The sequence below is a fragment of the Flavobacterium sp. GW821-FHT12A05 genome (genome assembly GCF_058807735.1).
In genome coordinates, this window is record NZ_JBXAQY010000005.1 from 171,737 (window position 1) to 229,407 (window position 57,671).

Consider the following 57,671-nt stretch of genomic DNA (forward strand, 5'->3'; position numbering starts at 1 on the left):
ATGGGAAGCAGCGCAAGTATGGCAATGGTTTTATGGCTTTCACGAAATCTAATCAAATAGGTATGCTGGTTTTTCAATTAGAAATAGATTTATAAATGCAAAGCTGTTTCTGTTGATATTACTATACGATTTTTCTTGTTTTTTAGCTGTTTTCTCAAATTTTTTAATAAAAATAAAAAAAAATGATATCTCGACTAGGGGGTACCTATCATTTTGCATACTTACTACTTAGACTCTCGAATTAATACAAAATAAAATGAAAAAAGAAGAATTTTTGGTGTTACTAAACAGATATCTTTCTGGTGAAACCAATCTGGAGGAGAATGAAAAATTATTGAATTATTACGAAAGTTTTCAAACCCAGACAGAATGGGATAATACACTGGGCGCAAAAGAAGAATTACAGCATAAAATGCTCAGCAGAATTCAAAACACTTTAAAAGCAGAAGAAATAAAAGTGATACCGCTTAGACCATTTTATTCGAGAACAAGTTTTAGAGTTGCCATAGCCGCAGCTGTTGCGATGCTCATTTCGATTACGTTATTATTCAATACAAAAGATAACAGTAAAAATATTCCTGTTGCCGTAACTAAAAATATTTTAATAGGAAGCGATAAAGCCACGCTTACGCTGGAAGACGGATCTGTAATTGCACTGGAAAAAGGTAAAGATTATCAAACCGGAAATGTTTCGAGCAACGGAGAAAAACTGGTTTATAATGCCGGAAATAAATTGAAAGCAATTGCGAATAACTTTTTGACAATTCCGCGCGGCGGACAGTTTTTTGTTCAACTAGCAGACAGCACAAAAGTCTGGCTGAACTCAGAATCGCAATTAAAATACCCGGTTGCTTTTGTAGATGGTGAAACCCGACAAGTAGAATTGGTTTATGGTGAAGCTTATTTTGAAGTATCGCCAAGCACCAAACATAAAGGGTCGAAATTTAAGGTAAAAACCCAAATGCAGAATGTTGAGGTTATAGGTACCGAATTTAATATTAAAGCATACAAAGACGAAACGGCAATTTATACCACATTGGTAAAAGGAAAAGTAGCGATCGAAAATGCAAAAGAAAAAGAGTTCTTAGAACCAAACGAACAGTCCAGAATTAGCAGTAACAGCAGCGAAATTGCGATTTCTAAGGTAGATGTTTACAACGAAATTTCATGGAGAAAAGGACTTTTTGTTTTCAAAGGAATGCCTTTAAAAGATATTGCAAAAGTATTGTCAAGATGGTATGATGCAGATATTGTTTTTGCCGATCCGGCTTTAGGAAATGTAAAATTTAATGGGGTTTTAAATAAAAACCAAAAACTAGAAGACATATTAACAACCATCAAGAACATCAATTTCATTAATGCCTATGAGATAAAAGACCACAAAGTAATTATTAAATAAAAAGAAAAGGGATTAAAGTTTAGACTTCCGACGGTACCAGACTTTATCCCTTTCTATAGTATTAATCAATTAATCCATTTAACAACCGACCAACCAATTAACATGTAAATTTATGAAATTTAAATTAACCGACGTTCTTTTCTATTTTAGAAAAAGACTAATTATTAACATTATGAGAACTTTTATTTTCTTGTTTTGCACTGCTATTTTTGGTTTTACGCCCGCAAATCTTTTTTCTCAGAATGTAAAAGTTGTAATTCCTGCTGATAAAACAGTAACTGTTGATGAAGTTTTTGATATCATCAAACAACAAACCAATTACACGTTTATTTATCAGGAAGATTTATTTAAAAAATTACCCAAAGTACATCTAAAAAAAGGAAAAATCAGAGTAAACGATTTATTAGAAGCCAGTTTTCCCAGCAAAGATTTTAACTTTAGTTTGAACGGAAATACCATTTTGGTAAAAGAAATTCCAGCAGAGAAAGTGGTCGTATTTCAATCAAAAATGATCGAAATTAAAGGAACTGTTACCAATAATAAAAAAGAACCTATTCCGGGAGTTAATGTAAAAGTTAAAGGAACAAATGCCGCAGCACAAACTGATTTTGATGGAAAATATACTATTACAGCACCTTACGACGGTATTTTACTGTTTATATATATTGGCCACAGAGCCGAAATCGTAGCGGTAAATAATAAAAAAGTAATTAACGTTACGCTTGCCGAAGAAACAAAACAACTGGAAGGCGTTGTAATAAATACCGGAGTAACAGTACGTAAAAAAGAATTAATTACTGGTGCCGTAACCACTTTTAAAGGAGAGGAATTAAGACAAATCTCTACTCAAAATGCGGTTCAGGCATTAAAATCTTTAGATCCGTCATTTATAGTTTTAAATAATAATTTGATGGGTTCTAACCCAAATGTACTGCCTACAATTGAGGTAAGGGGGCAGACGAGTTTAACTGCCAATCAGGTAGACAGCCAGTTTAGAGACGATCCTAATCAGCCGTTGTTTATTTTGGATGGATTTCCAACTACTTTACAACAGGTTGTCGATTTAGATATTAACAGAATCGCCAGTATCACTTTATTAAAAGATGCCGCTTCAACCGCTTTGTATGGTTCACGTTCTGCCAATGGCGTTGTGGTTATCGAAACCAATAAACCAATTCCGGGAAAATTGCAGTTTTCTTATGTTTACAATTCTTCGTTTGAAGTTGCAGATTTAAGCGTTTACAACTTAATGAATTCAGAACAAAAACTCGAATTCGAAAGACTTTCAGGAGTTTATAACTATAACGGATATGTTCCGTACGAGTATTCTATAAAACAGGTTTATGACAACCGTTTAGCAGCAGTGCGACGCGGCGTAAATACGTATTGGTTAAACGAACCCATTCAAATGGGAATTACCTCTGGACATAGTTTGTCTTTTGGAGGAGGATCAGATGAGTTTAGATTTAATATCGCCGGAAACTACAAAAGCTTAACTGGAACAATGAAAGGTTCTGAACACAATACATGGGGATATAATGCTTCGCTGACTTACAGAAAAAACAAATTCAGCATTAATAATAGCTTTTTTGTTTCAGGAGGTGATAATCAGGAATCGCAATACGGTTCTTTTGCAACTTGGGCCAAAACAAGTCCGTATTATCCAAAATACAATGAATATGGCGAAATAACACGTTATTTAGACGGCTCATCATTGCCATTAACAAAAGATAAGATTCTTGTTAATCAGGCAGCTAATCCGCTTTACAATGTCTTTTTGCCAAGTTATGATAAATCAAACGATTTTAATTTTACCAATAACTTTGGTATAAATTACGATGTAAATGCTCATATTAAAACAACCGCAGGTTTATCTGTTTCCAGAAACAGCACAATAGGAACCGTATTTGTATCGCCGGATGATACTCGTTATATCACGAATATTGCAACAGAAAAAGGAAGTTATAACAAGAACGAAGCCATAACAAATAAATGGAATGCCAACCTGGGAGCGACTTATTCTAATGTTTTTGCCAGTGTACACTCTGTTAATTATACCATTAGGGCATCGGCTTTAGAAACAAGAAATAATTTTTACAATACCACTTTAAGAGGATTTCCTCTTGGAGTTCCCGGAAATCCAACATTTGCTTTTGGATATGAAGCAAATGGAAAACCTGTAGTTCGAACCCAATTAATTCGAAGCGTTGATTTAACCAACCAAATCAACTATGCTTACGACCGTAGATTTTTGTTCGATTTTACCCAGACCATATCGGGCGCAACCAATTTTGGAACCAACAAAAAATATTCTCCTTATTGGGGTGCTGGTATCGGCTGGAATTTAAATAACGAATTCAAAATGAACGAAGATATTGTGAACATTTTTAAACTGCGTGCCAATATCGGTCAAACCGGAAACCAGAATCTGGTTGGTTATGCCTCTTATGATGTGTATTCTTATGACATTAATACGAATGTTTTTGGTCCTGGTTTAGCTATTTCTCAGGTAGCAAATCCAAATCTTGAAGCTCAAAAAACAAGAGACGTTTCTTTAGGATTAGATTTAGCTATGTTTCGCAATAGGTTAACCGTAACATTGGGTGCTTACCAGCGCAAGACCTCTCCTCAAATTGTCGCTATAGACCTGGCCGCTTCGACAGGAGTAAATGCTTATCCTTTAAATGTGGGATATCTTACTACTAAAGGAATCGAGTTCAAATTAAACTACAATTTTATCTATGATCTTAAAGATAATTTTGTCTGGGGTGTTGGCATAATGGGAGCCTCTGGCGACAATAAACTGGGTGGTTTCAACAATGCTTTATCATCATTAAATACAGCAGCTCAAAAAACAACCAGTTTAACGAGATATTATGACGGAGCCAGCAGCAACGATCTTTGGGCAGTGCCTTCTTTAGGGATTGATCCTGCAACCGGAAGAGAAATTTTCTTAAAGAAAAACGGCCAGTCTACTTTTACTTTAGATAAAAAAGATGAGGTTGTAATGGGAAATTCGAGAGAAACCGCAACAGGCGTTATTTCTACAAACCTGACTTACAAAGGCTTTAGTTTTGGATTATTTGTACGTTATAGTTTTGGTGCCGAAAGATTTAACAGCGCTTTATACAATAAGGTAGAAAACATTTCGAAGGATAATATCTTCGATAATCAGGATGCCAGAGCCTTTACAGACCGCTGGACAACTCCAGGACAGATGGCTCAATTTAAAGCAATTGGTTTAACCAATAATACACCAATCTCGTCTCGTTTTATTCAAAAAGACGACTATATCTCCGGAGAATCTATTCGTTTAGGATATAGAGTAACAGACAGAGCCTGGCTAAAGAAAACAGGATTAGTTGGTTTAGGATTTAATGTTCTGGCAAACGAATTTTTTCGTGTGGCTACGATTAAAGCAGAACGTGGTATCGAATATCCTTTTTCGAGAATCTATTCACTTAGTTTAAACGCTTCATTTTAATAATTATGAAAAAGTATTTATATAAAATTACATTTCTTTTTCTTGTGTCTCTTACAACCATAAGCTGCAGCGATTTTTTGGATGTAGTACCGCAAGACCAAATTTTAGAAGAACAGACTTATAGTTCTGAAAAAGGAGTGCAAAATGTGCATAACGGACTTTATCTTCAATTGGCTAATAATAATCTTTATGGCAAACAATTAACGATGGATGCGGTTGAGATCTTAGCCCAGCAATACAACATGATTTCTACTCATAAAAAAGGCACCATAGCAGCTTATGCGTATGCCGAGGCAACACCAAAAAAAGTATTTTTAGATATTTGGGAAACGGCCTTTACCACTATTTTATCCGTTAATAAATTTATAGAAAGTATAGAAGAACATTCCGGAGTTGTCTCTCAGGAAAAAGAAGATTTATTAAAAGGTGAAGCCATTGCCATTCGTGCCATGCTGCATTTTGATATGCTTCGTCTTTACGGGCCTATTTATAAAGCAGCGCCTAAAAATCCCGGAATACCGTATTACGATCAATTTGTAACAACAAATAATCCAATTTTGCCTGCTGATGAAGTAATTACAAAAATACTTGCTGATCTTGATTGGTCTTTAAAATTGTTAGCCTACGATCCAATTCTTACAATAGGAAAATACGGAACTACAAATGCCTTTGGTGGTAATCCGTATTATTATTATTATTCAAATAGAGTAAACAGAATGAATTATATAGCTGTAAAAGCTTTAAAGGCGCGTGTTCTTTTATATTCAGGAAACAAAATTGGTGCTTCTGCGGTTGCAAACGAAATAATTGCTTTTACAAAATCAAATTCATTTTTTCCGTGGACACCATTTTTAGAGGCAACAAATTCGGCAAATCCGGATCGTATTTTTTCATCAGAAAATTTCTTTGCCTTAAGCGACTATACTTTATATACCAAACAAAAAGATTTATTTGATTCGAGTCTGGGCGACGATGTTATTTATGCTCCTTTACTAACCCGTATCAATGCTGTTTTTGAATCTAACGATAATGATTACAGAAGCCTGCCAAGCTGGAAAATTCCAATCGTGGGAGGAAAAACACAAAAAACATTTTTTAAATATGAAGACGTACCGGAAAAGTCGATGTTATTCCGTTTTCAGATTCCGATGTTTAAATTATCAGAAATTTATCTTATCGCAGCCGAAAGTGCAGCCGTTCCGGCAGATGGAATTCCTTTTTTAAATACCCTGCGTTTTAATCGTGGTTTGACCAATTTGGCTCCTACGGCAAATTTAACAGCAGAAGTAACCAAAGAATACAAAAAAGAATTTATAGGCGAAGGGCAATTGTTTTACTATTACAAAAGAATTAATTCAGCCACCATTCCTAATGGCGCCGCCGCATCTGGAAACCTAACCATGACAGCGCTGCAATATGTAGTGCCAATGCCGGATTCTGAAATTAATTTTCAATAACCTAAAAAAACAGAGATGAAAAAGATATTGATTTTAAGTATAATCTTCTTATCCATTTTAGGACTTACATCATGCGATAAAGAAGAAATCGAAGCTTACCAGGATACAGACAACATTTATTTTTCTAATGCCATGTTTCCGCCTAATAATATAAGTGCGCCTTTAATAGACAGCACCGGATTTAGTTTTGGCTTAGACAATCCGGCCATAACAGGAAGAATTTTTAAAATTCCAATTAGAGTACAGGGAAGACTAAGCGATGTCGACAGAAAAGTAAAACTAACTATTGATCCTTCAAGTACAGCTGTTGAAGGAACTCATTTTTCTTTGCCGGAAAATATTGTAATGCATGCCGGAAAAGAAGTAGATACGATAGAGGTTACTGTTTTTAGAGCTCCGGACATGAAAAAGAATGCTTTTACCTTGGTTTTAAATCTCGAAGAAAATGAGTTTTTTACAACCAAAATGAAAACAAAAGTCATCAATATTTTAACACAAAAAACGATGAGTTTCATTCGTTATAAACTAACATTTGATGACAAATTAACACAGCCTGCAGGTTGGTATGTGCCGTATTTAGGTGTTTTTACAGCCAAAAAATTCTTTCTAATGTGCGACTTAATGAATTTAGATCCTGCAATGTTTGCTCAAAAACTGGGCGCACCGGGCTTATCTATTCCTGATGTTACCTATTATCAAAACTTTATGCAGCGCTACTTAGCCGATCAAAAAAAATCAGGAAATACAGTCTATGAAGATGACGGTACAGAAATGTCATTTCCTTAATCATTCATTTTAATATAAAAATTTAAAAAAATGTTTAAAAAGATACCAACAAAGTTTGCCCTGATACTATTACTAACATTAGTTTACAGTTGTGTCAGCGACGAAGGCAATTATAATTATACAGATATAAACGAGCTTCATGTAACAGGAATTGAAGAAAACTATACGATTTATACAGGAGAGTATTTTAAATTAAGCCCCGCTTTAAATCCTACTAAAGATGATGGAAGTGATCCAAACCGATATACGTTTGAATGGGTTGCGGTAAACAATACCAAAAACACCATTTCGACCACCAAAGATATCGATGGTTTAATAAAACTGCCTCCTGCAAAATATTTAGTATATTATTTTATCAAAGATTCCGTTACCGGAGTTACATGGCAGCAAAAACCTTTTACGCTTAATGTAGTTTCGGCAATTTACGAAGGATGGCTTGTTATTGGCGAAGCAAATGGAAAACCAAGATTAGATATGGTTTCTATTATTCCAGGTATTGCCGCGCCGCGTATTATAAATGACGTTTTAGATGCCGCCGGTTCGACTTTAAAATTAGGCGGAAAAGCGGTAGATGTTGAGTGTTTTGGATCAGCACTTGCTACTTCAACTGCTTACGGAATTTATGTAACTTCTACAGAAACAGGAACAGCCAGAATCGATCCGGATTCATTTGCTTGGACACAGTCGCAAAATATTGCGTACGAAACAGTTGGCGGAAGTTTTGATACAAACTTTGGGGTCGATTTTATGAAGTCGAATTCAGCCGGCGAAAATATAATTTACAGTAAAGGAAATATTTACTCTTATTATAAAGCTGGTCAGGTAAAATACGGCCTGCCTCAAAACATACTCGATACAGAAACAAAACCTTTTTATGCCGCACCTTTTATAGCAGAAAATCAAGGAGCATTTGGACCGCCGGTTTTTTACGACAGAGATTCACGACGTTTTGTGAGATATAATCTCTATAAAGGAAATTGTTCAATTATGCCTCCGCTTACAGGTTCTCCAACTGTTTTAGACTGGAACAACACCAACTGCGATTTAGTATATATGACAACTTCGTCGTTTAATAATTACGAGAATTTTGCGGTTTTAAAAAATGTAACCACCGGCAAGTTTTACCTGCTGCGATTTAATAAAGCGTTAACGCAGACGTATTACAAGGAAATCTTAAACGCACCAGATTTTGACAAAGCCGTAAAATTTGCTGTAAGCCCGGACTCCGGGTATTTATTCTATTCTGTTGGAGGAAAATTATACGAATACGATAACGGAACGCAGTCAGCAAAATTAATGCTCGATAAAGGAACAGAAGAAATTACATATCTGGATTTTAATTCAAGATCAAAAACCTTCGCTAAAAAGCTAATAGTAGGAAGTTACAACGGAACTGCCGGAACACTGGAACTGTTTACGGTACCTCCTGTAAATGGCGATTTAGTTTTAAATAATACCTATACAGGTTTATGTAAAATTGTTGATGTTGCTTATAGACCGAGATAACTAAAAAACTTTAAAATTTAAAAAAGCCGAATGAATATTAAACATTCATTCGGCTTATAAAAAAAATCACATTTTATGAAACTCATTTTTAAAACTGCAAGTGCATTTTTGCTGCTTGCCTGGACTTCTATTGCTTTAAATGCACAGACAGCATCTACGGATGAAAGCTGGGAACGGGTTAAAAAACAAGCTGCAAAAGAGCATAAGCTAATTTTTGTAGACCTTTATTTTACAGGCTGTATGCCTTGTGCACAAATGGATAAAGAAGTTTTCCCGGATCCTAAAGTGGCTTCGGTTTTAGCTTCAGACTTTGTCACTTTTAAATCAGATATTCTAAAAGAAGAAATGGGTAAAAAACTGTGCATGAAATATGGCGTAACCGGTTTCCCCACTTTTTTATTGCTGAATTCTGATGGAAAAATAATTGACATTTCGGGAGGTTTTCAAAATGCAGGTCAATTTACGGTCTTGCTTCAAAACGCAAAAGAAGCAGCCAAAAAAGGAAACTTCAAAAAATACAGCACACAAATTAACGAAAAAGACTATCCTGACTTTTATGTGCAAGCTTACATGAACGGTAAAAGAAATGTATCTTTTGAGGTGCTAGATGCTTATTTAAAATCTAAACCAGTAACAGACGAAATTCCTTTCGTAATCATTACAGGACTAAGAGTAGGCAAACAATACGACGATCTTTTTCTTGCCAGCAGTAAACAATTGGCCAAAGATTACGGAAAAGCAAGCGTTTCAAATCACATATTTTCCATTTTACAGCATAAGAGAAAAGAGTTTGAAAAAGCGAACGATTTAGCTTCTTTCAAAAAACTATTAGACAATTCAAAAGAGTTCTATACACCAGAAGAATGGACGAAATACGAAGATATTTTGTTAAAAGATTTTGGAGTAGAAAAAGTGGTAGTTAAACCCAATACAGCACAAAAATAAGCAATATGAAAAAAGTATTGATGCTGTCGATGCTGTTTATCGGCTTGGGAATAAAGGCTCAAAAAAGCACTATTCCCGAAGTATTAAAAACATTTGAAAAATCATTTCAAAACAAAGATTACAACAGCATAAAAAATCTCCTGGCGCCGCAATTTAATGTCGGCGTTGGAGACTCGTCTTCCAATGAATTTTATTTGAATAGTATTTTTAATGCTTTTCCGGTTTTGGATTCAATTCAGACTATAAAATCTGTAGAAATGAAAAATGAGATATATGTTTTAGTTGATTTTTGTTTTAGAGGAAAGGAAAAGAAACATTCTCAAATCGTTTTTAATACTGAAAACAAAATTTTATACGTCACATTTTTTGATTCTTTATACAAAGTCGACCGCAATGCAGTTGTAAAAGAAGTGGCAAGTATTCCATTTCAAATTATAGAAAACGGAATTGCCGTCAAAATTAAATTAAACAACGCCAGCCGCGAGTTTTTAATGCTTTTTGATACTGGCGCAGACGGAATGGCTTTAAACCCGGACAGCGCCTACAAAGCGGGCGTTGTGGTAACAAAAACCAAATCGGCATCTGTAGTGGGCGGAAGCCAGCAAGTTCAGTATTCGGCAGATAATACTATTTATTTGGGAGATCAGGTTTTAAAAAATCAAGGTTTGGTCATTTTTCCAAAACACGGTGTTTACGATGGTCTTTTTGGTGCCAATTTGTTACGCAATTATATTACTTCTGTCAATTTCGATACGATGACTATTGATTTGTACAATTTTGGAAATTTTAATTATTGGGGAAAAGCAAAACCTTTAGTTTTTGATTATAAATCAGGTCTTCCGGTAGTAAAAGTAAATCTGACATTTGAAGATAAAAAAACAGTCGAAGGCAGTTTTACTTTCGATACCGGCGCAGGTTACGATTTAATTGCTTACGGACCTTTTAATCATAAAAATAATCTCGAAGCCAGTTTAAAAACAGAGTACACATCTGTTAATTACAGTTTAGGAAAACAAACCAAAATTGTTGGCGGTGCCATTCCAAATGTTGGTATTAACGGAAATAATTTTCCAAATATAACCGTAGCACTTCAGGAATATCAGGAAGAAAATAAAAATTGGGCTTCCGCCGATGGTTCACTCGGAATCGATTTAATAAAACGTTTCAATTTTACGATCGATTTATTGCACAAAACCATGTATTTAGAGCCGAATACGAATTTCAAAAAAATGGCTTCTTTTTATCTCTCGGGATTGGAATTGGATTTTGATGAAAAGCAAAATTTGGTCATAAAGAAAATCATGGATACTGAAAACGAAGAACTTAAAAAGATTAAACCAGGCGCAAGAATAACTCAGATTAACGATTTTGAAACAGCGGATCTGCGCAATCCCGAAAACATTAAAAAACTAAAAGCTTTAAAAGAAACCAAAGATTTTATTATTGAACAGAATAATCAGTCGATGCAGTTATCACTTTAAAAATTAACTAAAAACAAAAAATATACTTTATGAAAAAACTAACCTTTTATCTTGTAATGGCCATTTTTATGGTTCAGTCTGGTTTTGCTTCGGGCATTTCTGAATATGCCGTAATTCGAGGTAAACTTTCAATTCCTGAAAATAAAATTAAAGAAATCACGATCTATAATGTCGAGGACGGAAAACCTGTATCAGCCGCAACCACAAAAGTAAATAGTTTGGGAGAATTTGGTTTTATGCTGCCAATCGCTGCTCCCGGATTTTATTATATAGATTATGGACAATTTAAAGGCAGAAATCAATTGATTCGTTTGTATCTGGAACCTAAGTTAGATATCGAACTAAACATTGCTAAAGACAATTATGTTTTGAGTGGAAAAAATGTCGGACAGAACGCTTTGGTTCAAAAAGCAAATGAGATTTACAATGCTTTTTCGGTTTTTACAAGACTTGGAGGCAATGAAACCTATTTAGATTTTTATCCTTGGCTGGATGGAGGTCTGGCAAAAGCCGATGCATTTGTAAAAAGTATTAAAACGAAAGACGCAGCATTTAATAAATTATTAAAACTAGCAGTTGCAACAGATGTTGAAGAACTAACGTATACTTTTTTTAGAATGCCAAGAACCATACAGCCGGAAAAAGACGATCGCCCGGCGGTTATAAAAACATGGCAGACAGATAAAAAGTTTACAGATCCAGATTTGTTAAAACTGGCAAATGGGGTTTCTTTAATGTCAAATTATTTCTTTTATGTAAGTTTTAGCAGCGATGCTCCGGTAAAACGTTTAGATATGACAGAATCTATAACTCATATTACAGACCCGGCTTTAAAAGATGCTTTTTTACGTGATGCCATTGCGGCCTCACGCATGAAAATCGAAGAATACGAAAAAATTGCACCAATTGTAAAACCGTATTTAATCTCTGATGCGAGTAAAGTGTTTATATTAGATTATGAAAAAGTACTGCATAAAAACGTAGGACAGAAAGGATTAGATTTTACATATAAAGATATTGACGACAAACCAGTTTCATTCTCTGATTTTAAAGGTAAATTTGTCTACATCGATTTATGGGCAACTTGGTGCGGACCTTGCAAAGCTGAAATTCCTCACATGAAAAAAATCGAAGAAGATTATCACGGAAAAAACATTGTATTTGTAAGCCTTTCTTTGGATAAACCAAAAGACGCACAAAAATGGAAAGACTTCGTTAAAAAAGAGCAGTTAAAAGGAATTCAGTTAATGGCTGATAAAGATTTTGGTTCTGATGTTGCGAAGAATTACGATGTAAATGCAATCCCGAGATTCTTGTTATTTGATACAAAAGGAAATATAATCAATGCCGATGCCTTACGTCCATCAAATCCAGAATTGAGAGCTCAATTGGATAAATTATTAAAAGTTTAAATTGTAATAATAATGTTTAAGAAACAAAAAACGGCACTGGCTTTTCTGCTTGTAATTGGGATTAACGTTTTTTCGTATGCCCAAAATTTCAAGGCAAATGACCCAATAGCAGTCAATCAAAAAATAAAAAAAGGCGTACTGCCAAACGGAATGACGTATTATATTTATCCAACAACGGTAAATAAAAATACGGCCAGTTATTATATTATTCAAAACGTAGGTTCAATTTTAGAAAATGATCAGCAAAAAGGTCTGGCGCATTTTCTGGAACACATGGCTTTTAACGGAACCAAACATTTTGAAGGAAAAGGAATTTTAAATACCCTTCAAAAACAAGGAGCTGTTTTCGGGAAAAACATAAATGCATATACCAGCACAGACGAAACCGTTTATAATCTGGATAATATTCCGTCAAAAGACAGCGGTGTGGTAGATACCTGTTTATTGGTTTTGCACGACTGGTCTAACTTTTTGTCGTTAACCAATGAAGAAATTGATGCAGAACGCGGTGTAATTACAGAGGAATGGCGTACCAGACAAAATGCAAGAGCCAGAATTTATAATCAGTTATCGCCTTATTATTACAATAACTCTTTGTATGCAGAACGCACTCCGATAGGCGATATGGAAATCGTTAAAAACTTTAAATATCAGGTTTTAAAAGATTTTTATAAAGATTGGTACCGTCCGGATCTGCAGGCAATCGCAATTGTTGGCGATATAAACTCAGACGAAATTGAAGCAAAAATCAAAAAACTTTTTGCTGATATTCCGGCGCCTCAAAATCCTAAAAAACGTTTTGAAATTGCAATTCCCGAAAGAGAAGAAGCGACTTTTAAACTGGCTTTGGATAAAGAAATTTCAACTTCGAGCATTACGTATATGATTCGTCATATTTCAGAAAAACCAACCGGAACTTATGCTGAATTAGAAAAATCAACACAGCGCAGCATTGCTTTCGGAATTCTAAACAATCGCTTATCCGAAATGGCTCAAAAACAAGAATGTCCGTTTAAAGGAGCACAGGTTGGGTATCAAAAATATTCCCGACTTAACGACATATTTGTTGTAAGTGCGGCGCCAAAACCAGGAAAACAAGCCGAATCTTTTACGCTGGTAATGAACGAACTGGTTAGGGCCTATAAGTTTGGTTTCTCGGCAGGAGAAATAGAAAGAGCCGTTACCGAAACCATATCTGGTTATGAAAACTATTTAGAGAAAATAAATGAGATTTCGCATAAACAGGTAATTGGAATGGTAAAAGACGATTACCTAAACCATGAAATAATTGCAGATCCTGTTGCAGAATTTGAAATGACAAAAGACATCTTGAAAAAGATCGATTCTAAAATGCTTCAGGAACAAATAAACAGCTTATATACAAAACAAAACAGAGTTGTAGCCGTAACAGGAGTTGAAGGCGAAGAAAACCTGACTCAGGAAATGGCATTTGATATCATTAATAAAGCAGAAAACGATACATCATTACAGCCTTACGTAGATACATTTGTGGCTAAATCCCTTATGGACGGCACTGACGTAAAACCGGGTAAAATTGTATCTGAAAAAGTAACAAAAGAAATCAACGCAACAACTTACAAATTAAGCAATGGCGTTGTAGTGCATTATAAATTTGCTGATAAAAATAAAAAATCAGTGAGTTTACAGGCAGAGAGTTATGGCGGTATTTCATTATACGAACCAAAAGATGTTCCTTCTGCCGTTCGCTGTACAGATTTAGCTTTAATGTCGGGTGTAAGTTCATTTTCAGATACTGATTTAGAAAAAATGCTGAAAGGAAAAATCGCCAATTGCGGCGTATCGGTTACCGGTATGTCTGAGATTGTTTCGGCATCAGCAAATGTAAAAGATATAGAAACGATGATGCAGCTGGTTCACCTTCGTTTTCAAAAACCAAGATTCGATCAGGATCAGTTTTCTTTATTGAAACAAAAACTGCAGAATTATCTAAAAAACAAAGAAAAAGACATCAACTCTAAAATGGAAGATAGTTTAACGGCAGCGGTTTACGGAAAAGATAACCCGAGACTGCGTCCTATTAACCAACAGTTTATAGACGATTTGTCTTTTGATAAAATGAAAGAGATATACGAAGATCGATTTGCCGATGTTTCTAATTTTGAATTTAATATCGTAGGCGATGTAACTCCGGAAGTGCTAAAACCATTATTAGAAAAATATATTGCAAGCATCGACGGAATTAAGCGTAAAGAAAAATACAAAGACAACCAGCCTAAATGGATTTCCAACAAAATTGATAAAGATATTTTTATTAAAATGGAAACACCAAAAAGCAGCGTAAAAGTTAATTTCATTAAAGACTTTCCTTACTCTCAAAAAAATAAAATTCTGGCTTCTTTTTTAGGTGATATTTTAACTTTAAGATATACAGAGAGTCTGCGTGAAAAAGAAGGAGGAACTTATGGTGCGCAGGTACAATGCGGTGCGATTCAGTATCCAACTCCAAAAGTGCAGTTGAAAATTTCATTTGACTGCGATGCCAATAGAGTAGAGCAGTTACTGCCTATTGTTTACGAAGAAATCGAAAACATTAGAAAAGGAAAAGTAGCTCTGGAGGATTTAGACAAAACGAGAACAAACTACATAAAATCCAGAGCCGACAGCAAGAATTTTAATAGTTACAGCATGAATTTAATCTACAACTATTTTAGAGAAAACTACAATATGGACGATCCTAAGAATTATGAAAATATCATAAATGCGGTAACACCAAAAGATATTCAGGATTTTGCCAGCAGCTTTTTAAATCAGGCAGATACTTACGAAGTAGTTTTTAAACCTTTATTATAGAGTTCATCCATTTTTTTAAATTATAGAGTTTAATTGTTTTCGCTGTAGATTATTTTGAATTAGTAAGCATTGTAATTTTTTATAGCGGAATTACAGAGGGTTGTTTTTTGTCATATTCAACCCTCTTTTTTTTAAAATTTCACCCATGAACAAGAATGTATTTTTTGTCAGCGTTTTGCTATTGTGTTCCATAATGGCAAAGGCTCAGATCTATAATCCAATAAAATGGAAAACCAGCGTAGAAAAAATTTCAGAAACAGAATATGAATTACAGATAAAAGCCAATATCGAAAACGGCTGGCATTTATACAGCCAGAATGTAGCCGACGGAGGTCCGAGTCCAACTCATTTTTCATTTCTTAAAAATTCTGATTTTCAATTGCTTGGAGATGTAAAAGAAGAAAAAGGAAAAACGATAGACGATCCTGTTTTTAAAATGTCGATTAAGTTTTTTGAAAAAGAAACCACATTTAAACAGCGTATAAAAGCCATTGCCCAAAAACCTTTTTCTATAAAAGCAGAAGTTGAGTTTATGGTTTGCAACGACGAAAATTGTTTGCCGCCAACTTATGACGAACTCAATTTTACCGTAAATCCAACGCAAAAAAAAATCGCTGAAGAAAAGCAAACCGAAGTTCCTGCAGCCCTTATCAAGGTTGATTCATCAAACGGAAAAGAGATTGAAGAAGCTGGAATTTTACCAATAGAAAAATTGCCGAATCTTAAAAAAGCACCAAAAAATAAACTTCCCAAACAAAACTTAGATAGTTTGTGGACGATTTTTATTCTTTCTTTTTTCTCTGGTTTTGCAGCGCTGTTAACGCCTTGTGTTTTCCCGATGATTCCCATGACGGTAAGTTTCTTTACCAAACAAAGCAAAACAAAATCGCAGGGAATTAGAAAAGCCATTTTTTACGGAATCTTTATCATTACCATTTATATTTTTCTAGGTGCCGTTGTCACCTGGGCTTTTGGTGCCGATTCTCTAAATGCGCTTTCAACCAATGTTTGGTTTAATTTAGTCTTCTTTATTTTATTGATGGTTTTTGCCTTTTCGTTTTTGGGCGCATTCGAAATCATGCTTCCCAATTCTTTGGCCAATAAAGTAGACAATCAGGTAGATAAAGGCGGTATTATCGGCATTTTATTTATGGCGCTTGCACTGGCCATTGTTTCTTTTTCTTGTACGGGGCCAATTGTGGGAACTTTATTAGTCGAAGCCGCTTCACGAGGCGGATTAGCACCTTTCATCGGGATGTTTGGATTTTCTTTGGCTTTAGCCTTACCCTTTACTTTGTTTGCCGCATTTCCGGGCTGGTTAAATTCACTGCCAAAATCAGGAGGCTGGTTAAACTCGGTAAAAGTATTTTTAGGTTTTTTAGAAATGGCTTTGGCATTCAAATTTTTATCTAATGCCGATTTGGTTTTACAATTACACTGGCTCGAAAGAGAAACTTTTTTAGCCATTTGGATTGCCATTTTTGCCACGCAGACACTTTATTTATTCGGAAAAATTCAATTACCGCATGACAGTCCGTCGTCGCATATAAGCGTAGGGAGATTAGGTTTGGGAGTTTTGGTTTTGTCTTTTACGATTTATTTGATTCCCGGAATTTGGGGCGCACCTCTAAAAATGATAAGCGGTTTTCCGCCGCCATTAAATTACAGTGAAATCCCAAACGGATTTGGAGATAATCCTCAATCAAATAAAACTGCAGAAAACCTTCCCGAAGGAGCAGAATACGGTCCGCATAAAATAATCGCTTTTACAGATTATGACAAAGGAATGGCTTTTGCCAAAAAGGAAGGAAAACCGGTAATGCTTGATTTTACCGGACATGCCTGCGTAAACTGCCGTAAAATGGAAGACAATGTCTGGTCTGATAAAAAAGTACAAGAAATGCTTAAAAATGATGTGGTGCTAATATCCTTATTTGTTGATGATAAAAGGGAATTACCTCAAAATGAGCAGACAACATCACAGTTAACCGGAAAGAAAATTAAATACATTGGGCAGAAGTGGAGCGAATTTCAAACCATTACGTATAAAACAAATGCACAGCCGTTTTATGTTTTAATAAACAAAGCGGGAGAATCTTTAAATGAACCTTCAGCCTATAATCCGGATATTGAAACTTATTTCAATTGGCTGAAAGAAGGAATTTCAAATTTTAAATAATTATATAGTATAAAATTTATGATCGTAAACGCGACAGGTTTTTAAAACCTGTCGGGTTTGTTGCGTCCAGCATATCAGCAATGATTATCGACAACGAAAATAGTAGAGACGCACAGCAGTGCGTCTACGCCCGATATATCCACAAAGATTAAAAAAAACAAGGTAAAAGGCATGTCGATATACGTTGTGTAGACGCACTGCTGTGCCTCTCTACAGATCCAATTGGGATCGGAACTGTCGGGTTTGTTATTTATAAAAATTTCTAAGTTTATCCCTCGTGATATATTGATTTTTAAGGGATTATTGAAATAAATTTAAAAAAGCTTGTAAATTAAGACCGATCGGTCTATATTTGCACTTTCAAATGAAGTGATTATGAGCAAAGCAGAAAGAACCAAACAGTTTATTATAGAGAAATCGGCTCCCATTATCAATAAAAAAGGAATGGCCGGAACTTCTCTTTCCGATATTATGGAAGCCACAAAACTGGCAAAAGGCGGTATTTATGGTAATTTCGAAAGCAAAGAAGAAATCTGCATTGAATCGTTTTTCTATTTAAGATCACAGCTTGCAGGTAAACTCAACAATGCTTTAGCACAAGGAAAATCAGCTAAAGAGAAATTACATAATGTATTGGATGTTTACGGAAATAAAGAAAATATGACGGACGGCTGCCCTATTTTAAATTTCGGAGTAGAATCAGATGATACCAATCCGGTAATAAAAGAACAGGTTAAAAAAGCCATTCGAACTGCTCAGAAACGTTTTTTTGATTTAGCAGAAGAAGGAATCGCCAATAAAGAATTAAGAGCTGAAATTAATCCTGAACATTTTAGCATTAAAACATTTGCCATGATTGAAGGAGCTATTTTATATAGAAAAGTTTTCGATAACGACGACCAGATAAAAATTGTTTTAGAAAGCATTAAAGACGAATTTGAAAGATATGTTATGTAACATATTTTTTTTAAACTATTTTAGACCGATTGGTCTATTTTGTACTAATTAATTTAAAAAGAATGAGAAATTTAAAAGAGGATCATAAAGGATTCAGTACCATATTGGCTTTGGCCTTAATTCCGTTATCCGGTTTTGCAACCGATGTTTACCTGCCGTCGCTTCCCGCAATGGCAAAAGATTTACATGTTTCAGCATCGGCTGTACAGCTTACATTAGTGTTTTTTATGTTCAGCCTCGGCGTAAGCCAGATTTTTATAGGCAGTATATTAGACAGTTTCGGCCGATTTAAAATTAATATTGCTTCACTTGCCGTATTTTCATTGGCCAGTTTTGTTATCGCGCTTGTTCCGGATATTTACGTCATATATGCCATGCGTGTTGTTCAGGGAATCGCGATTGCTTTTATTGTAATTGCAAAACGAGCTTATTTTGTAGATTTATTTAAAGGCGATAAATTAAAAAGTTACATTAGTTTATTTTCTATCATTTGGGCAAGTGCTCCCATTATAGCGCCATTTTTAGGAGGTTATTTAGAGCATAGTTTTGGATGGAAATCCAACTTTTATTTCCTAGGGTTGTTATCATTTCTAATTCTGCTTTTAGAACTTCGCTATAGCGGAGAAACAATAAAAGAAACCCATCCGTTTAAATTAAAATCGATTATTGAAACCTATTCGAATATGCTCAAATCTGCTGACTTTACGTTAGGATTCGTAATCTTGGGAATCACTTTTGCAATCGTGATCATGTTCAATTTATCAAGTCCGTTTATAATAGAACGCATTTTTGGTTATTCGGCCATAACAACAGGTTACAGCGCTTTATTATCCGGATTGTCCGTTATGGTTGGCGGTATTACAGCAAAATCTCTTATCAAAAAACCTTTGGCAAAAAAAGTTGGAACAGCCATAATCATTCAGCTTATTTTGGTTTTGCTGATGATTTTTACAGCTTCTTTAGAAAGTAATATTTACACTTTGGTCGCCTTTACGATGGGATTAAATATCTGCGGTGGTTTTATCTATAATATTGTTCTGGGGTATTGTTTAAGCCGATTTTCAAAAAATGCCGGAGTTGCCAGCGGATTAACAGGCGGAGGAGCTTATATGGTCAGCGCTCTTTTAAGTTATAGTTTTGTGAATATATACGCCGTTAAAAGTCAGTTTTTATTAGGATTGGCCAACGTTTCTTTACTCGTAATTGTAGGGATTGTTTTTATCGTTTTTAATAAATACCGCTTAAAACATAACGCCTAATTTATATAAAAAAAATCTCCAGTCTAAAACTGGAGATTTTACTTATTGCATCTTGTATTTTAAGTTTCAGGTTTTCTGTTTCCCCATTTACAATCTACCTTCACTATATTACAATTTACAATATATAAGTTGAAGTTCCTTTGTTTGGCCATAAGGTGTTAGCATTTGGCAGGAAAGCAGCATCAACGTGTATTTTAGGAGCTTTTATGTTCGACTGGAAACTTTGGTTTGTAATCGCAGCATTATTGCCATTTTTTATGCTGATATCTGTTAATAACGAGCAATTAGTAATCCATAACATTGTAAGTTTTGAATTTGCATCGTAGTTTAATGAAGTCCATTTATTAGCAGAAACATTTGTTTGTTTCAATTCTGTTAACGGAGCCAAAGTCAATGTTGTCAAAAGATTAGTCTGGCAGAATAAATCGGTAATTTTATTATTCCCGTTTAAGTTTAAAGTCGCCAATTGGTTTCCGTAACACCAAACTCCCCAAAGTGTAGTAGTAGAAGCAGGAAGAACCAAACTTGTCATTCCATTATTTTGACACCATACCTGATACAATTTTGTATTTGCACTTAAATTTAAAGTAGCCAATTGATTATTTTGGCATTCAATCCAGGTTAAGTTAGTCAAGGCAGATACATTTAAAGTTGTCAATTGATTGTTGCTTACAATTAATTGTACTAAAGAAGTAAAAGCTTGAATTCCTGTAAGATCAGCTATACCGGCATTGTCTAAAAATAAACCACCGCGTGATTTATCAATATCAATATTGTTGTCATTAGGATTTGCATCTTCCTGACCAGCACCAATACTAATTAATCTGGCTCTAAAATTAGCATTTGGAACATAAGTGTTAACCCAGACTGCTGCTGTTTTTTTAGTTCCGTTGTCGGCTAATTCTTTTTGATTTTCGATGAAACTCGCATACTTAGCTTTTGCATAATCTGATGGAGTAGGATCAGGATTAAAAGTACTTTCTTTCTCTTTTGAAAATTCAGTAGAAGTCGATTCGCTGTTGTCATTTGAGCACGCAGCAAGGTTTAGCGCAAGGGCTAACATTAAAATTTTTTTCATAGTTTATGGTTTAATATTAATAAGTATTTTCCCAAAAGTATGTATTAAATTTTAATAAAAAACTAAAATTATGCAGATTTTCTTATATTAATATTAAATGTACTACTATATTACTTGTTATTATATAATAGTCTGATTGGTTATCTTTCATAGCCGTAAAAAGAGAATTTAAGCAGCGTATTTAAATCCCATCAATAGATTGACATAAAATAGCTACAGCTTTTTCCATTTCTTCCTTTTCTAAATGCCCAAATCCTAAGCGTGTGGCAGTAAGATCTTTGGTTTGGTATAAAACAGTTTTAGGCAGAAATAATCCGTTTGAGGCACATTCTTTTTGCAGCGTTATTAAATTGAATGTATCGAGCCATTCAATCCAAACAGCTAAACCACGCAACGGTACTTTAAATTTAATTTTAGAACTTAATTTTTCCTTTAATAAGGAAACGAAATAATCACGGCGTTCTTTATAGATTTTTTTGTTCTTTTTCGAAAGTCGGTGTACTTCGCCTTCGTTAATCCATTCGGTTAAAACTTGTTCTTTAATAACATCAATTCCGGGTTCCAGAATGTTTTGATGTTTTTCTAATTCCGTTACAAATTCTGGCGGCGCTGCCACAAAACCATAACTAAATCCTGATGGAAGCGATCTTCCAAATGATCCTATATAAACCACTTTTTGATTGGAATCGAAAGCCGCTAATGGTAAAATAGGATTGTTATCGTAATGAAAATCAAAATCGTAATCATCCTCCAAAATAATAAATCCGTATTGATTGGCCAATTCCAGAACTTCCATTCGTCTTTTGGCACTTAAAGAAATCGTCGTTGGATAATGATAATTAGAAGTTAAATACAAAACCCTGATTTTCGATTCTTTGCAGATTTCTTTTAACCGGTTTGTATCAATTCCGTCCTGATCTACCGGAATCGTAATAATCTGCGCTCCGGTATTGGTTAAAGTCATATTAGAAATATAGTAACCCGGAGAGGCTACCACAACTTTATCGCCGGGAGAAATAAGCGCTTTTGTAACCAGATACAAACTAATTTTATGACTGCTTGTGGTCAAAAGGCTGGAAGTAGAGATGCGTAAACCTCTTGTAAGATTTAAGTAATTCGAGAAATGAGTTTTAAAATTTAAATGCGATTGTATCTGAATTTGCTCGTAAGTTTTAGACGTTTTCTGCCTCTTTAATTTTGAAACATAAAGCCTCGCTAAAATCTCATTTTGAATCAATCTCAAATCGGGCAGACCATCATTAAACTGATACGGCAGATTACTTGTTTCTGTTGGATTCTCCAAAATCGTAGAACGTTGAAAAGTGAAACCAATAGTACTTTCAGAGCTAATTTGGTTTGGAGCAGTGATAAATTCTTCTTTGTTTTTCTGCTTATGCTGAGAAAGTATAAAAGTCCCTTTGTTGGGAAGTGTTTCAATCCATCCCTGCGATTCTAAATCCTGAAAAGCTTTGATTAAAGTATTTCGGTTTACCGAAAGAAGTTTACATAATATACGCGTTCCCGGAAGCTTTGTTCCTTCAGGAAGAAACCCGGTTTGAATCGCTTTTATAAATTCAAAAACGATCTGCAGATAGATTGCGGTGCTTTGTTCTGGCTTAAGCTGAATAAAGCTTTTAAAAGGAATTTCAACCGGACTACTCATAATTACAAAACTGGTATACTTTATTAGTACGGCAAGGTACTACTTTTGCAAAAATTTTAAACCAAAATGAAAAAAATCTATTTTGCAATCTTTACCTTAATTTGCACAAATTTTTATGCCCAGACCAAAAGGGATTCTATTATAGAGATTGATGAAGTCATTATTCAGGAAAACCGTTTAAGCACTCCAATTTCTAAACAAAACAGAAACGTATACGTTATAAACAGCGAAACAATAAAAAAATTACCGGGACGAACTTTACAAGAAGTATTACAATATGCAAACGGAGTTGATATTAGACAAAGAGGTCCTTTTGGCGGTCAGGCCGATGTAAGTATTGACGGCGGCAGCTTCGAGCAAACCGTTGTTTTGCTAAATGGAGCTAAAATTATTGATTCGCAAACGGCACACAATATGCTTAATCTGCCTCTTCCGGTAGAAGTCATTGAAAGAATTGAAGTTTTACGTGGTCCGGCTGCGCGAATTTTTGGAATCAACAGTTTAACGGGAGCGATCAATATTATTACTAAAAAACCAACCGATTCGGGAGTTTTGGTAAGTACCTATGCGGGTTCTAATTTTGAAAAAGATACTCAGGATACCGGCGATACTTTTTATGGAGACGGGATTCAGGTTGGGGCTGTTTTAGGAAAAGAAAAACAACAGCATTCTATTTTTGCATCGCACGATAAAAGCAACGGATACCGTTATAATACCGGATTCGAAAACAACAAATTATTGTATCAGGGAAATGTTCAGATCAATGATTCTAACGAAATTTCAGGTTTGTTTGGTTATGTAAAAAACGGATTTGGAGCAAACGGATTTTACGCCGCTCCAGGCGATAGAAATTCTTCTGAAATTGTTCAGACTACTTTTGCCAACATTCAGTCGAAACATAATATTACGGACAGATGGAAAATCATGCCGAGAGTGACTTACCGATATAATTATGATGATTATAGATATTTGGGAAATAACAACTTAAACGCGGGAAGAAGCCAGCATTACACCAATTCGATTGCGGCGGAACTAAATTCATCTATTAAAACAGAAAACGGCGAAATTGGTTTTGGTGCCGAATTTAGAAATGAAGATATTCATTCGTCTAATATTGGAGATCACGATCGCGAGAATATTGGAATTTATGCCGAATACAGAACCTCTTTCTTTGAAAAATTAAATGTAAATGTGGGTACTTATTTGAATTACAATTCAGATTATAAATGGCAGATTTATCCTGGTATCGATGCAAGTTACGAACTGACAGAAGAATTTAAGATTATTGGAAACATCGGCACAAGCCAAAGAATTCCTTCTTTTACAGATTTATACCTAAATCAGCGTCCGGGGAATATTGGAAATCCTGATCTTGATTCTGAAAATGCTTTTCAAAGTGAAGTTGGGTTTAAATTCAACAGAAAGAATTTAAACCTGAATGTGAATTATTTCTACAGAGAGATAAGCAATTATATCGACTGGACTCGTATGACAACGACGGTGCCGTGGCAGAGTCAAAACTACGGTGATTTGATTACAAACGGAATCAACATGCGCGGAACTTATAAAATCGATCTTTCTGCCAATTCTAAATTAAACTTTACTTTGGGCTATACTTATTTAGATTCTAAGTTTAAAGATACACGTTCTGAACCGTTTTCTAAATATTTGATTTCTTCTTTAAAACATCAAATTACAAATACGATCGATTATCAGTACAAAGATTTCTCTATTTTATTGGCAACTCGTTTTAACGAAAGAGTTACCGGAGCGTCGTATTGGATTAATGATTTTAGAGTAAGCCAGTCCGTTAAGAAATTTACATTTTTTGTAGATGCTCAAAATATTTTTAATACCACTTATTTTGAAGTTGGAGCATTTCCGTTACCATCAAGATGGTTTAGTGCGGGAGTAAAATTTGTTAGTTTTTAATTTATGTAGACACACCACACATGTAGAGACGCACAGCAGTGCGTCTACACAACGTTGATTTTTTTTCCGCCACGAATTCACGAATAAAATATTCACTATGCACAATGTTTAAAAAAAATAGTGAAAATTCGTGTAATTCGTGGCAAAAAAACTTTTCAATTTATAATCTCTAAATCCTTAAAAACAGATTTTGTAATTTCCTTTCTGCAACTTCCAAAATCAGATCTATTCGCTTTTCGCTCTTGTAAAAGACGTGTGGCAAAAAAGTAAACTCCATTTTTATTTTCAATATAACCTGTCCACCAGCCAGTATTCATTTCGTTGGCTCTTGTCCAACCGGTTTTGGAGTGAATTGTATACTCTTTATTTTGTTCGGTTATCATCACTCTTTTTACGATTTCGATGTTTCGTTTGGAGAACGGAAGTTTTTCGTCGTACATGTTTTTCAGAAATTCAACCTGATTTATAGGAGAAATTCCGAAAGCACCAAAATTCCAAAAATCAGCCTCTTTTTGCGAGAGATTTTGGTTTCCGTAATGGCAAAGCTTTAGGTATTTTTTGTAATTCTTCCTTCCAATTTTCTTAGCTAATTCTATAAAAGCCCAGCCTGCCGAAACTTCAAAAGCTTCTTTAACCGTTATATCATGATAAATATCCGGTCGGTTATCGTATTTGAGAGTATCGATGCTTCCAGGCCATTTTACAATATCATTTTCACTCGAAATGGTTTTGGTTTCTAAGGCGATAAGTAAATTAATGATTTTAAAAGTGGATGCAGGAAGTGTTTCTTTTTTTGTATTTGCAGTATCAGATAAAATCCATTTATGGTTGTTGTTATCATAAATGGCAATCGCTCCTTCGGCATTACAATTGTCAAAATACTTTTTGAAATCAGGACGTATTTCAATAGTATCAATATTTGACAAAGAATTGATCTTTCTATTGTTTGATGAACAAGCAAAGAGAAATACGATAAATAAAAAGCCGAAAAAATGTTTCAATTTCATCATAATCATGGTCAATAGGAGACGCACTGCGGTGCGCCTCTACGTTAAAATTGGATCGTATAGGAAATATATTTTACACCCACACAGCACATATCTGTAGAGACGCACTGCAGTGCATCTACGCAATGTTGATCTATTTTTTTTCGCCACGACTCGACCGAAGGGACAGACGAAGTAATTCACGAATTTTTACGAATTAAAATATTCGCTATGCGTAATGTTTTTAAAAAAAATTAGTGAAAATTCGTGTAATTTGTGGCAAAAAAATACAAAAACTTAAACCTTAAATATCAATTTCTTTTTGTAGAAAATCCAAAGTATTACCGACCAAAAAACGGCATACGATAGTGCATAAGCTAATGATGCATTCAGTGGATTTTCAAAACATGGAGCAATTCCGTGTTTGTAAATTAAGGTTAGAACACTTATTTCTTCTCCGCCAATTTCCGGATTTTGAACTTTAATAGAACCCAAAACTCTCGGAATTATTCCTGAAAAGAAGAATACAATCATTGGATTTACTCCCCAGATTAAGAATAGTTTAGCCCATTTTTTATAACCCTGAATATCGATTATATAATACAATAAACTTAAACATATAGTGGCGATTCCGGCTGTGTATAAAACATACGAACTGGTCCAAAGCGATTTATTAATGGGGAAAATGATATTCCAAAGTAAACCGCCAATTAATAAAATGATTCCAGCGATTGATGCTTTCTTTAAAATTTCGGTTTTGCTTACTTGTAGGTTTAATAACTGGCCAATATACATTCCCAGAATTCCTGTTCCAATGGCTGGTAAAGTACTTAAAATTCCTTCCGGATCCCATGTTTTAGAGACACTCCACAAATGTCCGTTTAAAAGAGTATCGTCTAACCAAGCAGCAAGATTAGTTCCTTTATCAAAATTAGCCGGACCAAATCCCGGAACGGGAACAAAGGCCATTAAAAGATAATATCCAATTAAAAGCGCTGCTAAAACAACAATTTGCGCTTTTAAATTTGTTTTTAGATATAGAATAGAAGTGAAGAAATAAACGATTGCAATTCGCTGTAAAACGCCTGGTATTCTGGTATCTTCAAAATGTTCTAATCCGCTGAATGATAAAGAAAGTAATGTTATAAAAATTCCTATCGCCAAAATGGTTTTGACTTTCATTGAAAAATTTCCTAAAAGGGCATAAGCGACAGCAAATGCAATTATCAGTCTTACGCCTAATAACGGAATTCCTTCAAGACCAAATAAATGGATTCTGCTGAAAACGCTCAAAAACAATCCTAAACAGAAAATTCGCAGTGAACGAACTAAAATTTTATTAAAAACCGATCCGTCAAAATGTTTTACGGGCATTGCAAAAGGTATTGCCGTTCCCATTATAAAAACAAAAAAAGGAAATACTAAATCAGTCGGTGTACAGCCGTGCCATTCGGCGTGTTCTAATGGCGGATAAATAGAGGCCCAGCTTCCCGGGTTGTTTACTATTGTCATTAATAAAATAGTAAATCCTCTAAATACATCCAGCGAGGTTAAACGTTCTTTTGTCATTGGGGTTATATTTTAGATTTTAGATTTTAGAATTTAGATTTTGGAATTTGGAATTTGGATTTTGGAATTTGAAAGTTGAAATTTTCACTTTATTATAGCTTCCTGGATTATTTTTTGAATTTCTTCTCTGATTTTTCCTTTTGCTAATTTATTTTCGTCATTAACCACTTCGGGGTAAGTTCTATTGGATAAAAAAACATACACAATTTCAGTTTCAGGGTCAACCCAAGCCATGTTTCCAGTAAATCCGGTATGACCAAAACTAGATTCAGAAACACAGCCGCAAGTTGGCCCATCTTTACCAATTCTTTTATCAAAGCCAAGGCCTCTTAAAACACCTTTATCTTTGTAATAACAAGTATTAAAGGCATCAAAAGTCTGCTCAGAGAAATATTGTGTATTACCGTAATTTCCTTTTTGTAAAAACAGCTGCATCATTTTGGCCACATCCATTGCATTCGAAAAAATTCCGGCATGACCTGCAACACCGCCTTCCATTGCAGCGGCCATATCATGAACATAACCCTGAATCGTCTGATGTCTGAAATAAGTATCAATTTCAGTAGGAGCAATGCTGTTTTTTTCAAATTTATCTAACGGATTGTAAAGCGTATTCGTCATACCAAGAGTACTGTAGAAATTCTCACGGCTTAAATCTTCGAGTTTTTTATGGGTTTTTCTTTCTAAATATTCTTTCAGAATAATAAAGGTAAAATCGCTGTATTTGTATTCAATTTTAGGTGATAAAGGAGTTTGTGCAATGATTTTCATGATCGTATCGTGATAATCATTTCGAATGTAAAGATTCTCGGCTACTTTAGTTGTAAAACCATTTTCGGCAGTTTTTCGATAGTATTTTTCAGAAGGATTATTATTGCTGTCTAACGTTGCTTTATAAAACGGAATCCAGGCCTGAAGTCCGGCATAATGCGATAACAAATCTTTAAAAATGATATTTTCTTTATTTGTTTTAGCAAAAAACGGAACCATATCTTTTAATTTGGTGTCCAGCGTTACTTTATTTTTATCATACAGCTGCATCACGTTTGGCAGTGTAGAAATCATTTTAGAAATCGAAGCCACATCGTACAAATCAGTATTGGTTACTTTTCTAGCGTTGTCGTACGTTTGATAACCGTATGATTTCTGAAAAATTACATTTCCTTTTCGGGCAACCAAAACCTGCATTCCCGGTGCCATTTTCCCATCAATTGCTTTTTGTGCCACAGCATCAATTTTGGATAGAATGGCAGGGTTCATATTCACATTTTCCGGAGCATTAAAAGCGAGACGATTTAATTTTTCGGTTGTTAATCCGTCATTTACTTTAAAAAAGTCATTAATTGAAACGGGCAGTTTTCCTTTTGCGGCAACAGCTCCAAAAAGTAATTCGGCAGAAACAACCTGACTAATATCTGAATTTTGATAAGAAACTACTAATCCTTCAATATCATCAAAATCAGAAATAGATAATAGGGAATAAGGTTTGGCAAAAACATCCAGAATTACTTTGTTGTGTTTCGCAATTTCTTTCAGCCAAAGCAGTTCGGTTAAGGTAAATTCTTGTTTTTCCCAAGGTTTATTTACTTTATGAAAACTAATAATTACTTTGTCAAACTTCTTCAATTCCTGATTTAAACTGTCAAGATTGGTGTCTTTAACTTCTGTAATTTCAGTATATTTTTTTAAGGTTGAAATAAAAGTACTGTTGGTATCATCGCCCAGTTTTACGTAAGCAATTTTCTGATCCAGTTCTTTTATTGGCAGTATTTCTTTTTCATTTTTTAAAACCGTAACGGCATTTTCATACAATTGATAATGTAAAGCGTCATTTTGAGACGGATTAAGATCATTGTATATATTGGCCATATCAATAGGCTTGTAGTGGTTTAATCCTGCTTTGTATTTGTAATGCAGAATTTTTTTAACCGAATGTGCCAAACGTTCTTCGGTTATCGTATTGTTAGTATAGGCTTCTTCTAATTTTTGAACGGCTACCGGAACATTTTCAGGACAAAGTAAAATGTCATTTCCAGCCAAAAGCACTGCAATTTCTAAATCGCCCGGGCCTTTAAAATTACTGGCGCCTTTCATGGCTAAACCATCTGTAAAAATCAAACCGTCGAAACCTAATTCTTTTTGAAGCAGATTGGTTACGACATTATAAGAAGCCGAAGAAGGCAGATTTGGGATTGGCTCTAAACTTGGAATATTAAGATGCCCCACCATTACCGATACTAAACCTTCGTCAAACAATCGTTTGTAAGGATATAATTCGATCTGATCGATTCTTTCTTTGGAGAAATTAACCAATGGCAATGCGTGATGAGAATCTGTTGCGGTGTCGCCATGTCCCGGAAAATGTTTTCCGGTGCTGAAAACACCCTGACTCTGCACGCCTTTCATTAAAGCAATGGCTTTATCTGCTACATTCACTTTGTCTTCGCCAAAAGAACGGTTTCCGATAATTGGATTTTTTGGATTGGTATTGATGTCCAGAACAGGAGCAAAATTAAAATGAATGCCAATTCGCTTATTTTCATTGGCCATATTTCGGCCCACTTTCTCAATTAAATTTAAATCCTGAATTGCGCCCAAAGTCATATTCCAAGGATAACGATAAGTAGAATCTAAACGCATGGCTAATCCCCATTCGGCATCAATTCCTACGAATAAAGGTACTTTTGCTTTTGATTGGTATAAGTTGGTCAATTTTGCCTGGCGAACCGGTCCGCCCTGAAAAAAGATAACGCTTCCTACTTTGTAATCCTGAACTAATTTGGTAACCTGATTTACATGTACGGAATCTTTATTGGAATAAGCTGAAACCATAAAAAGCTGGCCCACTTTTTCGCGAAGCGGCATTTTGCTGTAAATACTATCGACCCAGGCTGTTTCTTGATCTGAATCTTTAAAAAAAGTTTTTTTCTCTAATTGATTTTTAGCCTCGTAAACAACGGTGTCTTTTAACGGAATTTCTTTGGAGTCTGTAACCGTTTTGTTTTTTTTTGAAGTGGCACAATTGGTAACCAAAAATAGGAAAGCGGCGTATAGGCTGATTTTTATGAAGAAATCTTTCATAGCATTGTTTTTTTAATCAATTGAAGACTTACTGTTTTCAGTCTTCAATTGAATAGTCATGTTTTTTTGTTTTTAAAAAAGATTAAAAACGGATTGTATTACTGCTTCGGGAACTGGTAAGGTATAAACCTAAATAGGTTATTAATCCGTTAAGCACTATTAATTCATTGTCGAAAACGTAGCCTGAAAATAATAGTTTCGAATTTTCATTTATTAGGTAAGTAAAAAATGGAGATAATAAACAAATTAGCGGCACAAGTTTATCATTTACATTTCTGGTTTTTTGGAACAATCCAAAAGCATATAACCCTAATAAAGGACCGTAAGTATAAGAAGCAACTTTAAAAATCATTCCCACAACAGAACTGTCGTTGATGGAATTGAAAATAAGGATGATGAAAAAGATTAACATCGAAAAACTGATGTGTACCAAATGTCTTGTTCGTACTGTATTTTTTTTATTGCTGTTTTCGGCTTTATCCATGCCTAAAAAGTCAACACAAAAAGAGGTTGTCAAAGCAGTTAATGCCGAATCTGTAGTGGCAAAAGTAGCGGCGATAATTCCCAATAAAAATACAATTGCGGGAACTACAGCCAGATGATTTAGGGCAATTTCCGGAAAAAGTAAATCGGTTCTTGGTTTTCCGGTAACTAAATCTGTTGGAATAGCTATTCCGTTTTTATTGGCATAAATGTAAAGCAGTGCGCCTACACTTAAAAAGAAAATATTGATAACAACAAAAATTCCTGTAAACGTAAACATATTTTTTTGTGCTTCGCCGATGTTTTTACAGCTCAGGTTTTTTTGCATTAAATCCTGATCCAAACCTGTCATGGCAATGGTTACAAACATGCCGCCTAATATTTGTTTAATGAAATGGAATTTACTTCCGAGGAAATCATCAAAGAAAAATATTTTAGAATAGTTGCTGTTTTTTACTTCTTCAAAAGCGCTGATCGCACTTAAATCCATACGATCGCAGATGAAATAAATAGTAAGGAAAACCGATGTTACCAGAAAAAACGTTTGTAAAGTATCTGTAATAATAATCGTTTTTAAACCGCCTCTGTAGGTATAAGAGAAAATAAGAATTAAAGAGATTAATACGGTAAAAGCGAAAGGAATATTGTAGAAATCAAAAACAAATCGCTGCAATACAATAACCACTAAATATAATCTGAATGCCGAACTTATGGTTCTGCTGATTAAGAAAATAGATGCAGCTGTTTTGTAGCTGAAAAAGCCCATTCTTTGTTCTATATAACCGTAAATTGAGGTTAAATTCATGCGGTAATAAAGTGGCAGTAATAATTTTGTAATTACTATAAAACCCAGCGCATTACCCAGTACAAACTGAAAATATTTGAATTGTTCACCACTTACGGCGCCTACTTCTCCGGGAACCGATATAAAAGTTACTCCGGATAGAGCGGTTCCAATCATTCCAAAAGCAACTAAATACCATTTAGAATTTTTATTGGCTGTAAAAAAAGCTTCGTTTCCGCTGTCTTTTCTGCTCACCCGATGCGAGATGTAGAATAAGGTTCCGAAATAAACGATAATTAGTAAAAGGATGGTGCTTGGTGTCATTTTATAGCTTTGGTGGTTTGGTTATTATTTTGAGGATTATACCTGACTGGTTTTTAAGATCAGTCAGGCGTCCGATGAATTTCAATAAATATAGATTGAAATTTTGATTACTATAAATCTATAAAAGTTTTTAGTTTTCTGTGTTTTTATTTTGAGACTGTAAAACGGCTCTTACGCTTTTGTGTTTATGCAGTAATTCTTCGGCTAAGTCATATTCAATTCCAAGTTCTTCCATAATCATTTTGATACCGCGTTTTACCAGTTTTTCGTTAGACAGCTGCATGTCGACCATTTTGTTGCCTTTTACTTTGCCTAGTTTAATCATTACCGAAGTAGAGATCATGTTTAAAGTAAGTTTTTGCGCTGTTCCGGCTTTCATTCTCGTACTTCCGGTTAAGAATTCAGGTCCTACAATTAACTCGATAGGATAATCGGCTTCCTGAGCGATAAGTCCGTTGCTGATACAGGAAATACTTCCTGTTTTGATATTAAATTCTTTTGCTTTTTTCAAAGCACCTAAAACATAAGGCGTGTTTCCAGAAGCAGCAATCCCAATAATAAAATCTAAGCTTGAAATTTCAAATTTAGCTAAGTCTTTCCAGGCTTGTTCTGTATCATCTTCGGCATTTTCAACCGCTTTTCTAATGGCTGTGTCGCCTCCGGCAATGATTCCGATAATCATATCATGAGGAACACCAAAGGTTGGCGGACATTCTGATGCATCAAGAATTCCAATTCGTCCGGAAGTTCCGGCTCCAATATAAAATAATCGGCCGCCCAGCTGCATTTTTTTTACAATCGCTTTAACCAGTTTTTCAATTTTAGGAATCTGTTCTTCTATAATTTGGGGTACTTTTTTGTCTTCTGTATTGATGTTGGTAAGAAGTTCTTTCACGCTCATTTGATCCAAGTCTTTGTACAAAGATTCTTGTTCAGTTTCAGGATTTTTATTTTTCATTTTTCTTTTTTTTGATTTTTGAAACCGAGATTTTTCTGTTAGTTGGTTTCGCTGTTGTGCATTATTAGTTTCTATTTTTCCTAAAAAAATAGTCAATTGATATTTGTTGAATAAAAACGGGTATTTAATAAAGTAAATAGGCCTTTCTCATTTTTTTGAAAGTTTCTAAATCTTTCTGCCAGCTCTTTCTTATCTGCTCTTCAGAAACACCGTTTTCAATTTGCTGCTGTAATTTTTTTGTTCCGGCAAGTTTGGTGAAAAAGGCATTAAAGAATTTCGTTTTATCGCTGGTATTTTGATAGGCTTTAATGAGCCATTTTAATTCTAATTGGGTAAGTTTTGGGTAAGAAGTTAAATCTTCTCCAAAACATTCTTTTCCGTTATAAAGTGGGTCTTTGGCTCCAAAATTTGGCTTTGGAGTAAAACTGAAATTCGTTTTTGTTAAATAAGGAGAACCATAAATTTGAAATTGTTTTTCGGTTCCGCGTCCCATGCTGACATTGGTTCCTTCAAAAAGACACAAACTCGCATATAGATTTATAGATTGATCGTTTGGCAGGTTTGGAGATGGTTTTACCAATAAACTGTATTCCATTTTTCGGTTATAATTAACGCATGGAATAACAGTTAATTTGCATTGTACGGCATTTTTAAGCCATTTTTCGCCATTGATCATTTGTGCATATTCGCCAATCGTCATTCCGTGAAGTAACGGAATAGGGTGCATGCCCACAAAACTGGTAAATTCTTTTTCTAAAAGCGGTCCGTCGACAATGCTTCCGTTAGGGTTTGGTCTGTCTAAAATAATAAGCGGTACATTGTTTTCTGCGCAGGCTTCCATTACATAATGAAGGGAAGAAATATAGGTATAAAAACGCGCGCCAACATCCTGCAAATCAAAAATCATAATGTCGATTCCGGCTAATTGTGCGGCTTTTGGTTTTTTATTATCTCCATAAAGTGAAATTATGGATAAACCGGTTTTAGGGTCTTTACCATCTACGACATGTTCTCCGGCATCGGCTGTGCCTCTAAATCCGTGTTCAGGAGCAAAAATGGTTTGTACGGTAACTTTTTTCTCTAATAAAAAATCGACCAAATGGGTTTTGTTAGACAAAATTCCGGTTTGATTGGTTACGATTCCTATCTTTTTATCTTTTAAAAGCGGTAAGTATTTCTCATAATTATCGGCTCCGGTTTTGATTGCCGGCGGATTTATTTCTGATGTGTTACTTTTTGCAGTCTCCGAAAATGAATTGGAATAACTAGACGTAAAGATGAAAGAAGTTACAATAAGAACACTTTTTGCTATGAATTTTATCATTGTAGTTACAGTTATAGTTAAGGCAAAAATGCACTAATAAAATTAGATTATTATTCGATTGCTATTGATGTTTTTTTGATTGTTGTAGTGTGGTATTGTAGAAATGGGAATCTGAGTTTTTCAGATTTAGATTTTATTCGTTGTTTTCTTTTTATCCTTAATTATAATGACAAAAAAGATTTTTAAATACTGCCTCTGGTAAAATTTAGGTTCCAGAGGCAGTTGGTTTTAATTATTGGAGGGGCAAACTATTTTGTGATTTCGAATTACCAGCCTGGGTTTTGTTTTAATGTTACACCTTGGGCTTTGTATAAATCGATATCATTAGTAGGGATATTCATTAAGTAATGTTTTGGTTCAAATGTTCTGGTGCTTGCCGGATAAATTTTTACATATCCGTTTGCATCTACAACAGTTTGTGTTCCAACAGGAGTTCCAATTCTGGCACCTAAGTTTACATCAGGATTTTTATTGGTATCTAAATAATCTCCTTTTTTCCAACGGTAAATATCGGCTTGTCTTAAAGTGGTCCAGCTCATGAATTCAATTTGACGCTCACGACGCACTTCCCAGATTAATGGATTCACAATTCCTGAAAGCTGCTCTAAAGCCGAAGTTCTTCTTGGGTCATTAATTTGAATGCCTCCTGCAGAAGCAGTAACTCCATCAGTAGTTAAAGGGGCAATTCCGGCACGAACACGTACTTTATTGATAGACATATCAAGGTCTGAGTTTGTAGCAGTTCCTAATTCAGCACAAGCTTCAGCATAATTTAAATACACTTCGCTTAATGTAAATAACGGTGCATCAGTATAGTTACGTCCGCCAGTTGTAACATCAGGACCAGTTGTAGCCGGGTTGTTGTACAATTCAAATACATATCCTGACATCGAAACCAATGCCGTCGTTCCAAAAGGTTTTCCTTTATACCCATAATTAGCAGGATTTACAGTTTTACCAAAACGAGGATCTCTGTTCGCAAAAGTTTTGGTTACGTTATCATCACCCGTAAACTGAGTGTTTCCGGCTTGTTGAATTGGTAATCCGTTTGTTGTTACATAGCTATCTGCAGCCCATTTTGTTAAACCATACTGAATAGTTGATGTATTTGTATAGTTTTGAAGAGAGTGCATTAATACGTTTGTTAAGTAACGTTTTGCTAAAATAACTTCGGTATTTCCAAGTAATTCAACTGAATTGTAAAGTCCTTTCCAATCTGCATTTAACTTATAACTTGGATTATTCATAATCGCTAGAGAAGCTGTTTTAGCCTTGTTTAAATAAGCACTTCCATCTTGATTTAAATGGTATTTTCTATACGTTCCTTCGTAAAGACAAGCGTTGCTTAAAGCAGCATAAGCGGTGTATTTATTAGCTGTTACGTTTTTATCATCGGCTGCAAGCATTAAGTTTGCTGCTTCTTCTAATTCAGCAATTACTTTATCCATAATTTGGGCTCTTGGCATTGCCGGAGCATAAACTTCAGGATCTGCCTGAGCTAAAAATCTATCGGTATAAGGAACATCACCAAATTTTTGTACCAAACGGAAGTAAGTATACGCTCTAAAGAATTTAGCAACTCCAATGTAGTGGTTCTTTTTTTCCTGAGACATTGGAACACTTGGAATTTTATCCAGCATTAAGTTACAACGACGAATAAGGGTGTAATATTCGTTCCATGAATAAACATTTGTCGTAGCCGCAGTAATTGGCATTTGATAAAAAGTAAAAGCCGATAAGTTGTCGTCTACTCTGTAATCACTTCCATGGTAATAGAAAAAAGAAAGTCCAATTGTTGTTCCGTTTCCATAACCGTAAAAAGTATCATAATTAATCCATGAAAAAGTTTTTACGTTGTCTTCTGACTGCCAAAAGTTCTCGTTTGTAAATTTATCTGCAGGATCATCTGTTAGATAATCTGAACAGCTTACTGCGGTCATTGATGTTGCAGCAACAGCAAATAGAAGCAGAAATCTTGATTTTATATTTGATTTTTTCATTTTAAAAGTTTTGTATAGTTAGGATTAGAAAGAAAGCTCAATACCAAAAGACATTGTTTTGGTATAAGGATAAGCTCTTCCCCAGAAAACTTCTGCTTCATCAATTTCAGGGTCAACAGGAAGACGTTTATCTGCCCAAGTCACTAAATTTTCACCCGAAGCATAAATTCTCACTTTCTCTAAACGAGCTCTTTTTACAAGTTCTTTTGGAAGTGAATATCCAAGCGTAACATTTTTTAGACGGAAATAAGACATGTCTAATAAATATCTTGTAGAAGTAACAAAGTTGTTTGAACCCGAAGTACCTGAACCAAGCGTATTAGCTTCGTTTCCATAATATGGGTTTGGCCAGTAAGCTTGAGTATTTGTCTCTGTCCAGTAATCAGCCTGGTTTGCATACATTTGCTGTGGTGCGCGGTAGAAAGGCAGTACAGCATCTGAAGCCGCCCAGTAATCACGTTTACCAACTCCCTGGAAGAAACCGGAAATATCAAATCCGCGGTATTTCCCGCCTAAAGTAATACCGTATTTGTAACGCGGTGTTGTATTACCAATTTTTTTCAAATCTCCGTGATCATCAGCTGTTCCTGCACCGCGGCTTATAACTCCGTCGCCGTCAAGATCTACATAATGAACATCTCCCGCGCCATATTTAAAGTTACCTACCATTGTTTTAGAGTAATCAACACCATTTACCGTTTTACCGTTATTGGTAATTACGTCATCAGCCTGAAGAAGTCTGTCGCTGGTTAAACCCCAGATTTGTCCAATTTCGTAACCATCATAATAAGGATAGGTAGTTGGTGTAACTAAACCTAATAATTTAGAAGTATTGTTCCATTTCGTGATTACAGATTTGTAATCAGATAAAGCTACATCAACAAATACCGAAGCTGTTTCGCTTAATTGTTTGTTGAAGTTTAAAGACAATTCCCAGCCTCTTGTTCTCATGTTTCCAGAGTTAGTTTGTGCGGCACTTTGACCAAATGAACCCGGAAGTGTTATACCTGGTGCAAGCATTCCTTTTGTATCACGCTGGTACCAGTCGAAAGAAGCACCTAACATGTCAAATATTTTAATATCGATACCTACATCTTTTGTATAGACTTTTTCCCAAGTTAAAGCAGGGTCAACGTTTGTTGGTAATCCTGTAGAAGGAGGCAGTGTAGAACCACTGTTTACCCATGAAGGATTAGTTGAATTTAATATCGATAAGAACGCATTATTACCTACGTTTTGGTTTCCAATTGATCCAATAGAAGCACGAAGTTTAAGGTCGTTTAACCAGCCGCGTGTACCTTCCATGAATTTTTCATTCACAATTTTGTATCCTACAGAAGCAGAAGGGAAGAATCCCCATTGTTCTGTTGTTGGGAATTTTGAAGAACCATCGTAACGAGCATTCAATTCTAATAAATAAATTCCTTTGTAATCATAATTTAAACGAGCAAAGAAACCTGCAATTGAATATGTTGTTTCTGCCGGATTAAGAGAAGTATTTGCAGATCCCGAAACAAATTGTTCTCCTACTGCAAGGTTAAACTCTGGTTTTGATTTATCTAAAAGTGTATTTCTTCTGGCATAATTACGGGAGAAATTCTGCCACTCTGAGTTAAAACCTCCTAAAACTTTGAAATTGTGACCACCTAATTGTTTTTTGTAGTTACCATAAATGTTTACCACATTTGTAGTGGACTCAGATTTTGATTGTGCTACATAATCATTTCCTGCTTCTAGAGTTGCAGGCGTAGCAGTTTGGATTGTCGTAGCGTCGTAAGGCATAGCAGACCAGCTGTCCCAAGCCAGGAATTTACCACCGTTTTGTTTTCTGTTATAAAATTCAGTTACATTACTTACTTCGGCTATAACATTAAAATCTTTAGTAATATCTGCTGTAAATTTAGCACTCAGCCTGTTATTACGTTTGATGTTTTCGTTTCTTGAAGCATTCGAAATGTATCCTCCTGCCGTACGGAAATTATATCCTCTGTACGTTCCGAAGTTTGGAAAATACTGCCCCCAGCGAAGCGCATAACCAAAATAACCACCGTAGCTGGTATCATCTGTACCAGAACCGCCATAGTAATTAAATGGCTGATCGTAAGAACTGTTAATTGTCATTACTTTGAAGTCTCCCGTTAACCAGTCGGCTAATTTTGTAGTGAAACCTAAGTTAATGTTCGTTCTTTGTCTTTGTTCTTGGTTTACTCTTAACATACCCTCTTGGTTAGTAAGGGCAATAGAAGCGAAGAAAGAACTTTTTTCTCCTAAATTACCTTGTGCAGATAAGTTATGTGTTGTCTGCAATGCGTTGCTGGCATATAATTCTTTATTAGCATCCCAAACTCTGTAGAAATAAGGTGTACCATTTTTAATCTCCCAGTCTTCACCATAAACCATTTCATTGCTGGTACGATTGTGTGCATATTTTTCTTTCCAGTTTTTAATTCCGGCCAATAAAGTATTGTAGTTTGCACCAAAAATTTCTGGTACAGCACCGTCAGTACGAGTACCTGCAGCAACTAATCCAGGAATTTCTACCGTTGGATCTAAGAATTGTAAAGTAGAAATTGGATTTGTAAAAGCCGTATTGGCAGAATAAGAGAATCTCACTTTTCCTTCACCTGTTTTTCCTCCTTTAGTTGTAATCAATACCACCCCAAAAGCAGCACGAGCTCCATAAATAGAAGCCGAAGCAGCATCTTTCAGTACAGACATTGTTGCGATGTCGTTTGGATTAATAAGCGATAAATCTGTCGGAACTCCGTCAACCAATATTAAAGGAGCATCAGAACCATTAATAGTACCGGCACCACGAATGTTAATGTTGGCTGCACGGTTAATATTTCCAGAGTTAAAACTAACATTTACTCCCGGTGTTGTTCCTTGTAAAGCCTTACTTACATCTGTAAGCGGTCTGCTTCCAATTGTTTTAGCTACATCGATTGAGGCAACAGCTCCGGTTAAATTTGTTTTCTTTTGAGAAGCAAATCCCACAACGACTACTTCGTCTAGTTTTGACGTGCTCTCAGCAAGAGAAATGTTGATTTTTTGCTGCCCGTCAATTTTTACCACTTGCGTCTCAGATCCCATGTAGCTGAAGACTAAGCTTTGCCCTGGCGAGGCAGGAATACTGTAGTTTCCGTCAAAGTCGGTGGTGGTTCCGTTTTTAGTTCCTTGTATAAGGATACTAACCCCTGGTATAGGAAACCCATCCGATTTGCTTTTTACAGTTCCAGTAATTGTTTTTGTTTGCCCAAATGTTACTTGAATGAACAAAACCAACAATGAAATAAGAAATAATTTTTTCATGATTATTTGGTTTTTTTAATGGTTGTTGAGCAAATATATTTATTTATTGCATATAAATGCAGTATTTTGTATTTTTTTTCAAAATTTAACTCAAATAACGCAAAATGACGCACATTTTACATGTAAATTCTTTCTTGTTTTATTTTTAAAACTAAAAAACGCAAACTATTGCAGTTTCTTACAAATCCGCAGTGTTCAATTGAAATATTTGATATATTTGTCCTGAATTTTAACTTTTTAAAAAATGCTGAAAGCCGAAAGACATAAATATATAATGACTAAGCTTATTGAAGAACAGAAGGTTGTTACAACAGATTTGGCTTTAGCTCTGGATTTGTCTGAAGATACAATAAGAAGAGATTTAAACGAGTTGGACAGCAAGAAACAACTGGAAAAGGTCTATGGCGGAGCAGTACTGGTTACAGAAAAATCTAAAGATGTTTTTAATATTAATATTACCGGAGAAAAAGAAAAAAAGGAAATTGTAAAAAAAGCATTGTCTTTATTACATGACGACCAGGTTATTATAATGAGCGGCGGAAGTACGAATTTGGTTTTTGCAAAGCTGATTCCGTCCGATTTAAAAGCCACAATATATACGTATAGTCTTCCAATCGCGATGCAATTATCACAGCACCCCAACATAGATTTAATATTTATTGGTGGGAAAATGCAAAAAAACGCAATGGTGACTATTGGTATGGATGTAATACAAGTTGTGTCTAAAATTAAAGCCGATATTTGTTTTATAGGAGCCAGCAGTATTAATATAAAACAAGGTCTTACAGAGATTGGTTATGAGATCTCGATTGTTAAAAAAGCCATGATAGAAGCTTCTGACAGGGTTGTTTCGATGTTTTCTGCCGATAAGCTGAATACGAAAATGCCTCATGTGGTTTGCGATTTAAATCAGTTGGATACCATTGTTACCAATTTAGATCCGGAAGACGCAAGGCTGGAAGAATACCGAAAATCAGGCGTTTTTATCCTATAATTAAAAATTCAGTCAAACTTTTCTGCGTTTTTTTGCGTTATTTGAATTTAATTTTGTTAAATAACGCAAAATAATGTATTTGTTTTGTTTTTTGTATCTATATTTGTTAAAACTAATTTTAACTACAATAGATATATTATGAAAACCACTACTTCTTTGGCTTACGACATACCCGGGAAATTTGAAGAAACTCGATTTGAAAAAAATCATAATGTGATCTTTGAAAATTCTGCGGAAGCTTCAAAAAATGTCGCTCAAGAAATAGCTGAATTAATACGTTTCAAACAAGCTGCAAACGAATCATGTGTACTTGGCCTGGCCACAGGTTCTTCACCAATTAAAGTATACGAAGAATTGGTTCGAATGCATAAAGAAGATGGTCTTAGTTTTAGCAATGTCATCACTTTTAATTTGGATGAATATTATCCAATGACCAAAGAAAGCCGCCAGAGCTATCACTATTTCATGCACCAGCATCTTTTTAACCACATTGATATTAAACCTGAAAATGTTCATATTCCTGACGGAACAATTGCACTCGAGCAGTTGAATCAATATTGTATTGATTATGAAATGAAAATAAAAAATGCCGGCGGACTTGATTTTCAATTGTTAGGAATTGGCCGTACCGGTCACGTTGGTTTTAACGAACCGGGATCGCACATCAATTCTGGAACCAGAATTATTACACTGGATCATATTACAAGAGTCGATGCTTCGTCTGACTTTAACGGAATCGATAATGTTCCTAAAAGAGCGATCACGATGGGAGTTTCTACCATTATGCGATCTAAAAGAATCGTTTTAATGGCTTGGGGACAAAATAAAGCCGATATTATCAAAAGAACGATTCAAGGTGATGTAAGTTCAGAAGTTCCTGCAACGTTTTTACAAAATCATCTAAACGCCACTTTTGTTTTAGATCAATCTGCAGCTTCAGAATTAACACGTTTTAAAACGCCTTGGCTGGTAGGAGAATGCATCTGGACACCAGAATTAAAAAGTAAAGCTATTGTTTGGCTTTGCCAGAAAACAAACCAGTCTATTTTAAAACTGACAGACCGTGATTATAATAATAACGGAATGTCTGATTTATTAGCACAAGAAGGATCTGCTTACGATTTAAACATCAATATGTTTAACGTATTGCAGCATACTATTACCGGATGGCCGGGTGGAAAACCAAATACAGACGATTCGCATCGTCCGGAAAGAGCCAATCCTGCCAAAAAACGAGTTATCCTTTTCAGTCCGCATCCAGATGATGACGTGATTTCGATGGGAGGAACTTTTTCAAAATTGATAAAACAAGGCCACGATGTACATGTTGTATATCAAACCTCTGGAAATATTGCGGTTACAGACGATGAAGCGCTGAAATTTGCTGAAGTATGCAACGATTTTACTGGCGGAAATCTTCCAAAAGACATCAACTTCAAATCTGTAATTGAGTTCTTGAACAACAAATCAGAAAATCAAATCGATTCTCTAGAAGTTAGAAAATTAAAAGGATTAATCAGAAGAAGAGAATCTTACGCAGCAACAAGATACATTGGACTTAAGGATGAAAATACACACTTTTTAGATCTTCCTTTTTATGAAACAGGGCAGGTAAAAAAGAATCCGTTAGGGCCTGAAGATATTGCCATTGTAAAAGAAATTATTGCCAGAATAAAACCGCATCAGGTATTTGCAGCCGGAGATTTAGCAGATCCGCACGGGACGCACGAAGTATGTCTGAACGCGATTTTTGCAGCCATGAAGGAATTAAAGCCAGAAAAATACATGGACGACTGCTGGTTATGGTTGTACAGAGGTGCTTGGCACGAATGGGATATTCATGAAATCGATATGGCGGTGCCGCTTTCTCCATCAGAAGTGTTGTTGAAACGCCACGCAATCTTGTATCATCAATCTCAAAAAGACAGAGTTATGTTCCAAGGAAATGATTCCAGAGAATTCTGGGTTAGAGCCGAAGACCGCAACAAAAATACAGCCGTTTTGTATGACGAATTAGGATTAGCAGAATACGAAGCTATTGAAGCTTTTAAACGTTTTGATTATTAGTAATTTCTGAAAAGTTAATCTTTTCGGTGATAAACCTGACGGATTTTCAAAACCCGTCAGGTTTAAATAACACAATCAAAATAGAATTTTCAAATTACCAACCAAAAGCAATACAACCAATTAAATGTCCAGCCTTCTCCAATTACAACAACTATCTGATTCCTTAGAAGGAACTCTTTTTTATGATGAACTTCATAAAAAACTGTATGCCACAGATGCTTCTGCCTATAGAATTATGCCGAAAGCCGTTGCAATTCCTAAAACCGAAGAAGATATTGTAAAAATCATTCGCTTTGCGGCAAAAAACAATATTTCGATAACACCCAGAACGGCAGGAACATCTTTGGCGGGTCAAACGGTAGGTAACGGAATTATTGTAGACGTTTCTAAATATTTTACCAAAATTGTTTCTTTTGATGCTCAAAAGAAAACCATAACCGTACAGCCCGGAGTAATTCGCGATGAACTGAATTTGTATTTAAAGCCTCATGGTTTGTTTTTCAGCCCAACGACTTCAACTACAAATCGCTGTATGATTGGCGGTATGGTGGGAAATAATTCATCCGGAACAACTTCAATCCGCTATGGCGTTACCCGAGATAAAATTGTGGAGATAAAAGCCGTTTTAAGCGACGGAAGTTTTGCGGTATTTAAAGATTTAACTTCTGAGGAATTTATTGAGAAGACGAAAGGCGATTCTTTAGAAAGTAAAATTTATAAAACGATTTACGAAGAACTTTCGAATAAAGAAAATCAGGACGAAATAAATAGGGAGTTTCCAAAACCTGAAATTCACAGGCGAAACACAGGTTATGCTATTGATGCCTTATTAAAATCAGAATTATTTTCGGGAACAGAAAATACAATCAATTTAGGAAAACTACTTTGCGGAAGCGAGGGAACTTTGGCGTTTACGACAGAGATTACCTTAAAAGTAGACGATTTGCCGCCCACAAACAATATTATGGTTGTGGCGCATTTTCATACTATTCAGGAAAGTTTAGAAGCGGTCGTTACAGCAATGAAACATCATTTGTATACTTGCGAAATGATGGATGATACGATTTTAGATTGTACCAAAACCAATAGGGAACAGGCTAAAAACCGATTTTTTATTGTGGGAGAACCAAAAGCAGTTATCATGCTTGAAGTAGGTTCGCATATTAGTATGGAAGATGCCGAATTACAAGCCGATGCTTTGATTAAAGATCTCGAGGCTAATAATTTTGGGTATGCACTGCCTAAAATTTATGGAACCGATATTGATAAAGTAAACGAAGTTCGTAAAGCAGGTCTGGGGCTTTTAGGAAGTATTGTGGGCGATGATAAAGCAGCCGATTCTATTGAAGATACCGCCGTTGAACTCAGCGATCTACCCAATTATATTGCCGATTTTGCTGCCATGATGGAAAGGCACGGACAAAGTGCCATTTATTATGCGCATGCCGGAGCGGGAGAACTCCATTTACGTCCGAAGATAAATTTAAAGACAAAAGAAGGATTACACCAGTTTAGAACTATTTCTACAGAAGTAGCGCATTTGGTGAAAAAATACAGAGGTTCGTTAAGCGGCGAACATGGCGACGGAATTTTACGCGGCGAGTTTCTGCCTTTTATGATTGGTGATAAAAATTATGAACTGCTGAAACGAATAAAAAAAGCATTTGATCCTGATACGATTTTAAATGTCGGGAAAATTGTAAATGCTTCTAAAATGGATGAAAATCTTCGTTTTGAAGCAGGAAGAATTGAACCGGAAATAAAAACGATTCAGGATTTTTCAGATAGTTTAGGAGTTTTGCGTGCCGCCGAAAAATGCAACGGTTCAGGCGATTGCCGAAAATTACCATCGGCAGGAGGAACTTTGTGTCCGAGTTACCGCGCCACCCGAAACGAAAAAGATACCACTCGCGCCAGAGCCAATGCGCTGAGAGAATATCTGACCCATTCTGAAAAAGACAATAAATTCGACCACGAAGAATTATATAAAGTATTTGAGTTGTGCGTAAGCTGTAAAGCCTGTGCCAGCGAATGCCCTAGTAATGTAGATGTGGCCACTTTAAAAGCAGAATTTTTATACCAATATCAAAAAGCAAACGGATTTTCTGTTCGTAATAAAATATTCGCTTTCAATTCGAAATTGAATAAGTTTGGAAGCATTGCACCGTCTATGACCAATTTTGTGGCCAATTTGCCTTTGGTTAAAAAAAGTATGGGAATTGCTCCTAAAAGACAAGTACCGCTTTTGGCGCCAAAGACTTTTAAAAAATGGTACGAAAAAAATACAAAATCGGCAGAAACGAATTCTTTTAAAAACGGAAAAGTTTATCTTTTTTGTGATGAGTTTACCAATTATTACGATGTATCAGTAGGAATTGATGCGTATGAATTATTAACGGGATTGGGTTATGAAGTCATTATTGCAGATCATGAAGAAAGCGGAAGAGCCTTTATTTCAAAAGGATTTCTGGAAGAAGCACAAAGTATTGCCAATAAAAATGTCAATATTTTTAAAGATTTAATTTCTGAGGATACGCCTTTAATCGGAATTGAACCATCGGCCATATTGACTTTTAGAGACGAATATATCCGATTGGCAAAAGACAAGGAAAGTGCCGAAAAATTATCAAAAAATACCTTTACAGTCGAAGAGTTTTTTAAAGCAGAAATTACAAAAGGAAAAATTCATTCCGGACAATTTTCGGATGTAGAGAAAACAATAAAGATTCACGGGCATTGTCATCAAAAATCATTAAGTACAGTTGAAGCTTCTTTTGCGATGCTGAATTTACCTAAAAACAGCACCGTTACGATTTATAATTCAGGATGCTGCGGTATGGCGGGTTCGTTTGGTTATGAAAAAGAACATTACGAAATTAGTATGCAGATGGGGGAAGATACGTTGTTTCCTAAAATTCGAGCAACCGATTCAACAACAGAGATTGCGGCCGCAGGAACGAGCTGCCGTCATCAGATTTTTGACGGAACAAATAGAAAAGCCATGCATCCGGTAACGATTTTAAGAGATTGTTTGAAATAATTTTTTCGCAGAGTAAATAAAATAAATAAAAATATGTGTTGCGATTTACAATAAGTAATGCATAAAATTAGGTTGGTTACCTATCCTAACAGGTTTTAAAAGCCTGTTAGGAATTTTTTAGCGGTTTATTTTTTTTTGCCACAAATTGCACGAATTGTCACAAATTAAATCTGCCAAATCTGCGAGAAAAAAAATAGCCATAGATTAAAGGATTAAAATGATTTTTTTCGCCACGAATTACACGAATTACACGAATTAAATCTACCAAATCTGCTAAATCTGCGTGAAAAAAAATAGCCACTCCCGATAGCTATCGGGATAAAGGATTAAATAGATTAAAAACTTAGCGAACTTAGCGTATCCCGATAGCTATCGAGATTGCGCTCTTAGTGGTTAATTTTTTTCAATTACAACTAACTAACCAAAAAATAGTACCTATGAAAAGCCTAAAAATTTTAATTCTGATACTGCTGTTTCAAACGAAATTGTTCAGTCAGGAATCTCCAAAGAGAGAAATGCGTGCGGCGTGGATATCTACAGTAGACAATATCGACTGGCCGTCGAAACCGGGATTATCAGACAAGCAGATGAAATCTGAAATGATTACCATTTTAGATAATTTACGATCTAATAATCTGAACACCGTAATTTTTCAAATCCGCCCCACTGCCGATGCGTATTACAAATCGACAAAAGAACCAGCTTCACATTGGATAACCGGAACTCAGGGCGTGGCTCCCGGATTTGATCCGCTTCAAATGATGATCGACGAAGCCGGAAAAAGAGGAATGAACGTTCATGTTTGGTTAAATCCGTACCGTGTACAAAAAGATACAACGAAAGAAGTATTGGCCAAAACGCATTTGTATTTTAAGAAACCAGAATTATTCCTGACTTACGGAAAATCAAGATATTTTAATCCGGGTTACAAAGAAACCAGAGATTTCGTTGCTTCTGTAGTAGGCGAAATTGTTCGTAAATATGACATTCAGGCCGTTCACATGGACGATTATTTTTATCCTTATAAAATCACAGGACAAGAATTTCCGGACGAAAAAGCATTTGCCAAAGAACCGCGTCAGTTTAAGGATAAAGACGATTGGAGGAGAGACAATGTTGATTTAATTATCAAGCAAATTCGAGATACTATTATTGCTAATAAACCGGAAGTAGAATTCGGAATTTCGCCTTTTGGCGTGTGGCGAAATATAGCCAAAGATTCAGAAGGTTCCAATACTGTGGCCGGAGCGACTAATTATGATGATTTATATGCCAATATTTTAAAATGGCAGAAAGAAAACTGGATCGATTATGTAACACCGCAATTGTACTGGCATATTGGTTTTGACAGAGCGAATTTTGAAGTTTTGGCAAAATGGTGGGCAGCACACAAATACGGAGCCAATGTTTATATAGGCCACGGCGATTATAAGATTTCGAATACCGCAAAAGAACCAGAGTGGAGAAGTGCGGATCAAATTGTGAAACAAATAGAAATGATTCGAACTATGCCTTTAATAGATGGTTCGATGCATTTTACAGCTTCTACTTTTCTTAAAAAAGGAGATACGCTGCGAAATCCGCTTATTCAAAAACAATATAAATATATCGCCTTAACGCCTGAAGCGAATAGAATTACCAGAATAAAACCACAACCACCAACAAATGCCTTGATTACCAAAAAAGGAGATAAGGCTTTACTGACTTGGAAGTCTGGAATTAACGACAAGAAATTTGTTATTTATAGATTTCCTAAAGGAAAAATTACGGATTTCTCTAATGCCGAAAACATTTATTACGTTACAACAGAAACAAAATTCGAAGTTCCGGCAGCTGAATTTGAAATGTATATCTATGCCGTTTCCGCTTTGAGTCAGACCCAGACAGAAAGCATTCCGATAGAATTTCTAAAAAAATAAAAAGATAAAAGCCATGAGAAAAAGTATTTTACTAATCGCCATATTTCTGAGTTCCTTAAGTACAATGCAGGCGCAGAATCTCGATATAATTCCGAAGCCTGTAAAAATTGAACAGAAAGAAGGAGCGTTTGTTATTCCGGCATCGGTACAAATTATTGTAGACAAAAAAGCAGAAAAAAGCGCAGATTATATAACGGCTTCTGTTTTGAAATATACCGGAATTAATCCCGTTGTTTCTATCGGAAATAAACATAAAAAAAACAGCATTGCATTTCTGGTCGATGAAAAAATGAATCTTCCCAATGATGGTTATAAATTAACGATCAATAAAAAAGGAATTCTGATAAAAGGGAAATCTTCAAACGGCGTTTTAAACGGATTACAGACTTTATTGCAGATTTGTTCTGCGAAAGAGGTTAAAAAAGGAACAATTCCTTTTGCTAAAATAGAAGATTATCCACGTTTTGAATGGCGCGGTATGATGCTCGATTGTTCCAGACAGTTTTTTGACAAACAAACCGTTAAAAATTATATTGACTGGCTGGCAGCACATAAAATGAATATTTTTCACTGGCATTTAACAGATGATAACGGTTGGAGAGCCGAAATTAAATCAATGCCGGATTTAACTTTAAAAGGTGCCTGGAGAGGTCCGGGAGAAGTTTTACTGCCGTCTTACGGATCTGGAGATAAACGTTACGGAGGATTTTATACGCAGGAAGATATGAAAGAAGTAGTTGCGTATGCATCTGCCAGAGGTATTTCGGTAATGCCCGAAATTGAAATCCCGGGACACTCACGTGCGGTAACCGCCTCGTATCCAGAAGTGGGCTGCGCTATAACGCAGGAACTTAAAAGTGTTCAGGGAGAAGTAAAAAATGTTTGGTGTGTAGGACGTGAAGAAAACTACCAAATTTTAGATTCGATCATTAGAGAAGTTTCGGGAATTTTTCCTTTTGAATATATCCATATAGCAGGAGACGAAGTCAATCGTGCCAACTGGGAGCATTGCCCAAGATGCCAGGCTTTAATGGCGAAAGAAGGATTCACGGATAGTTTTCAGCTTCAGAATTATTTCTTTAGAAGAGTTCAGAAAATTGTAGACAAATACCATAAAAAAACAGATGGCTGGAACGAAATTTTAAAAGGTGGAGAAATCGACCCGAATACACTGATTTCTGCCTGGCAGGGAATAAGCTACGGAATTGAATCGGCTAAAAAAGGATATCAAACGATCATGATGCCGGGACAATATACGTATTTTGATATGGCACAATCTGAAAATGAAAGGGGCCACCGCTGGGCTGCCATTACAGATACGAAAAGAGCTTATTCGTTTGAACCAATCCCAAATGATGATTTGACGCCGGAACAACAGAAATTGATAAAAGGAGTTCAGGGCGCTTTGTGGAGCGAATATTTAGATCGCCCAACCCGATTTGTAGAATACCAAAGTTACCCAAGAATCAGTGCTTTATCTGAAATTGGCTGGTCTAAAAAAGAAGACAAAAACTGGGATGATTTTTACGGAAGATTAACACACAGTCATTTACAGCGTTTGGCCAATATGGGAATTGCTTTTAGAGATTTTCCGCCCACGGCAATTTATCAAAACGGCACGATTACCGTGACGCCGCCTTATGAAGGTGCTGTGGTGCGTTACGATACACAAGGAAACGAGCCAACAAGACAATCGGCTTTATATACAAAACCAATTCAAACTAAGGATTACGAACAATATAGGTTCCGTACTTTTTTTAATGAAGATGTGGCAAGTCCGGCGGTAAAAGTCGAAAAACTGCCTGTTGCCAATTGGAATACGTCAAAAGTGGAAGTTTTAACTATTTCAGAGAATATTTCAGAACATGTAGACAAAAACGGTATTTGGTATTTAACCTTTAATCCAATTGCTGATGGAAGTGCAAACGGCGTTGTAAGAACGGTTTCGCTTTTTGAAAATGATAAATTAATACAAAGTTTTGCCGAAGAAAAAACGTTGAAATCTAAACCACGTTTACGATTTGTAATTGAAAATTACAATGAAAAAAATACCTATCGTTTAGATTTTACAGTTGAAAATAAAGAAGCTGCAGCATCAGCCGCAACAGTAAATTTCAATTGTTCGCCTTATTTAGAACCGGAAGTAAAAGTGACGTCATCAATGGCAGAAAATCCTAAATTTCCTATTTTGAATTTGGAAGACTATAATGTCGAAACTTATCTGCGTACAGATATTGCTTGTGCAAATGGTGACTGGATTTTGTATACCTTTAATACTCCTGTAACTTCTTCTAAAATTGATGTGTTAACGGGAATTCCGCATCACCCAAGATTCATTGTTAATAACGGTTATGTAGAATATTCTTATAACGGAATTGATTTTATAAAAGGAGATGCTTTTGATTATGGAAATGCATCAATCTATCCCAAACAGCCGGTAAAAGCTGTTAAGATTGTCATTACAGGAACCAATAACGAGCCTCTTATGGCAGGTCAGGACTTAAGAATTAATCCGTAAATCATGAAAAAGATAATAGTTAGCATCACCATTATTTCTTTTGTTTTTTTAGGAATGAGTTTTCATTCTCCTAAAAAAATAAATATGGACGGCGATAATAAAGAAAATGAAGCCTACATTGATTCGATGATGCAGAATGCGCTTAAAAAAGGCTTTTTTCCGGGAGCACAAATTATTGTAGGAACGGGAGATTTTAACTTGATTTCCAAAAATTATGGTTATCATGATTATACTAAAAAGCAATTAGTAAAAACAGACGATGTTTTTGATCTGGCTTCGATGTCTAAAGTTTTGGGCGCAACTCTGGTGACAATGCGCTTGGTGGGTGAAGACAAAATAAAACTCACAGATCAGGTTGGCGAAATTGTTCCGTTTTATAAAAATACGGCCATTGCCAATTTAACGCTTTTTGAACTCTTAACACATACTTCGGGATTAAAGGCGAGTATTACTTTTTACCAGAGTCTGCTTTCTACGCCAGATGGTTCGCCTTTGTTGAGTAATCAAAAATCTGCTGAGTATCCTGAATTGTTTGATACCATGTATGTAAACAAAAATATTGTTTATGATGCTAATTATCTTTCGTTTACACCAAAAGAAAACTGGGTTCAGATTTATAAAAACATGTGGCTGAATCCGGAATTTTATAAAACGGTTTATGCGCAGATTGCCACAGCAAATACAAATCCGAGAGGGAAATATGTATACAGTGATTTAAATCTGCTTTTGGTGAAACAAATGATTGAAACCAAAACAGGAAGAAAACTAGATCAGCTGACAAATGAAATTTATACAGAACTAGGCATTTCAACAATTGGATATAATCCTTTAAAGTGGACTTCGATCGAAAACGTAATGCCGACTGAAGTGGATAATTTTTTCAGAAAAGATACTATAAAAGGTTATGTGCATGATGAAGCCGCAGCCATTTTTGGCGGTGTTTCGGGAAATGCTGGTTTGTTTGCCAACGCAGAATCGATTGCTGTTATCTGCAAAATGCTGATGAACAACGGGAAGTATAAAGGAAAACAAATTCTAAAAGCGGAAGTCGTAAAAGAGTTTACAAATTCGCCTTTGACCAAAGAAGGAATTTATCGTGGATTGGGTTTTGATAAACGAAAACCAGATGAGTTTTTTAAAGCAAATGATTTTGGACATACGGGTTTTACGGGAACTTTTTTCTTTATGAACCGTGATACAAACAGATTTCTGATTATCCTAACCAATCGCGTAAACCCAACCCGAACAAACAGATTAATGTATAAAGATGATTTTAGTGCTAAAATTTGGAGACAAATTAATAAGTAATTTTTTTAGCCACAGATTAAACAGATTAGAAGGATTTTTTTGCCACGAATTGCACGAATTTCCACGAATTAAATCTGCTCAATCTGGCAAATCTGTGGGCGAAAAATTTAGCCACAGATTATAAATATTAAAATGATTTTTGTTTCACGCAGATTTTGCAGATTCAAGCAGATCAACACAGATTATAAAATTAAATCTGCTACAATCTGCAAAATCTGCGTGAAAAACTAAGCACAATCAAATAAAAAATCCTTTTTTAATCCACTTAATCTGTGGCAAAAAAAATAAACTATAAATGAAAAAAATACTCATTTGCGTACTGATTACAACAGTATCTTTTGCGCAGAAAATAAAAACAGGAGCTGAAAATTATACCGCATATCTCCCTTTATTAAAAGGCAAAAGCGTAGGTGTTGTAACCAATCAAACTGGAATTATAGACGAAAAAACGCATTTGGTTGATTTTTTGGTTCAAAAGAATATCAAGATCAAAACCATTTTTGCTCCGGAACATGGATTTAGAGGTACTGCCGATGCCGGCGAACACGTGTCTGACGAAATCGACGCAAAAACGGGTTTGTCTATTACTTCCCTTTATGGTAAAAGCAACAAACCAACACCCGAACAATTAAAAAACATTGATATCATGGTTTTTGATTTGCAGGATGTAGGAACAAGATTATATACTTATGTTTCTACCATGCACAGAATTATGGAAGCTTGTGCTGAGAATAATGTTCCGCTGATTGTACTGGACCGCCCAAATCCGAATATTATGATTGTCGACGGTCCGGTTTTGGACATTGCTTTTCAAAGCGGTATCGGGATGCATCCAACGCCTTTGCTTCATGGAATGACTTTGGGCGAAGAAGCAAAAATGATTAATGGACAGAAATGGCTGAAAAACGGAGTACAATGTAAACTGACGGTTATTCCGTGTTTGAATTATAACAGAAAAATGACCTATAGCCTGCCTGTTCGTCCTTCGCCAAATTTGCCAAACGATCAATCGGTTAATTTATATGTGAGTTTGTGTCTTTTTGAAGGAACCAATGTCAGCATGGGACGCGGTACAGAAAAACAATTTCAGATTTATGGTTCGCCGTATTTGCCAAAAAGCAATTTTGCCTTTACTCCAAAACCTAATTTTGGGGATAAAGATCCTTTATATAATGGAGTAGAATGCAACGGAGAAGATTTGTCGGCCATTCCGAGAATTAACAAACTGGAAATTAAATGGCTGATTAAAGCGTATCAAACCACTTCGGATAAATCGAAATTTTTCGACAAAAGAAAATTTTCTATCAGAGCAGGAAATGAAAAATTACAACAGCAAATTGAAGCCGGAACATCTGAAGAAGAAATTAGAAAAAGCTGGGAGCAAGGTTTAAAAGACTTTAAGAAAATGAGAGCGCCTTATTTAATTTATCGTTAACAAGGATGCTCCAGCGGAGCATAATATTTATAGCAATTATACATCCCTGATTTCAAGCTCCATCGGAGCGATATAAATATGCCGCTCCGATGGAGCTTTATGTATGGAGGAATAAATTATGCTATAAATATACAGCTCCTCTGGAGCTTTTTATAGTAAATAAAAATGGAGCAATAGCTAGAATTAAACTCAGCCGTAGATTAATCAAATTGTAAGTAAGTATAGGCAAGAATGTTTTTTGTATCTTTATTTTTTCGGGAGAAAATCAGCGTTTAATTCTTCGGAAAATAATAAATAAAGATAGTTCAAGTCTTAAAATAAACACGATGACAGTGATTACAGAGCAAAATAATGAAGCAATAAAAAAGGTATTACCCATTATTTTAGCGACTTCTATTTTTATGCAGATGCTCGATTCGACGATTTTGAACACTTCACTGCCTTCTATCGCAAAAGATCTACACGAATCGCCGCTTGACATGCAGAATGCGATTATTAGTTATGTTTTAACTTTGGCGCTTTTTATGCCGGTGAGTGGTTTTTTATCGGATAAATTTGGAACAAAGAGAATCTTTATTTTTGCTTTGGTTTTATTTAGCCTTGGCTCTTTATTTTGTTCGCTTTCTCAAAACCTGACGCATTTAGTATTAGCCCGAATCGTTCAGGGCGTTGGCGGGAGTTTAATGACACCAGTAGGAAAACTGGCTCTTATTAAAACATTCCCTAAAAATGAATTGCTTAGAGCAATGAACTTTGCGATTATTCCAGCTTTAATTGGGCCGGTATTAGGACCGCTGGTAGGAGGTTATATGGTAGATTATTTATCCTGGCACTGGATTTTTTTAATCAATATTCCTTTTGGACTTATTGGGATTCTTTTAAGCTTGAAATACATGCCCAATTATAAATCCAAAATTATCGATTTTGACTTAAAAGGTTTTTTCATCTTTGCCGGAGCTTCGCTTTTATTGTCCATTTCTTTGGAATTATTTGGTAACACAGTTCGCGTTTCGCCTGTTTTAATGATTTTAATGTCAGGATTTTTAATGCTCTATTGGTATTACCGTCATGCATCGAGAGACAATAATCCTATTTTTCCTTTAAATCTTTTTCAGGTAAGAACGTTCCGGGTGGGTATTGTTGGTAATTTGGCTACACGTTTAGGAATCAGTGCAATTCCGCTATTATTGCCTATGATGATTCAGATTGCTTATGGAAAGTCGGCGGTTGTATCCGGATGGATTGTGGCTCCTATGGCACTTACGGCTATGTTTGGGAAATCGGCGGTAATTGGAATATTGAACACCTTTGGCTACCGAAGAACCTTAATGGTGAATACGTTTATTATTGGTGTTTTAATTTGCTGTTTGGCCATTCCGTCTATTCATGATTCAATTTATTGGTATGTGCCCATAATTTCGATATTGGGTTTCTTTAACTCCATACAATTTACCTCTATGAATTCTATTTCTATTGCCGATTTAAGACCGTATCATACCAGCAGCGGTAATTCTTTAATTTCCGTTAATCAGCAATTGGCAATTGGTTTTGGGATCGCTTTTGGATTATTAGTGCTTAAAATTTTTCAAGGTGATACAAAACTCATTCATCACGAAATTCATAATGCTTTTCGATATACTTTTCTTGTTGTAGGCGCATTAACTATTCTGTCCGGATTAGTTTTTAGAAGACTGCATTTTAAAGACGGCGACAATTTAAAACCAGCCGATTAATTCAACCAAACTATAACTTAACTTAACCACTCCGCATAAACCTTATAATGAATACAAGCAATACTCCGGTTACTATTTTACAAACAAAACAACATTTTGAAATTCTTGACGGACTTAGAGGCGTCGCTGCACTGGCAGTAGTCATTTTTCATTTTATGGAATGGGTATACACAGATCCAGCTAAAAATTTTATCGGACATGGTTTCTTGGCCGTTGATTTCTTTTTCTGTCTTTCCGGATTTGTCATCGGGTATGCTTACGATGATCGTATTGCAAAAATGGGACTGCGTAATTTTTTTATTTCAAGAATTATAAGACTTCATCCGTTGGTTATAGCAGGATCAATATTAGGTTTGCTGGCATTTTTGTTCGATCCGTTTGGCGGGCATCTCGAATTGTACAGCGCCGGTAGGATAGCTTTGGCTTTTATCTGTTCTTTGTTTATGATTCCGCTGCCCATAATCGAAGATCGTGGTTTTAACCTGTTCAGTTTTAATGCGCCTGCATGGTCGTTGTTTTGGGAATATATTGCCAATATTGTGTATGCCTTTGTGCTTTACAGAATTAGACGAAGTTATTTATTAATCCTGACTATCATTTCGGCTTTTGCTATTTGTTATGTGGGATATACTTCGGGGAATTTATTAGGAGGCTGGAGTGGTCCTACTTTTTGGGACGGCTGTGCCAGAATATCGTATTCGTTTTTAGCGGGATTATTGATTTATCGTTCGAATTGGATCATCAAAAATAAACTTGGATTTGGAGGCCTTTCTCTATTATTGTTATTGGCTTTTGTGATGCCTTTTTCAGAATTAAACTGGATATCCGAACCTTTGGTCGTGTTGTTTTACTTTCCGTTGTTGGTAGCTTTAGGTGCTGGTTCTGTATTAAAAGCTGGTTTGAAGAAAGTCTGCGTATTTTCAGGACAAATTTCTTATCCGTTATACATGACCCATTATGCCGTATTGTGGATGTTTGGAAACTACTATACTACTCACAAACCAGATACCACGCAGTTAACTTTTATTGTGATAACCGCAGTGATTTTACTTGTTGGAGCTGCTTATTTGGTAATGAAAGTGTATGATATTCCGTTTAGAAAATATTTAAGTGATAAACGAACTAAAAGAACTTTAAACTGACCCCTCAATTTTTAAAAGTTTATTTTAAATTATGCCTTTGGAATAGGTAAATTTGCAGCTTGGTATTGGATTTTCTCTCAATAGCTAAAATTTACTTTAATCGCCCGATAATGTCCCAGAATAAAAAATCAATTTATACGCTTCAGTTTGTTTTACTCTGTTTGAGCTCATTATTATTCTCTTCGAGTTTTAATATGATGATACCAGAGCTTCCTAATTATTTAAGCAGTTTGGGAGGTGCTGAATATAAAGGACTTATTATTTCGTTGTTTACACTTACTGCGGCAATTTCTCGTCCTTTTAGCGGTAAATTGACTGACAAATGGGGACGTGTTCCGGTTATGGCCATTGGATCTTCGGTATGTGTTATCTGTGGCTTTTTGTATCCGGTTTTAAGTTCTGTTTCCGGATTTTTGTTACTGCGTTTGGTTCACGGTTTCTCGACTGGATTTAAACCAACAGCTACATCTGCTTATGTTGCCGATATTATCCCGCAGGAAAGATGGGGAGAAGCCTTGGGAATGCACGGTTTATGTTTTAGTATTGGAGGCGCTATAGGACCAGCTTTTGGGAGTTTGATTGTAAATGCATTTGGAATGAATGCCATGTTTTATGCTTCGTCTTTTTTAGCTTTTATGTCTATCATAATTGTGTTTAACATGAAAGAAACATTAGCTGCGAAAGAAAAACTCAACAGATCAATGTTCTATATTGGCCGAAAAGATATTATAGATAGAGGAGCACTTCCAGCAGGAATTATCACTTTTTTCTCTTATACGGCTTATGGACTTATACTGACTCTAATTCCGGATTGGAGCGAACATTTAGGAACACAAAATAAAGGAGTCTTTTTTACGGCTTTTACTGCCGCATCGGTTTTGGTGCGTTTTGGAGCCGGAAAGCTTTCAGACAGACACGGACGAACCAATGTTATATTTGTGGGATTAATTATAACTTCTATTGCATTATTTGTAATCAGCGAAGGTAAAGATGTGGTAATGCTTTTAGTAGGTGCCGCAATTTACGGAATGGGAACGGGGATTTTATCACCTGCCATAAGTGCGTGGACAATTGATTTAAGTCGTCCTGAACATCGCGGAAAAGCTGTAGCCACAATGTATATTTCTATGGAATTAGGAATTGGTCTTGGAGCACTGCTTGGAGGCAGTTATTACAACGATCAAATCATGCGTATACCGCTGATTATGAAACTGGATATTCTGGTATTGATGATTGGATTTTTATATCTGTTATATTGGAGAAGACTTAAAAAAAGAACCGCACAATCGTAAGCTGAAACCCTATTGTTTTTTATTTATGAGAAATGGGGTTTTCTGCAGGAAGTTTTGTTTTCTTATGAATGCATGGTTCTGTATGGGCAATAATGGGTTTTTCATCCCAGTCACCCCAATCTCCTTTATAAACTTTAAGATACACTAATTCGTCGTTTTCTCCACTAAATAGTCTGCTTTTAGTAGCAGGGCAGTTGTAGCTTTCTTGTTGATTTGTTTTTGAATTTTTCATGATTTCTGGGGTTTAATAAAATCACTTAAAATTACTCCTATTGCTGCAGTATCACTTATATAATAAAATGATATTCTTGTCAAATTAACATGTTGGTTTATAATGGACTAAAAAATTAAAACCAGCCTTCTTTAATTGCTTTCGTAATTACTTCGGTTGTGTTTTTTGTTTTAGTTTTTCTTAAAATGTTTCTTCTGTGCGTATTTATCGTTTCAACACTCAGAAATAATTTATTCGAAAGCGATTTGCTGTTATGGCCGTCAATTAGGTTTTTTAAAATTTCTTTTTCCCTTTTGGTAAGGATTTCTTTTGCAGGCTTAAAAGCAGTTTGTATTTCAACATCAATATAAGATGGCTCACCATCAAGACCTATGAAAGACAATACAGGTCGGCCGGTTGGTTTTAGATGCGTAATATCAGTATGAATATCCAGTACTCTTAATGCACCTCCTTGCGGCGATGTCTGGATGGTGTAAATCTGCTGTAGTATTCTAACATAATTGCCATTGGTATGTTTTATCCTGTAATCATATCGGATCTTATATTTCATTATTTTCTCGGGAGAAAATTGAGAAAAGAATTTCATCGCTGTATTTTCAATATTCAAGAAGAACGGAATATCATCAGGATGAATGTTTACAATTGAATATTCTGTGGTGAAATCTTCTGGCAGGCATCCTAAAACCGTAGTCACATTATCCTGTACATATTCTATTGTTGAAGTGGCAAGATTAAAAATAAGATAATAATATTCTCCTACAGAAAAAATATCAACGATTCTTTTTATATACTCCAAACTA

General features: G+C 35.4%; 36 protein-coding genes (2 of these 36 running past the window's edge). 24 read left to right on the forward strand and 12 right to left on the reverse strand.

Going from position 1 to position 57,671, the window contains the following annotated elements; genetic code table 11:
* The 13 genes from AC1RRQ_RS13170 to AC1RRQ_RS13230 form a co-directional block, all read left to right on the forward strand.
* Positions 1-60, forward strand: partial view of an RNA polymerase sigma factor gene (locus AC1RRQ_RS13170; RefSeq protein WP_493023496.1) — the 3' end only. Its footprint begins 537 nt before the window's first position; only the last 60 of its 597 coding nucleotides appear in the window; its start codon lies beyond the left edge, outside the window; its stop codon occupies positions 58-60.
* Between the two features lie 196 nt (positions 61-256).
* Entirely contained in the window at positions 257-1,399 is a 1,143-nt protein-coding gene (locus tag AC1RRQ_RS13175; RefSeq protein ID WP_493023497.1) for a FecR family protein, read from the forward strand.
* 112 nt (positions 1,400-1,511) lie between these two features.
* Positions 1,512-4,883, forward strand: a complete 3,372-nt coding sequence (locus tag AC1RRQ_RS13180) for a SusC/RagA family TonB-linked outer membrane protein (protein WP_493023498.1) — start codon at positions 1,512-1,514, stop codon at positions 4,881-4,883.
* Positions 4,884-4,888: 5 nt separating this feature from the next.
* Positions 4,889-6,340 carry a RagB/SusD family nutrient uptake outer membrane protein gene (locus tag AC1RRQ_RS13185; RefSeq protein ID WP_493023499.1) on the forward strand — a complete coding sequence of 484 codons (1,452 nt, stop codon included), beginning with the start codon at positions 4,889-4,891 and terminating at the stop codon, positions 6,338-6,340.
* Between the two features lie 15 nt (positions 6,341-6,355).
* A complete protein-coding gene (locus AC1RRQ_RS13190) occupies positions 6,356-7,126 on the forward strand; it encodes a DUF4843 domain-containing protein (RefSeq protein WP_493023500.1) in 771 nt (256 codons plus the stop codon).
* Positions 7,127-7,156: 30 nt separating this feature from the next.
* The gene (locus tag AC1RRQ_RS13195; RefSeq protein WP_493023501.1) at positions 7,157-8,632 is read left to right on the forward strand and encodes a PKD-like family lipoprotein; all 1,476 of its coding nucleotides are present in this window, start codon (positions 7,157-7,159) and stop codon (positions 8,630-8,632) included.
* A gap of 75 nt (positions 8,633-8,707) precedes the next feature.
* Entirely contained in the window at positions 8,708-9,577 is an 870-nt protein-coding gene (locus AC1RRQ_RS13200; RefSeq protein ID WP_493023502.1) for a thioredoxin family protein, read from the forward strand.
* A gap of 5 nt (positions 9,578-9,582) precedes the next feature.
* A complete protein-coding gene (locus AC1RRQ_RS13205) occupies positions 9,583-11,058 on the forward strand; it encodes a retropepsin-like aspartic protease (RefSeq protein ID WP_493023503.1) in 1,476 nt (491 codons plus the stop codon).
* A gap of 29 nt (positions 11,059-11,087) precedes the next feature.
* A complete protein-coding gene (locus tag AC1RRQ_RS13210) occupies positions 11,088-12,470 on the forward strand; it encodes a TlpA family protein disulfide reductase (RefSeq protein ID WP_493023504.1) in 1,383 nt (460 codons plus the stop codon).
* A gap of 12 nt (positions 12,471-12,482) precedes the next feature.
* Complete coding sequence (locus AC1RRQ_RS13215) at positions 12,483-15,302, forward strand: M16 family metallopeptidase (RefSeq protein ID WP_493023505.1); 2,820 nt, start codon at positions 12,483-12,485, stop codon at positions 15,300-15,302.
* Positions 15,303-15,447: 145 nt separating this feature from the next.
* Positions 15,448-17,481, forward strand: coding sequence for a protein-disulfide reductase DsbD family protein (locus AC1RRQ_RS13220; protein ID WP_493023506.1), 2,034 nt, complete (start codon positions 15,448-15,450; stop codon positions 17,479-17,481).
* 375 nt (positions 17,482-17,856) lie between these two features.
* Positions 17,857-18,438, forward strand: a complete 582-nt coding sequence (locus tag AC1RRQ_RS13225; RefSeq protein ID WP_493023507.1) for a TetR/AcrR family transcriptional regulator — start codon at positions 17,857-17,859, stop codon at positions 18,436-18,438.
* A gap of 62 nt (positions 18,439-18,500) precedes the next feature.
* The gene (locus AC1RRQ_RS13230; protein WP_493023508.1) at positions 18,501-19,697 is read left to right on the forward strand and encodes an MFS transporter; all 1,197 of its coding nucleotides are present in this window, start codon (positions 18,501-18,503) and stop codon (positions 19,695-19,697) included.
* A gap of 115 nt (positions 19,698-19,812) precedes the next feature.
* Here AC1RRQ_RS13230 and AC1RRQ_RS13235 read toward each other — a convergent pair whose 3' ends face one another.
* Together AC1RRQ_RS13235 and AC1RRQ_RS13240 are read right to left on the reverse strand one after the other, a co-directional pair.
* Positions 19,813-20,775 (reverse strand): leucine-rich repeat domain-containing protein, encoded by a 963-nt coding sequence (locus AC1RRQ_RS13235; RefSeq protein ID WP_493023509.1) that lies wholly within the window; start codon positions 20,773-20,775, stop codon positions 19,813-19,815.
* A 181-nt stretch (positions 20,776-20,956) separates the two neighbouring features.
* Positions 20,957-22,438 carry an aminotransferase-like domain-containing protein gene (locus tag AC1RRQ_RS13240; RefSeq protein ID WP_493023510.1) on the reverse strand — a complete coding sequence of 494 codons (1,482 nt, stop codon included), beginning with the start codon at positions 22,436-22,438 and terminating at the stop codon, positions 20,957-20,959.
* Between the two features lie 66 nt (positions 22,439-22,504).
* Here AC1RRQ_RS13240 and AC1RRQ_RS13245 point away from each other — a divergent pair, with 66 nt between their 5' ends.
* The gene (locus tag AC1RRQ_RS13245) at positions 22,505-24,370 is read left to right on the forward strand and encodes a TonB-dependent receptor plug domain-containing protein (RefSeq protein WP_493023511.1); all 1,866 of its coding nucleotides are present in this window, start codon (positions 22,505-22,507) and stop codon (positions 24,368-24,370) included.
* Positions 24,371-24,525: 155 nt separating this feature from the next.
* Here the strand turns inward: AC1RRQ_RS13245 and AC1RRQ_RS13250 are convergent, their stop codons facing one another.
* The 8 genes from AC1RRQ_RS13250 to AC1RRQ_RS13285 form a co-directional block, all read right to left on the reverse strand.
* On the reverse strand, positions 24,526-25,377 hold the full coding sequence (locus tag AC1RRQ_RS13250; protein WP_493023730.1) for a penicillin-binding transpeptidase domain-containing protein: 852 nt from the start codon (positions 25,375-25,377) through the stop codon (positions 24,526-24,528).
* Between the two features lie 276 nt (positions 25,378-25,653).
* Complete coding sequence (locus tag AC1RRQ_RS13255; protein WP_493023512.1) at positions 25,654-26,925, reverse strand: acyltransferase family protein; 1,272 nt, start codon at positions 26,923-26,925, stop codon at positions 25,654-25,656.
* An 84-nt stretch (positions 26,926-27,009) separates the two neighbouring features.
* The gene (locus AC1RRQ_RS13260; RefSeq protein WP_493023513.1) at positions 27,010-30,006 is read right to left on the reverse strand and encodes a serine hydrolase domain-containing protein; all 2,997 of its coding nucleotides are present in this window, start codon (positions 30,004-30,006) and stop codon (positions 27,010-27,012) included.
* An 82-nt stretch (positions 30,007-30,088) separates the two neighbouring features.
* Positions 30,089-31,597, reverse strand: coding sequence for a sodium:solute symporter (locus AC1RRQ_RS13265; protein WP_493023514.1), 1,509 nt, complete (start codon positions 31,595-31,597; stop codon positions 30,089-30,091).
* A gap of 130 nt (positions 31,598-31,727) precedes the next feature.
* Positions 31,728-32,555 (reverse strand): N-acetylmuramic acid 6-phosphate etherase, encoded by an 828-nt coding sequence (gene murQ, locus AC1RRQ_RS13270; RefSeq protein ID WP_493023515.1) that lies wholly within the window; start codon positions 32,553-32,555, stop codon positions 31,728-31,730.
* A gap of 124 nt (positions 32,556-32,679) precedes the next feature.
* On the reverse strand, positions 32,680-33,879 hold the full coding sequence (locus AC1RRQ_RS13275; protein WP_493023516.1) for an exo-beta-N-acetylmuramidase NamZ family protein: 1,200 nt from the start codon (positions 33,877-33,879) through the stop codon (positions 32,680-32,682).
* A 266-nt stretch (positions 33,880-34,145) separates the two neighbouring features.
* Entirely contained in the window at positions 34,146-35,879 is a 1,734-nt protein-coding gene (locus tag AC1RRQ_RS13280) for a RagB/SusD family nutrient uptake outer membrane protein (protein ID WP_493023517.1), read from the reverse strand.
* A gap of 24 nt (positions 35,880-35,903) precedes the next feature.
* Positions 35,904-39,191 (reverse strand): SusC/RagA family TonB-linked outer membrane protein, encoded by a 3,288-nt coding sequence (locus AC1RRQ_RS13285; RefSeq protein WP_493023518.1) that lies wholly within the window; start codon positions 39,189-39,191, stop codon positions 35,904-35,906.
* Between the two features lie 244 nt (positions 39,192-39,435).
* On the opposite strand from AC1RRQ_RS13285, the gene AC1RRQ_RS13290 reads away from it, so the two are divergent.
* From AC1RRQ_RS13290 to AC1RRQ_RS13335, 10 genes are all read left to right on the forward strand, one after another.
* Positions 39,436-40,185 (forward strand): DeoR/GlpR family DNA-binding transcription regulator, encoded by a 750-nt coding sequence (locus tag AC1RRQ_RS13290; RefSeq protein ID WP_493023519.1) that lies wholly within the window; start codon positions 39,436-39,438, stop codon positions 40,183-40,185.
* A 138-nt stretch (positions 40,186-40,323) separates the two neighbouring features.
* The gene (nagB, locus tag AC1RRQ_RS13295) at positions 40,324-42,252 is read left to right on the forward strand and encodes a glucosamine-6-phosphate deaminase (RefSeq protein ID WP_493023520.1); all 1,929 of its coding nucleotides are present in this window, start codon (positions 40,324-40,326) and stop codon (positions 42,250-42,252) included.
* Positions 42,253-42,376: 124 nt separating this feature from the next.
* A complete protein-coding gene (locus tag AC1RRQ_RS13300) occupies positions 42,377-45,292 on the forward strand; it encodes an FAD-binding and (Fe-S)-binding domain-containing protein (RefSeq protein ID WP_493023521.1) in 2,916 nt (971 codons plus the stop codon).
* 437 nt (positions 45,293-45,729) lie between these two features.
* The gene (locus tag AC1RRQ_RS13305) at positions 45,730-47,211 is read left to right on the forward strand and encodes a glycoside hydrolase family 10-like protein (protein ID WP_493023522.1); all 1,482 of its coding nucleotides are present in this window, start codon (positions 45,730-45,732) and stop codon (positions 47,209-47,211) included.
* A 13-nt stretch (positions 47,212-47,224) separates the two neighbouring features.
* On the forward strand, positions 47,225-49,729 hold the full coding sequence (locus tag AC1RRQ_RS13310) for a beta-N-acetylhexosaminidase (protein WP_493023523.1): 2,505 nt from the start codon (positions 47,225-47,227) through the stop codon (positions 49,727-49,729).
* A gap of 3 nt (positions 49,730-49,732) precedes the next feature.
* Entirely contained in the window at positions 49,733-51,037 is a 1,305-nt protein-coding gene (locus AC1RRQ_RS13315) for a serine hydrolase domain-containing protein (RefSeq protein WP_493023524.1), read from the forward strand.
* A gap of 295 nt (positions 51,038-51,332) precedes the next feature.
* Positions 51,333-52,472 (forward strand): exo-beta-N-acetylmuramidase NamZ family protein, encoded by a 1,140-nt coding sequence (locus tag AC1RRQ_RS13320; protein WP_493023525.1) that lies wholly within the window; start codon positions 51,333-51,335, stop codon positions 52,470-52,472.
* 326 nt (positions 52,473-52,798) lie between these two features.
* A complete protein-coding gene (locus AC1RRQ_RS13325) occupies positions 52,799-54,205 on the forward strand; it encodes an MFS transporter (RefSeq protein ID WP_493023526.1) in 1,407 nt (468 codons plus the stop codon).
* 47 nt (positions 54,206-54,252) lie between these two features.
* Positions 54,253-55,347 (forward strand): acyltransferase family protein, encoded by a 1,095-nt coding sequence (locus AC1RRQ_RS13330; RefSeq protein ID WP_493023527.1) that lies wholly within the window; start codon positions 54,253-54,255, stop codon positions 55,345-55,347.
* Between the two features lie 110 nt (positions 55,348-55,457).
* Positions 55,458-56,639 (forward strand): MFS transporter, encoded by a 1,182-nt coding sequence (locus AC1RRQ_RS13335; protein ID WP_493023528.1) that lies wholly within the window; start codon positions 55,458-55,460, stop codon positions 56,637-56,639.
* Between the two features lie 19 nt (positions 56,640-56,658).
* On the opposite strand, the gene AC1RRQ_RS13340 is transcribed toward AC1RRQ_RS13335, so the two are convergent.
* The gene (locus AC1RRQ_RS13340) at positions 56,659-56,871 is read right to left on the reverse strand and encodes a hypothetical protein (RefSeq protein WP_493023529.1); all 213 of its coding nucleotides are present in this window, start codon (positions 56,869-56,871) and stop codon (positions 56,659-56,661) included.
* A 115-nt stretch (positions 56,872-56,986) separates the two neighbouring features.
* Positions 56,987-57,671, reverse strand: partial view of a LuxR C-terminal-related transcriptional regulator gene (locus AC1RRQ_RS13345; RefSeq protein ID WP_493023531.1) — the 3' portion only. It continues 80 nt past the right edge of the window; the window shows 685 of its 765 coding nt (coding positions 81-765); the start codon falls outside the window, past its right edge; the stop codon is at positions 56,987-56,989.

What these genes read in the sequence shown, in the direction of transcription:
- AC1RRQ_RS13190 (WP_493023500.1), top strand. Translation starts at nt 6,356, where the DNA reads ATGAAAAAGATATTGATTTTAAGTATAATCTTCTTATCCATTTTAGGA.
- AC1RRQ_RS13200 (WP_493023502.1), top strand. Translation starts at nt 8,708, where the DNA reads ATGAAACTCATTTTTAAAACTGCAAGTGCATTTTTGCTGCTTGCCTGG.
- AC1RRQ_RS13275 (WP_493023516.1), bottom strand. Translation starts at nt 33,879, where the DNA reads ATGATAAAATTCATAGCAAAAAGTGTTCTTATTGTAACTTCTTTCATC.
- AC1RRQ_RS13255 (WP_493023512.1), bottom strand. Translation starts at nt 26,925, where the DNA reads ATGACAAAAGAACGTTTAACCTCGCTGGATGTATTTAGAGGATTTACT.
- AC1RRQ_RS13340 (WP_493023529.1), bottom strand. Translation starts at nt 56,871, where the DNA reads ATGAAAAATTCAAAAACAAATCAACAAGAAAGCTACAACTGCCCTGCT.
- AC1RRQ_RS13280 (WP_493023517.1), bottom strand. Translation starts at nt 35,879, where the DNA reads ATGAAAAAATCAAATATAAAATCAAGATTTCTGCTTCTATTTGCTGTT.
- AC1RRQ_RS13285 (WP_493023518.1), bottom strand. Translation starts at nt 39,191, where the DNA reads ATGAAAAAATTATTTCTTATTTCATTGTTGGTTTTGTTCATTCAAGTA.
- AC1RRQ_RS13335 (WP_493023528.1), top strand. Translation starts at nt 55,458, where the DNA reads ATGTCCCAGAATAAAAAATCAATTTATACGCTTCAGTTTGTTTTACTC.
- AC1RRQ_RS13265 (WP_493023514.1), bottom strand. Translation starts at nt 31,597, where the DNA reads ATGACACCAAGCACCATCCTTTTACTAATTATCGTTTATTTCGGAACC.
- AC1RRQ_RS13175 (WP_493023497.1), top strand. Translation starts at nt 257, where the DNA reads ATGAAAAAAGAAGAATTTTTGGTGTTACTAAACAGATATCTTTCTGGT.
- AC1RRQ_RS13320 (WP_493023525.1), top strand. Translation starts at nt 51,333, where the DNA reads ATGAAAAAAATACTCATTTGCGTACTGATTACAACAGTATCTTTTGCG.
- AC1RRQ_RS13240 (WP_493023510.1), bottom strand. Translation starts at nt 22,438, where the DNA reads ATGAGTAGTCCGGTTGAAATTCCTTTTAAAAGCTTTATTCAGCTTAAG.
- AC1RRQ_RS13300 (WP_493023521.1), top strand. Translation starts at nt 42,377, where the DNA reads ATGTCCAGCCTTCTCCAATTACAACAACTATCTGATTCCTTAGAAGGA.
- AC1RRQ_RS13220 (WP_493023506.1), top strand. Translation starts at nt 15,448, where the DNA reads ATGAACAAGAATGTATTTTTTGTCAGCGTTTTGCTATTGTGTTCCATA.
- AC1RRQ_RS13225 (WP_493023507.1), top strand. Translation starts at nt 17,857, where the DNA reads ATGAGCAAAGCAGAAAGAACCAAACAGTTTATTATAGAGAAATCGGCT.
- murQ (WP_493023515.1), bottom strand. Translation starts at nt 32,555, where the DNA reads ATGAAAAATAAAAATCCTGAAACTGAACAAGAATCTTTGTACAAAGAC.
- nagB (WP_493023520.1), top strand. Translation starts at nt 40,324, where the DNA reads ATGAAAACCACTACTTCTTTGGCTTACGACATACCCGGGAAATTTGAA.
- AC1RRQ_RS13325 (WP_493023526.1), top strand. Translation starts at nt 52,799, where the DNA reads ATGACAGTGATTACAGAGCAAAATAATGAAGCAATAAAAAAGGTATTA.
- AC1RRQ_RS13315 (WP_493023524.1), top strand. Translation starts at nt 49,733, where the DNA reads ATGAAAAAGATAATAGTTAGCATCACCATTATTTCTTTTGTTTTTTTA.
- AC1RRQ_RS13305 (WP_493023522.1), top strand. Translation starts at nt 45,730, where the DNA reads ATGAAAAGCCTAAAAATTTTAATTCTGATACTGCTGTTTCAAACGAAA.
- AC1RRQ_RS13215 (WP_493023505.1), top strand. Translation starts at nt 12,483, where the DNA reads ATGTTTAAGAAACAAAAAACGGCACTGGCTTTTCTGCTTGTAATTGGG.
- AC1RRQ_RS13330 (WP_493023527.1), top strand. Translation starts at nt 54,253, where the DNA reads ATGAATACAAGCAATACTCCGGTTACTATTTTACAAACAAAACAACAT.
- AC1RRQ_RS13230 (WP_493023508.1), top strand. Translation starts at nt 18,501, where the DNA reads ATGAGAAATTTAAAAGAGGATCATAAAGGATTCAGTACCATATTGGCT.
- AC1RRQ_RS13245 (WP_493023511.1), top strand. Translation starts at nt 22,505, where the DNA reads ATGAAAAAAATCTATTTTGCAATCTTTACCTTAATTTGCACAAATTTT.
- AC1RRQ_RS13250 (WP_493023730.1), bottom strand. Translation starts at nt 25,377, where the DNA reads ATGAAATTGAAACATTTTTTCGGCTTTTTATTTATCGTATTTCTCTTT.
- AC1RRQ_RS13180 (WP_493023498.1), top strand. Translation starts at nt 1,512, where the DNA reads ATGAAATTTAAATTAACCGACGTTCTTTTCTATTTTAGAAAAAGACTA.
- AC1RRQ_RS13210 (WP_493023504.1), top strand. Translation starts at nt 11,088, where the DNA reads ATGAAAAAACTAACCTTTTATCTTGTAATGGCCATTTTTATGGTTCAG.
- AC1RRQ_RS13310 (WP_493023523.1), top strand. Translation starts at nt 47,225, where the DNA reads ATGAGAAAAAGTATTTTACTAATCGCCATATTTCTGAGTTCCTTAAGT.
- AC1RRQ_RS13235 (WP_493023509.1), bottom strand. Translation starts at nt 20,775, where the DNA reads ATGAAAAAAATTTTAATGTTAGCCCTTGCGCTAAACCTTGCTGCGTGC.
- AC1RRQ_RS13195 (WP_493023501.1), top strand. Translation starts at nt 7,157, where the DNA reads ATGTTTAAAAAGATACCAACAAAGTTTGCCCTGATACTATTACTAACA.
- AC1RRQ_RS13260 (WP_493023513.1), bottom strand. Translation starts at nt 30,006, where the DNA reads ATGAAAGATTTCTTCATAAAAATCAGCCTATACGCCGCTTTCCTATTT.
- AC1RRQ_RS13185 (WP_493023499.1), top strand. Translation starts at nt 4,889, where the DNA reads ATGAAAAAGTATTTATATAAAATTACATTTCTTTTTCTTGTGTCTCTT.
- AC1RRQ_RS13205 (WP_493023503.1), top strand. Translation starts at nt 9,583, where the DNA reads ATGAAAAAAGTATTGATGCTGTCGATGCTGTTTATCGGCTTGGGAATA.
- AC1RRQ_RS13290 (WP_493023519.1), top strand. Translation starts at nt 39,436, where the DNA reads ATGCTGAAAGCCGAAAGACATAAATATATAATGACTAAGCTTATTGAA.